The following is a 57,671-nucleotide window of genomic DNA, read 5'->3' on the forward strand; positions in this document are numbered from 1 at the left end:
GCCCGGCCGCTACGGGTGGGTCGGCGGAACGGGCACCTCCGCCTATCACGAACCGGGCAGCGGGCGCATCGACATCGTGCTCACCCCGGTCGCCGTGGACAGCCCCGTGCCCGCCGACTGGCTCCAGGAGTTCTGGCGCTTCGCCGCCACCACCGACTGACGACACTCGGCCCCCGGCAGCGCGCCCAGGGCCCACTCGTCGTCAGAGCCGCACTGTGTTCAGAGCTGGGTGAGACCGTGCGGCCGCTTGTTCATGGACTCGCAGCCGTCCTCGGTCACCACCACGATGTCCTCGATGCGCGCGCCCCACTCGCCCGGGAAGTACACGCCCGGCTCGATGCTGAACGCCATCCCGGGCTCGAGCACGATGTCGTTGCCGGACACGATGTAGGGCTCCTCGTGCACCGACAGTCCGATGCCGTGCCCGGTGCGGTGCACGAAGAACTCGCCGATTCCCGCCGCCGTCAACAGATCTCGCGCGGCGGCGTCCACCGATTCGGCGGTCACCCCCGGCCGCACCGCCGCCACCGCGGCAGCCTGCGCCTTCTCCAATTCCGCGAAGTGCTCGGCGATTTCAGCGCTCGGCTCACCCAGCACATAGGTGCGCGTGGAGTCGGAGTAGTACCCCGGCTCGACCGGCCCTCCGATATCGACCACCACCACGTCACCGTCCTCGATGACGCGATCCGACACCTCGTGATGCGGATCAGCCCCGTGCGGCCCACTGCCCACGATCACGAAAGCCGCTGCGGTATGCCCTTCTTCGAGGATGGCCGCCGCGATATCGGCCGCCACCTCCGCCTCGGTCCGCCCGGCCCGCAACCACTCCCCCATCCGGGCGTGCACCCGGTCGATGGCCGCACCGGCCCGGCGCAGGCCGTCGATCTCACTGGCGTCCTTGATCATTCGCAACTGCCGCAGCACCGGCGTCGCCGAAACCGGCAGCGCCCCCAGCTGATCCGCGATGGGCAGCAGATGCAGCGCGGGCATGGCGTCGTCCACCGCCGCCCGCGCCCCCGCGTTCAGCACATTGCGCACCAGCCGATAGGGATCCACCCCGTCCACCCAGTCCACGATCTGCAACCCCAGCTCGCCCGCCGCCGAATCCTTCAGCGAGGCCAGCTCCAGCTTGGGAATCACCACCGACGGCGTTTCCCCGCTCGCCGGAATCACCAGACAGGTGAGCCGTTCGAACGACTGCGCCCGCGACCCGATCAGATACCGAAGATCCGCGCCCGGCGTGATGAGCAGGGCATCGAGATGCGCGTTGCGCGCCAACTCCGCCGCCCGCTCCAACCGCGCCCCGTAGACCTCCGCCGCGAACCGTGACTCGTCATGAGAGCTCATGCCATCCGACGTTACCCGCCGGGGTGCGCGCGGGTGTCGGGACGGGGCGGTAGCGTTGCGGGTCATGAGCACCCCCGCTGCCGGTCCGCTGCTGCTGCTCGATGGAGCCAGTCTGTGGTTTCGCGCGTTCTACGCCATTCCGGAGAAGATCACCGCGCCTGATGGGCGGCCCGTCAATGCGCTGCGGGGGTTCACCGATATGGTCGCGGCGCTGACCAAGCAGCATGCGCCGAGCCGGTTGGTGGTGTGCCTGGATCTGGATTGGCGGCCGCAGTTCCGGGTGGATCTGCTGCCGTCGTACAAGGCGCATCGGGTGGCCGAGGATCAGAGTGCGGTGGCTGCAGACGGTTTCGAAGCCGAAGAGGTGCCGGATACCCTGACGCCGCAGGTCGACATGATCATGGAGGTGCTGGAGGCGGCGGGGATCGCCACCGCGGGGGCCGAGGGGCTCGAGGCTGATGATGTGATCGGGACACTCGCCACCCGGGAGCGGGACAGCGAGGTGATCGTGGTCAGCGGGGATCGGGATCTGCTGCAGTTGGTGCGGGATACGCCGCAGCCGCCGGTGAAGGTGTTCTACGTGGGGCGCGGGCTGGCCAAGGCGGAGCTGTGGGGGCCCGCCGAGGTGTCGGCGAAATACGGTGTGCCGCAGGAGATCGCGGGGCCCGCCTACGCCGATATGGCGACGCTGCGCGGCGACGCGTCCGATGGGTTGCCGGGTGTGGCGGGGATCGGGGACAAGTCGGCGGCACAGTTGATCTCCAAGTTCGGGTCGGTGGAGGCGCTGCGGGCCGCGGCGGCCGATCCGGATTCGGATCTCGCGAAGGGCGTGCGCGCGAAACTCGTTGCGGCCGACGATTATCTGAAGGCGGCCGCGCCGGTGGTGCGGGTCGTCCAGGATGCCGAGGTGGAGCTGTCTGGCGCGGATCTGCTGCCGTACACACCCGCCGATCCGGAGCGCTTGCAGGCGCTGGCGGTCGCGTACAACGCGGAGAGCCCGGTCAAGCGGCTGGTGACGGCGCTGGCCAAACGCTGAACCCGCCGAGCGGGCCGAGCGCGGTCACAGCGGCCAGGTCTCGGGTGTCCCGTTCAGGTCGATGATCTCCGCTTCGGAGAAGCGGTTACCGGGCTGCACCACCTTGCGCAGGGTGATGTGGGTGGGACCGGTGGCCACGCCACCGGTCGCGCAGTCGGGCTGACAGGTCTTGCGCAGCTGGGTGGCCTCGCCCTCGGCGGTGTCGGGGCCCCAGCTGGTCCAGTGGATGTCCTTGACCCACAGGCCCGCGTCGCCACAGGCCAGCAGGAGTTTGTCCGGACGCACCACCTGTTCGTAGGGGTAGGTGGCGCAGTTGGTGACCACCGGATCGGTCACGGCGACGGCCATGGGGGCCGACGCGACGGAGGTCGCCACGCCCAGGGCCAGGATCGAGCCCCAAACGATTTCGCGGGCAACGGTATTCATCTCGCACCCCCAATACTCACCAGAACAGACTCATCACCACGGTACGCGCCCCCGCGATCTTCGTACCGGAAACGCGCGGAAAACTGCTGGTCACGAAATGAATCGAGCGGTGCCGCCCGCACCGGGCAGCACCGCTCGACCGTCGTTGCGCGCCGAAATCAGCTCGGACGACCGACCTCGTAGGTCCCGTCATCCTTGGTGATCTTGATGGTGACCTTCTTGGCCTCGCCACCGACCTTCAGCGTGCACTCGAAGGTCTTGTCCACCTCGACCTTCTGGCCGGACGGGCAGCTCACCTCCTGCACATCCTCGATGCCGTAGGAGTCCTTGAGCACCTTCTGCACGCCGGTCTGCACGGCCTTGTTGTCCAGCTGATCCTTGGCGGTCACCCAGACCACGCCGCCGATCACCGCGGCCAGCACGACCACGGCCGCCAGCACGACGCCGATGATCAGACCGGTCTTCTTCTTGGCGGGCGGCTGCTGGCCCGGCTGCGGCCAGCCCTGACCGGCCTGCTGCTGATTCCAATCCGGCTGACCCTGCTGCGGCCACTGCGGCTGCGACTGCCCCCACTGCTGCGCCGTCGGCTGCTGCGGCTGCGACTGCTGACCCCAGTCGGGCTGACCCTGCTGCGGCCACTGCGGCTGACTCTGCCCCCACTGCTGACCGGGCTGCTGCACCGGCTGCTGCGGCTGGCTCTGCCCCCACGGCTGCTGGCCCGGCTGCTGCTGATCGCCCCACTGCGCGGTGGGCTGTGCGGGCGGCTGCTGGCCACCCCACTGCTGAGTCGGTCCGGCGCCGCCGGGCGCGGGCTGACCGCCACCCCACTGCTGCGTCGGATCGTTGCGTCCCTCCCCAGTTCCTGGGGCGTCGTTCGGTCCGTACGGGCCGCTCATCTGCTTGCCTCCACTCGCAATCCGTTGTACCTACGCTAGACCCCCGAGAGGGGACACGCTCGTGAACCCTCCGCGGTCGGTACGTCAAAGAATCAAAGCACAGTCGAATTCACTACGCGGCGTCCACCGCGACGACACCCCGCCGGATGGCCCGCACCGCCTTGGCCGCGGTACCCGCCACCTCCACATCGTCGGCGGTGCTGTGAATCTGATCGAGCAGATCGATGACCTGCCGGCACCAGCGCACGAAATCGCCCGCCGACAGCGGATTTCCACGATCACCACTGGCCAGCAGGGCGTCGGCCAGATCCTGACCGCCCGCCCAGGAGTGGATGCCGGTGACGAATCCGAGGTCGGGTTCGCGGGTGGGTTGCAGACGATGCCGGGACTCGTCGGCCCGCAACTGCGTCCACACGCCGATGGTGGCGTCCACCGCCCGGCGAATCGGCGCGGTCGGGCCCGAAGCACCGAGATAGCCGCCCTCCTGGCGGGATTCGTACACCAGGATGGAGACCACGGACGCGAGCTCGGCCGGACCGAGCCCCTTCCACAGGCCCTGACGCAGGCACTCCGCCACCACCAGATCGGTTTCGGCGTAGATGCGCGCCAGGCGGCGGCCGTCGGTGGTGACCTCACCGTCGTCCACGTATCCGCGCTCCTCGAGCAGGGCGAGGATCCGGTCGAAGGTGCGGGCCAGGGAGTTCGTGGTCGCGGCGACCTGCTGGCGCATGGACTCGGTCTCGCGCTGCACACGGTTGTAGCGTTCGCCGATGCGCGCCAGCTGTTCTCGATCCGGGCGCGAGTGTGCGGGATGGTTGCGCAGCGCGCGCCGCAGACTCTGCAGTTCGTGATCGTCGGCGGCCTTGGCGCGCGGGCCACCGCGCCGGCCCCGGCCGGGCGGATGGATACCCAGGTTGCGCAGCGACGACGCCAGATCGCGGCGGACCCGCGCGGTCCGATGGTCGACGTGGCGCGGCAGCCGGAGGTGACCCAGCGATTCGGCCGGTGTCGGGAAGTCGGCGGCCGAGACCCGGCCCGCCCACTTGTCCTCGGTGAGCACCAGCGGACGCGGATCACCCGGTGTCGCATCGGGTTCCAGGATCACCGCGAGGCCCTGGCGGCGGCCGCTCGGGATCGCCACCACGTCACCGCGGCGCAGGGCGGTGAGGGCGGCCACCGACGCCGCGCGGCGGTCGGTGCGGCCCTGGCGTTCCAGGCTGCGTTCGCGTTCGCGGATGCGTTCGCGCAGGCCGAAGTACTCCAGGAAATCGTCATCGCCCATCTGGGAGCGCAGTTTCCGGAGCTGGCCCTCGTTGCGTTCGATGCCGCGCACCAGACCCACGACCGACCGGTCGGCCTGGAACTGGGCGAAGGACCGCTCCAGCAGCGCGCGCGAATCCGCCGCACCCATGCGATCGATCAGATTGATCGACATGTTGTAGCCCGGCCGGAACGAACTGCGCAGCGGATAGGTGCGCGTGGAGGCCAGACCGGCGACCGCGCTGGTGTCCACATCCGGATGCCACAGCACCACCGCATGACCCTCGACATCGATGCCGCGCCGCCCCGCCCGCCCGGTGAGCTGCGTGTACTCCCCCGGCGTCAGTTCGGCGTGCGTCTCGCCGTTGAACTTGACCAGCCGCTCCAGCACCACCGTGCGCGCGGGCATATTGATACCCAATGCCAGTGTCTCGGTGGCGAATACGGCCCGCACCAGCCCGCGCACGAACAGATCCTCGACCGCGTGCCGGAAGGCGGGCAGCATACCCGCGTGATGCGCCGCGAACCCGCGGTGCAGCGCCTCGCGCCACTCCCAGTAGCCGAGCACCTCGAGATCGCTGCGCGGCAGCTCCCCGGTGTGCTTCTCGATGATCGCGTCGATCTCCTCGCGATTCTCCTCGCGCGTGAGATCCAGCCGCGAGCGCACGCACTGGGCAAGCGCCCCATCACATCCCGCGCGGCTGAAGATGAAGGTGATCGCGGGCAGCAGCCCCTCCTCGTCGAGGCGGGCGATCACCTCCGGGCGCGGCATGGGCCGGAACATGCGCCGCGGCCCGCCCCGCCGCCCCGGCACCGCCCACCCGTCCAGCCGATCGGTGGACTCCTTGTGCTTGATGTAGCGCACCAGATCCTCGTCCACGAGGACCTTCTGATCACTGGACTTGGCGTCGAACAGATCGAACATGCGCCGCCCGACCATGACGTGCTGCCACAGCGGCACCGGCCGCGTCTCGTCCACGATCACCGCGGTATCGCCGCGCACCGTCTCCATCCACGCACCGAACTCCTCGGCATTGGAGACCGTGGCGGACAGGCTCACCAGCCGCACCTCGGGCGGCAGATGCAGGATGACCTCCTCCCACACCGCGCCCCGGAACCGGTCGGCGAGGTAGTGCACCTCATCCATCACCACATACGAAAGCCCCTGCAGCGCATCCGAACCCGCGTACAGCATGTTCCGCAGCACCTCGGTGGTCATCACCACGACCGAGGCATCCGGATTGATCGACTGATCCCCGGTGAGCAACCCCACCGACTCCCGCCCGTACCGCGCGGTGAGATCCGCGAACTTCTGATTCGACAGCGCCTTGATAGGCGTCGTATAGAAGCACTTCCCACCCGACCCGAGCGCCAGATGCACCGCGAATTCCCCGACCACCGTCTTGCCGGCGCCGGTGGGCGCACACACCAGAACGGAGTGCCCGCCTTCCAGCGCCTCACACGACTGCCGCTGGAACGGATCCAGCTCGAACTTCAACTCGGCGGCGAATGCCGCCAATTCGCCAATGAGCGACTTTGATGTCACTCGTCAGAGCGTATCGGAGTAATCCGACACGGCTCGCGTTGTTTTTTGCGGTGGTGTCGCGCCGACCGGTTCCGGTGTGGCTACCGGGGTCGCGAGGTCGACCGGGGTCACGCCGTCGACGCCACTCGGGCCGCCGATCGGGGAGGCTTCCTCGTCGGACAGGTTGGCCCAGTTCTCGGCGTTGCGGGCCTTGCGCTTGTCGTTGAGGCGCGCGATCTGCACGGCGAGCTCGAACAGGACCGTCAGAGCCAGGGCGAGGGCCAGCATGGAGAAGGGGTCCTGCGGGGTGACAATGGCCGCGAAGACGAACATGCCGAAGATCAGACCGCGACGCCACTTGACCAGCTTCTCGTAGGTCAGCACACCTACCGCGTTCAAACCCACTACCAGCAAAGGGGTTTCGAAGCTGACGCCGAAGATGATCAGCAGCTGGATGATGAAGCTGAAGTACTCGGCGCCGCTGAGGGCGGTGATCTGGGCGTTGGAGCCGACGGTGAGCAGGAAGCTCAGGGCGTGGGCGACGATCACGTAGGCGAGCACCGCGCCCGCCACGAACAAGGTCGAACCCGCGATGACGAAGGAGAGCGCGTACTTGCGCTCCTTGGCGTACAGGCCGGGGGTGATGAACGCCCACAGCTGATACATCCACACCGGGCAGGCCATGACCACACCCGCGGTGATGCCGACCTTCAAACGCAGCATGAACTGCTCGAAGGGTGCGGTGGCCAGCAGGCGGCAGGCGCCGTCGGCGCTGAGCTGTGCGCGGGCCGAGGCGGGGAGTTCGCAGTACGGGCCGGTCAGTACTTCACCGAGGCTCGGCAGGCCGAAGAAGGAGTGCGAGTACCAGATGAAACCGAACACCGTGGTGACCGCGACGGCCGCGATCGAGATGAGCATGCGCTTGCGGAGCTCGTGCAGATGCTCCACCAGCGACATGGTGCCGTCGGGATTGGTTCGCCGCCGGCTGCGCCGGGGATCGAACGGAATGCGCATACGCATGTGTGTGTTTGTGCCTCGCTGCGAGTGAACGCCCCGGTCCTGGACAACGCATCAACCGGGGCGAGCGTCGTGCTCACCCCGGGTCCAGCGGCGGTGTCAGGCCTTGGTCGTGTCGACGTTCGGCTGCGGCGCGGCGGCCGGGGTGACCGGCGGCTGCGCGGCGGGCAGCTGCTGCGCGGCCGGAGCCTGCGCGGGGGCCGCGCCGGTGGCCGGCTTCTCGTCGGTGTGCATCTCGTTCATCTCACTCTTGAGAATGCGCATCGAACGGCCGAGTCCCCGGGCGGCGTCGGGCAGCCGCTTGGCCCCGAACAGCACCAAGAACAGCACCGCAATGATGATCCAGTGCGTCGCACTGAGTGAACCCATCGAAAACCTCCAAAGACTGTGGTCAGTCCGATGCTACCGGAACCGCATACATCGAACTATTTGTCAACGGCCGTTTGCCGGTCGTTCACTGGCCGCTGGATCGGGCCGCGGCCTCCAGCTGCGCCAGCAGTTCGGCTCCCGACCAGGTGCGACGGTCACCGTTCTCCGCCGCTGTCACGAGTTCGATCAGGCGGCGGTTCACCGGCGTGGGCAATCCGACCATCTCACCCAGGCTCACGATTTCACCACAGAGCCAAGGCATCTCGGTCTTGCGGCCTGCCGCCAGGTCATCGGCCATGGACGAGCGCGCCACCGGATCGATGGCCAGGATTTTGCCCGCCACCCGCCGGAACACCCCGTCGGGGACGGTGAGCAGCCGCACCATGACCTCGGGCGGCAGTACGGTCAGCCGGGCCGGGCGGATCCGCGCCCGCGTCATGGCCGCCAGCGCTTCACGCTGGGTCAAGGCCAGGCAGCGGCGGTAATCCCGATTGGACAGCTCCTCGCGCAGCGGACGGCCCGACAGCGCGTTGATCGGGTTGTTCAGGTTGAGCAGCAGCTTCGCCCACTGCACCGGCAACAGGTCGGGGATGCGCTGCACGTCCAGGCCGGACTCGCGCAGCATCGGTTCGAAACGATCCAGCGCCGGATCATCGGCCACCTCGACGCCGCCCGCGGTACCGCGATGGAAACGGCCCTCCCCGTGCTGCACGACATTGAACATGACCATGCCCGCCAGCACCACGCAGGCGGGCAGGATCTCCCGGATCACCGCATCGTTGCCGATACCGTTCTGCAGGCTCACCACCACCGTGCCGGGTTTCAGCTTGCCCGCCAATTCGTTTGCCGCCGCGGCGGTATCGGCCGATTTCACGGTGATCAGCACCAGATCCGCGTCGGCCGCGCCGGTCGGATCGGTGGCGGTATGGAAGGCCGTCGCCGCCACCCGCTCGTCATGACCGTGCAGATCGGTGAGGCGCAGACCGTGCGCGGAGATCTCGTCGAGGATGCGCGGGCGGCCCACGAAGGTCACCTCCGCGCCCGCGGCGGCGAGCCTGCCGCCCACGAACACGCCGATACTGCCCGCGCCGAGCACCAGTACGCGCGGCATCGCACCCGACGCCGCAGTGGAACCAAAGGTCAAGCGGGACCGACCTCCTCGAGACCGTTCAGGGGAAAGACCGCCGCGGAACCCGCGTCGGCGGCGAGCGCGGAGTAGGCGGACAGCGCCGCACCGGAGCGGTCACGCACGGCGGTCACCAGTTCGGGCGGGCCGAGCACGGTGACGCCGGAACCGAAGCCGAGCAGCAGGCGCGCCATCCAGTCCAGGGTGGCGAAGCGCATGGTGGCCTCGATACCGCCGTCCGGGTGGGTGGTCACCTTGTGCATGGGGTACTGCTCCAGCACCCAGCCGTAGTCGGCGCGAATCAGCAAGCGCGCCAACGGGACCGCGGGGCCGTCGACGAACAGGTCGAGGGCGGAGGTCTCGTCGGCGGCGGCCTCGGCGGGCGGGCGCGCCGGCTCGTCGAGCTCGGTGGCCTCCTCGATGCGGTCGAGGCGGAACAGGCGGACGCCCTCGGCCTGACGGCACCACGCCTGCAGGTAACTGTTGTTGTCCACCAGCACGATTCGGATCGGATCCACCACCCGTTCGGAGACCACATCGCGGCTGGCCGAATAGTAGACCAGGCGCAGGGCGTGATCACGCTCGAGGGCGGAGCGGACCGTGGACACCGCCGGAGCCTCGACGGGAGCGGGGACCACCGGGCCGGTGAATTCCCTTCCGGAGATGGCGGATTCGATTTTGGCGATGGCCGAATGCGCGGCGCTCGGGTCCACCATGCCGGGCAGGTCGGCGATCGAGCGCAGCGCCACCAGCAGGGCCGTGGCCTCGGTGGCGGTCAGGCGCAGCGGGCGGTCGATACCGGCGGAGAAGGTGACCTCGATGCTCTCTTCGGAGAACGACAGGTCGATCAGATCACCCGGGCCGTACCCCGGAAGTCCGCACATCCATAGCTGATTCAGGTCGGTCATCAGCTGCTTGGTGGTGACGCCGAGCTCGGACGCCGCCTCCGCCGCACTGATACCGGGGTTGGCCTGGAAGTACGGGACCATGTTCAGCAGTCGCGCCAACCGTGTCGACAAACGGCTGTTGGCCGCTGCCGCACCACGCCGCTCCTTGGCGCCGTCCGAAGCGCGAGCGCCATCGCCCTGCTTGCTCACGCCGGGACCTCCGTCCGTTCCAGCACCGACTCCAGCCGGGCAATCACGTTGTCGCGCAGTTCTTCCGGCGCGAGGACGAGGGCGTCCACGCCGAGACCGGTGATGAGGCGCGCGAGCCAATCGCGCGAGCGCACCGGCACTTCCACGATCGAGCCCTTGCGGCCGCCGATCTCACGGTCCTCCATGGTCGCGCCGAGGCGGCGGATCTCCTGGCCGCGGCCCTCGGCGACCCACACCGTGGCCGAACCGGTGATCGGGGACTGCGAGGTCACCTCGGCGACCAGCGCGCGCAGGTCGACGTCCTCGGGCTTGTGCACGGCATTGGCGGGACCGTACTCGACGACGTCCTCGCCGATGCGGGAGATGCGGAAGACGCGGGTGGCGTCGCGGGCATTGTCGTGCCCGGCCAGATACCAGCGGCCGTGATGGGTGACCACACCCCACGGCTGCACGTCTCGCTCGACCGGATCGCCGTGCGATTGCCGATGCCGGAACTTGACCGACCGCCCGGCATCGATGGCTGCCAGAAGCTTGCCCAGCACCGGTTCCGACCCCCGGGTGCGCGCCGGCACCGCGGGCACGGAAGCCACCGCGGCCTCCGGCTCCACGTGAATTCCGGCCGCCTTCAACTTCATCAGCCCGCCCTCGGCGGCGGCCGCCAGCTCCGGGGACTCCCACAGCTGCACCGCCACCGCGACCGCGGCGGCTTCCTCACTGGTCAGATCGATATCCGGCAGCTCGTACGCATCCCGGTTGATCCGGTAGCCCTCGGCACCCGAATACCGGCTGACCGGACCGATTTCCAGAGGAATGCCCAGATCGCGCAGCTCGTTCTTGTCCCGCTCGAACATGCGGCTGAACGCCTCATCGCTCGCGGACTCCTCGTACCCCGCCACACTTTCCCGGATCCGCTCCGCGGTCAGGAATTGCCGGGTGGACAGCAGCGCGATAACCAGATTCATCAACCGCTCGACCTTGGATATCGCCACCCGTTAGAGAGTAGTGCGCCCCGCAACCGGACGTCGTGCGACCCGGGTCACGAGTCGCGAATCCGCCCTCGCGGACCATCGACTCCAGGACCGGCGCGCCCGTGCGCGCGCGGGCATGGCCCCGGCCCACCGCGAATACGAGGGGCCAGACGGGCCCATTTCAATGAGTCCCGGCGGGCCGGGACGCAGAGCGGGCCGCGAATCCCGAGATTCGCGGCCCGTGCTTCGGGGGCCGGGGCGGGCTCCTGACACCCCTGCCCGCCACCCTGCTCCTGGGGGTTCGGGGGCGAAGCCCCGGAGAATCCCCAAGAGTCGGGTTCCACCTCACATGGAGGCGATGAGCCGATCCACGCGCTCGTCGACCGAGCGGAACGGGTCCTTGCAGAGCACCGTGCGCTGCGCCTGATCGTTGAGCTTCAGGTGGACCCAGTCCACGGTGAAGTCGCGACCGGCCTCCTGGGCGGCGGTGATGAAATCGCCGCGCAGTTTGGCGCGCGTGGTCTGCGGCGGGGTCGTCACCGCGGCGTCCACGGCCTCGTCCTCGGTGATCCGCTTGGCCAGACCCTTGCGCTGCAGCAGGTCGAAGACGCCGCGGCCGCGCTTGATGTCGTGGTAGGCCAGATCCAGCTGGGCGATCTTGGGATCGGACAGCTCCATGTTGTAGCGGTCCTGGTAGCGCTGGAACAGCTTGCGCTTGATCACCCAGTCGATCTCGGTGTCGACCTTGGCGAAGTCCTGCGCCTCGACGGCGTCGAGGGTGCGGCCCCACAGATCGACGACCGCGTCCACCTGCGGGTCGCGATCGCGGTTGCGCAGATGCTCGACGGCGCGGGCGTAGTACTCGCGCTGGATATCGAGGGCGCTGGCCTGCCGTCCGCCCGCCAACCGCACCGGACGCCGCCCGGTGAGATCATGCGACACCTCGCGAATGGCCCGAATCGGGTTGTCCAGCGCGAAGTCCCGGAACGCCACCCCGGCCTCGATCATCTCGAGCACCAGCGACGCCGTGCCGACCTTCAGCATGGTGGTGGGCTCGGCCATATTGGAGTCGCCCACGATGACATGCAGCCGCCGGTACTTCTCGGCATCGGCGTGCGGCTCGTCACGCGTATTGATGATCGGCCGGGACCGCGTGGTCGCCGAGGACACGCCCTCCCAGATGTGCTCGGCGCGCTGCGACAGGCAGAAGGTGGCCGCCTTCGGCGTCTGCAGCACCTTGCCCGCACCACAGATGAGCTGTCGCGTCACCAGGAAGGGCAGAAGCACATCGGAAATCCGCGAGAACTCCCCCGCACGCACCACGAGGAAATTCTCGTGACACCCGTACGAGTTTCCCGCCGAGTCGGTGTTGTTCTTGAAGAGGTAGATATCGCCCCCGATACCCTCTTCCGCCAACCGCTGCTCGGCGTCTATCAGCAGGTCCTCCAGGACGCGCTCACCGGCGCGATCGTGGGTGACGAGCTGCACCAAGCTGTCACATTCGGCCGTAGCGTACTCCGGATGGGAACCGACATCGAGGTAGAGCCGGGCACCGTTGCGGAGGAACACGTTCGAACTACGGCCCCAGGAAACCACCCGGCGGAACAGATACCGGGCCACCTCGTCAGGGCTCAACCGACGGTGACCGTGGAACGTGCACGTCACCCCGAATTCGGTCTCGATCCCCATGATTCGTCGCTGCACATCTTCGACATTACAGCTCTGAAGTGCTCAATAAGGGCGCATGTGAGCAGCCCGTGCAAACGTATTGGCAACGATTTCGCACGGGTTGCAACGTCGCACCCCGTGTAGCCAGCGAAAAAGAAGGCCCCTTCGCACTCTCCTATGCGGAGTGCAAAGGGGCCTCGTCCCGAATATCGGGATGTGCCTTAGGGATTGGAGGGATCCCCGGCGCCGGGCTTGTCGGCTTCGGCGTCCGTCTTGGCGGTGCCGGCCTTGCCGGTGATGATTTGCTGGAGGGCTGCGCCCTGGATGCGGCGGAAGGCGCGCCGGGGGCGGGCCTGTTCCAGGGTGGCTACCTCCAGGGAGGCCACGCCGATGGTGCGTTTTTCCTTGTCACCCTCGGGGGCGGCTTTCTGCAGGGCCGCGGTCGCCACGGTGATGGCGGAGTGCAGGTCCAGGCCGGGCTTGTAGGAAGCCTTGAGGGCGGTGACGATCGGGTCGGTGTTGCCGCCCATCACCACGAATTCCCGTTCGTCGACGATGGATCCGTCGAAGTTGATCCGGTACAGGACCGAATTGGCCTCCTGCTCCGGATATCCCACCTCGGCGACGCAGATCTCCACCTCGAAGGGCTTGAGCTGGTCGGTGAAGATGGTGCCGAGGCTCTGCGCGTACAGGTTGGCCAGGAACCGGCCGGTGACGTCCCGGCGGTCGAACTGGTACCCGCGCAGATCCGCCTGCAGGATGCCGCCGCGGCGCAGGCTCTCGAATTCGTTGTACTTGCCGACGGCGGCGAAACCGACGCGGTCGTACAACTCGCTCACCTTGTGCAGTGTCGCCGAAGGGTTCTCGGCGACGAACACCACACCTTTGTCGTACACGAGCACGATGACACTGCGGCCCCGTGCGATGCCCTTGCGCGCAAGTTCGGTCTTGTCGCGCATGATCTGTTCGGCCGACGCGTAATACGGCAGTGTCATGCTTCGCCGCCCCCTTCAGCCGCCAGCGCGGAACGCTCGCTCACGATCGTCCGCGTGATCTCCTCGAGCTGTTCGTCGGTGACCTCCACCGCGCCCTCGGCGTCGATGGCGACCGCGGTCGGGTAGATCCGGCGCATGGTGTCCGGACCGCCGGTGGCGGTGTCGTCGTCGGCGGCGTCGAACAGGGACTCGACCGCGATGCGCAGGGCCTGGTCCTGGTCGATGCCGCGACGGTAGGTCTTCTTCAGCGACGACTTGGCGAACAGGGAGCCGGAGCCGACCGCGGTGTAGCCGAAACGCTCTTCACTGCGGCCGCCGACCACGTCATACGAGATGATGCGGCCGGATTTGTCCGGATCCTGGGCGTCGGGGTCGAAGCCGACGAGCAGCGGAACCACCGCCAGACCCTGCAGGGCGGCGGGCAGATTGTCGCGCACCATCTTCGACAGCTTGTTGGCCTTGCCGTCGAAGGTCAGGGGCACGCCCTCGATCTTCTCGTAGTACTCGAGCTCCACCGCGAACAGGCGGATCATCTCGATCGCCATGCCCGCGGTGCCCGCGATACCGGCCGCCGAGAAGGTGTCGGTGATGTACACCTTCTCGATGTCGCGGCTGGCCAGCAGATTGCCCTGAGTGGCTCGACGGTCGCCCGCGATCAGCACGCCGCCGCGGAAACTGACCGCGACGATGGTGGTGCCGTGCGGCGCGAGATCCGACGGCACCGGAGCACCGTCGGATCCGAAACCGTTGCCCGGCAACAGTTCCGGCGCGTACATCCGCAGATATTCGGAGAAGGAGGAGAGGGCGAACCCCGTCTGGAGCCGCAGGGGATCACCTGGTGTCACTGGCCGCCCTTCTGAACGTACGCACGCACGAAGTCCTCCGCGTTCTCCTCCAGAACGTCGTCGATCTCGTCGAGCAGGTCGTCGGTTTCCTCAGCCAGTTTCTCGCGCCGTTCCTGACCGGCGGCGCCTGCGCCCTCGGGGCCCTCGTCCTCGTCGCCACCACCGGTGCGCTTGGTCTGCTCTTGTGCCATAGCAGCCGACCTCCTCTGTGATCATCGGCGAGCTCCGGAGAAAATCCGAAGCTCGTCCCACAACACTACCCATGAGCGGGCGCAACATGCCGGATTAAACCGCAATGTGGGTTGGCCGTGATCTCCCGGAAGCCCACGGCGACGGCGCGCCGCGGAGATCCGCGAAACATCCGGCACGGCACGCCCCGTTCATCCCGCGGCAAACCTCCAGTAGCCGGACCTCGCTCGCCGTGGAGGTCAGCGGGCGCGCGCGTGGTCAGCCGAACGCCACGGCCAGCAGCGCAGCCGATGCGAGAAGCGCATAGATCGCCGCCGCCACCCGCAACCCGAAGCGCAACAGCGTGTGCTCGGAAATCCCCGCCTCCCGCGCCCGCTCACCGGACACGGCCAGAATCAGCATGATCATCGGCAGCGAAGTGAACACCGCATGCCCCGCACCACAGTTCTGCAATGCCGCGAACCACGTCCCCAGCCCCTCGGGCGCGAGCTGCTGCTGCAACGGCATCATCAGCACGTTCCCGCCCACATTCGACCCGGTCACGAATCCGCTCACCATGCCGAGCGCGGGCGCGGCCAAGGCCACCACCGGCTCCGGGGCGTCGGCCACCGCCGCACCCACCCGCGCGATCATCCCGCTGTCGGCCATCAACCGCCCCAGCACCACGAATCCGCTGAGCGCGAACAGCGGCCGCGCCACCCGGGTCAGCGCGGCCCGAGCATCGGCCCGGTGCACCCGCCCTCGATCCAGCAGCAGCGCGGCCGCCAGCAGCGGCAACCCGGGCGAGGTCAGCAGCGCGAAACTCGCTCCACCCGCATGTACCGCCGGGGTGGGCGCCCCGGCGGCAGTCGCCAAGCGCAGCACCGCGATTCCGCCGAGCACCAGCCCGTAGGCGCGAAGCACCGAGCCCGGAGGCGTCAGACCACCCGTGGACCGAGTGTGTTCGGCCACACCGATTACGTTGCGCCCCACGGTGTTCACCACACGACCACCGTGCGTTCGCCACTCTCCTGCGATACGGACGGCCAGGGAGCGGGAGCCCGCGGAGGACCGCGAGACGGCTGCCGCGGTCCCGGATGAGTCCGCATCGAACCCCACAGCGGAGCGCGTCGAATCGATGTCGAGTTCGGGTGCGCCGCTTGCAGTGTCCGCACCCGATCGAATCACGCGGACGCTGGTGGACCGGGACCGCCACAGTGCGCACAGCGCCAATCCGGCTGCGGTGGTGAACAATCCGGCCAGCACGCCCGCCGGTGCGACGACGCCCAGGCGATTCCAGAGCAGCAACCCGGCCGACAGGGTCGCGCCCGCGCTCGCGGCCACCAGCACCGCGCGCAGCCGCTGCCGCGGCCGAGCCAGCACGGCGGCCCACGCGGTCACCAGCGGGAAGACGAGCGCACTGGTCAGCGCGGTGGCGGTACCCAGCGTGCCGACCGGTAGCGCGGTGAGCGACGCGCCGATGGCGGTGGCGAGCCCGAGGGTTCCCCACGGCATGATGTTCATCCCCAGCATGGCCTGCCGCAGGGCCGTCGCGGGCGGTGCGAGCGCGAGCAGCACCGGCACGGTCACCAGCAGTGAGACGCCGAATCCGGTGAGCGCCTCCACCATCGGCGCGATGCCCGCCACCACGAGCGCGATCTTCGCCGGTCCGGGCAGCGGCAGCGCCCGCACCCAGTCCCGCAGTGAATCGTGCACTCCCCGGCGTCCGAGCACCTGACTCAGATACACGCCGGGCAGCATCACCGCCGCCGCATTGAGCACCAGCAGGCCGGCGGCCCCCGCCCCGGTACCCAATCCTGTACTCGTCACCGTGAATTCGGGCCGCCACACGATCAGCAGTACTGCCACGCCCACCCCGGTGAGGGCCGCCCAGTGCGCGGGCCGCCGCAGACCGGTGATCATCCCCAGCACCACTATCAGCGGCAGCACCGCCATCGCCCAGATCATCGCTTCTCACACAGCCTTTCGTCGCACACACCAACTGCGACAAAGCCTGGCGATCAGGGCACCGCGCGGTCTTGAACAAAAATCTCGCGCGAGCGAATCGGGTCAGGGGCGGATCGCGCCGGGGGTGACGCCGAAGTAGCGCTTGCAGATTCGGGTCAGGTGGGCTTGATCGGCGAAACCGGTGGCGACGGCGACCTCGGCGGGCTGACCACCGGCGAGCAGGAGGCGGCGGGCGCGGTTGGCGCGCAGGCGCAGCAGATAGGCGTGGGGCGGCAGTCCGTAGGCGGCGCGGAAGGCATTGATCAGGGTCGCGCGCGGAATACCCACCGCCGCAGTCAGTTCGGCGACGGTGACCGGTTCGGTCCAGCGATCGTGCAACATCTGGCGAGCGGCGTCGAGGCCCAGCCGTGGCAGCACCGGCGGCCCGGCCGAACCACCGCGCAGGGCATGCCGGGTGAGAACCGCGCCCAACCCGGTGAGCAGCAACGATTCCGCGGTGAGCGGATCGGTGGGCTGCTCCTGCTCGCGATGCGCGTGCCGCAGGCCCGCGAACAGCGCGTCGTCACGGACCACGGTATCGGGAAACCAGACGTCCCGAGACCCGAGCCGCTCGCCCGCGATCTCCGCGACGAGCGCGGTATCGAAGTAGAACATGCGATACCGCCACCCGGATTCGACGGCGGCGAATCCGGTATGCACCTGCCCGGGGTTGATGATCACCAGCTGCCCAGCCGGAATCACCACCTTCCCCCCGGTCAGATGCAGTCCCTCGGCCCCCTCTTCGATAACGCCGACCGCCAGCTGCTCATGACTGTGCTTGTCGAATTCGAAGGACTCGAACCGCGCCGCGAGCAGATCCACCTGGGGGCTGGCCGCCGAGGTCCACAGGCGTGCCTGTTCCCCGGTTCCCATTCGCGCATGCTAGCAAACGATTTCGGTGAATTGCCTGCTCACAGCAGGGAATAGCGCAGGGCCGGTTCGCCTTTCGACAGGCGGACCGGCCCCGGTGCTCAGTGCGTGAGCTGCTGCACCAGTTCGGCGGCGGTGTGCGCGCCGTCGAGGAGTTTGCCGACGTGGCTCTTGGTGCCGCGGCGGGGTTCCAGGGTGGGGATGCGGACCAGGGAGTCGCCGCCGAGGTCGAAGATCACCGAATCCCAGCTCGCCGCAGCGATATCCGCGCCGAAGCGGCGCAGGCATTCGCCGCGGAAGTAGGCGCGGGTGTCGGTGGGCGGGTTGGTCATGGCGTCGACGATCTGCTGTTCGGTGACCAGGCGCTGCATGGAGCCGCGCGCGACGAGCCGGTTGTAGAGGCCCTTGTCGAGGCGCACGTCGGAGTACTGCAGGTCGACCAGATGCAGTTTGGGGGCCGCCCAGGTGAGGCCCTCACGGTTGCGCATGCCTTCCAGCAGGCGCAGTTTCGCTGTCCAGTCCAGCAGGTCGGCGGTTTCCATGGGGTCGCGCTCGAGCAGGTCGAGGACGTGCGCCCACTTTTCGATGACGTCCTGCACGCGCGGATCGTCGTTGCCGATGCGGTCCATGTACTTCTCGACCCGGTCGAGGTAGATGCGTTGCAGCGCAAGGCCGGTCAGTTCGCGGCCGTCGGCCAGCGCGACGGTGGCGCGCAGGGTGGGGTCGTGGCTGATGGTGTGCACGGCGGTCACCGGGCGTGCGAGTTGCAGATCCGAGAGATCCTCGCCCGCCTCGATCAGATCGAGCACCAGGGCGGTGGTGCCGACCTTGAGGTAGGTGGACCATTCCGCGAGGTTCGCGTCACCGATGATGACGTGCAGGCGGCGGTACTTGTCGGCGTCGGCGTGCGGTTCGTCGCGGGTGTTGATGATGCCGCGCTTGAGCGTGGTCTCCAGGCCGACCTCGACCTCGATGTAGTCCGCGCGCTGCGAGAGCTGGAAGCCGGGCTGGTCACCGGACTGCCCGATGCCCACGCGCCCGGAACCGCAGACGACCTGCCGCGACACGAAGAACGGCGTCAACCCGACGATGATCTGGTTGAACGGCGTCTCGCGGCTCATGAGGTAGTTCTCGTGCGTGCCGTAGGACGCGCCCTTGCCGTCCACATTGTTCTTGTACAGCTGCATGCGCGGCGCGCCCGGCACGCTGGAGGCGTAGCGTGCGGCGGCCTCCATGACCCGCTCCCCGGCCTTGTCCCAGATGACCGCGTCCAGCGGGTCGGTGACCTCGGGCGCGGAGTACTCCGGATGCGCGTGGTCCACGTAGAGCCGGGCCCCGTTGGTGAGGATCATATTGGCCGCGCCGACCTCGTCGGCGTCGATCACCGGCGCCGGTCCGTTGAGCCGTCCCAGATCGAATCCGCGTGCGTCGCGCAGCGGCGATTCCACCTCGTAATCCCACCGTGTGCGTTTGGCCCGCGGCACACCCTCCGCCGCGGCGTAGGCGAGCACGGCCTGGGTGGATGTGAGAATCGGGTTGGCCGACGGCTCGGCAGGCGTGGAAATGCCGTACTCGACCTCGATTCCGATAATGCGCTGCATGCCCCGAGCCTAGGCGACGGCGGTGCGAATCGGGCGCGACCGGGGGTCCCCGGCCCCCGGAAGTGTTGTCATACGTTGGTCGCATACGCGATGGTCCTCGTGGGCGATCCGCGCTGACCTGGCCGGACGAAACAATGATCGGCATGGTCGAACCGGTTTCCTCCGCAGCGCCCGCACGGCCGGGCGCCTCAGTCACCACCGGGACGACGGGCAGGCATCGCGCCGTCACCGTCGAGCCGAAGGACGCGGATCTCGCGTCGAATCCCGTTCCCGCCCAGCCGCGTTCCGGACGGCTGGCGGCCCTCGACGTGTTGCGCGGCATCGCGATTCTGGGCACCCTCGGCACGAACATCTGGATCTTCACCGATGTCACCGGGCTGATCGGCTACATCGGCGGCGATGACGAGCCGTCCGGCGCGTGGCTGTGGATCGAGCGTTTCCTCCAGCAGCTGGCGCAGGGCAAGTTCCTGGGCCTGCTGACGATCATGTTCGGTATCGGACTGGCGATTCAGCAGCGGTCGGCGGTGAAGGGCGGGCGCGCGTGGCCCGGCAAGTATCCGATCCGGGCCGGGCTGCTGTTCCTGGACGGTCTGCTGAACTTCTTCCTGGTCGCGGAATTCGACGTGCTCATGGGGTACGCGCTGACCGGTCTGGTGGTGGCCTACGTGCTGGCGACGAGTGAGAAGGCGCAGCGGCGCTGGCTGATCGTGGCCGCGAGCATCCACACCGCCATGCTGACGCTGGCGGCGGTGGGCATGGCGCTGGCCGCGGGTCAGGCTGATACGCAGGCGAATTCGGGACCGCCGGAACGGCTGGATCCGAATCCCTATGCGGATGGCTCGTTCTGGGATCTGGTGGCGTTCCGCTGGGACAACATGCTGATGTTCCGGGCCGAGGCGATCCTGATCTTCCCGATGTCTATCGCGCTGTTCCTGCTGGGCGCGCGCCTGTTCCGCGCCGGGGTGTTCCTGCCCGAGGGCGCGCGAATCCGCAAGCGGCTCATGGTGATCGGCTTCGGTATCGCCGCACCGCTGGATCTGGCGCTGGGCGTGTTCTTCGGCGGCGATCTGATCCTGTTCACCCGATACGGCATCGCGCCGTTCGTGGCGCTGGGCATTCTGGCCCTGGTGGCCGAGTTCTACCTGCGCCGTCCGTCTCCGGGCCCGGTGGGCCGCCGCTTCTCCGAGGTCGGCCGGATGGCGTTGAGCTGCTACATCCTGCAGAACCTGGTGGCGGGCGCGATCTGCTACGGCTGGGGTCTGGGATTGGCCGAGTCGGTCTCGCCCAATTCGCGGGTGCCGTTCACCGTCGCGGTGTACCTGGTGGTGTGCGCGTTCATGCTGGTCTTCGCACACTTCTGGCTGCGCCGCTTCGAACGCGGGCCGGTGGAGTGGCTGTGGAACTCCAGCTTCGCGCTGCTCACCCGGCGCGCTGGGACTGCACGCGGTTGATCACTTCGGAGACGAGGGTGTCGCGGGTGAGCGGGACGTCGAGGCTGCGGGCATTGCCCTCGAGCAGCGACAGCACCGATTCGGTGAGGATGCCCTCGACCTGTTCGGAGGTGAGCGTCGGGGCGGCCCGCCAGCTGTTGACGACGCCGTCGACGAAGCCGACAGTACCGAATGCCATGGGGCGGGCGCGATTCCGATCGATGCCGAAGCGTTCGAGGGTGTCGGACCACATGTCGGCGAGCTGCCCGCCGATGCGGTTCTTGGCCCCCGCCAGGGCCGGTGAGGCTTCGCCCTGCGGTTCGGCGGTGGCCAGGAAGCGGTGCAGGTTCGGATGCTGTTCCACCCAGCCGACATAGGTGCCCACCGCGCCGCGCACGGCGTCGCGCACGGTGCCGTCGGGGCGCAGGCGCGGAAGTAGTTCGGCGAGTAGTGAATCCAGGATGTGGCGGCGGATTTGCTCGTCGAGGTCGGCGCGGCCGTCGAAGTGGCGGTAGACCACCGGGCGCGGGACGTGCAGCCGGTCGGCGATCTGCTGCACCGAGATCTCGACGCCGTGCTCCTCGATGACCGCGAGGGCGGCGTCGAGCATATCGGCGCGGCGGCGGGCCTTGTGGCCGTTCCAGCGGGTGCTGCGGCCGTCGGTGGCCGCGGACTGTTTTCGTGCGCTGGTTCCGGTCACCCGCATCACGATACTCATTTCTCGTTGACCGATACAGCCTGTACCACTAATCTGACTGTAACACCCTGTATCAGTTATTCGAGTCAGGAGCCGTCATGGGCGACGATGCCGCACTGCTCCCCCGTGAATCCTTCGCACAGCGTTTGCTGACCGGATCGGTCAAGAAGTCCTACGACCCCGTGGTCGACCTCGACTGGAACGCACCGCTGGACCCCGACAAACTCTTCCTGCCACCCGAGGTGGTCTCGCTCTACGGCACCGCGCTCTGGGAGGCCATGACCGACGAGCAGCGCCGCGAACTGTCCCGGCAGGAGCTGGCCAATGTGCTCTCGGTGGGCATCTGGTTCGAGAACCTGCTCAACCGGCTGCTGCTGCGCGAGCTCATGGCCGATGATCCGACCTCCCGGCACGCGCACTACACCCTCACCGAGATGGGTGACGAATGCCGGCACATGATGATGTTCGGCAGGCTCATCGAACGCATCGAAGCCCGGCCGTACTGGCCGAATCGCTATGAGCGACTGGTGATCAGCTCACTGCAGCAGTTCCTGCGCGGACCCATGGTGTGGGTGGGCGCACTGGTCGGCGAGGAGATCTTCGACGCCATCCAGCGGCGCACCCTCGACGACCCGCAGCTGCAGCCGATCGTGGCGCGCGCCATGCGGATTCACGTCACCGAGGAGGCGCGGCACATCGGGTTCGCGCGTGACGCCCTGGCTCGGCGGGTGCCTGATATGTCGAGGGCGGAGCTGGCCTATACGAAACTGTGTGTGGCGGTGGCCGCTCCGCTGTTCGTGCATCTGATGACCAACTGGCACATGTACGTTCGCGCCGGGATCGAGGACGGCCGGGCGGCCCGGCGCATGGCGCGCGCCAATCCGCACTCCCGCCGGGCGCTCGGCATCGGGGCCGCGAATCTCGGTGCGTTCCTGGATAAGCAGGGGCTCATCGGGTCGATCGGCAAGCGCATCTGGCGGCGGCAGGGGCTGCTGTGAGGTGGGGCGGGGTGCGCCGTCGCCGGCGCGGAACCGCCCGATCGCCGCTGCGCCGATCGGCACGCGACCATGGGCACGGCGGCCCTCCGGACACCGGAGCCGACGGCAGACCGCGTGACGAATCCGCGGAAGCCGAACCCGCGCCGGAGTATTCCGGTCCCGCGATGCTGGACGCACCCGGTGCGGAGCTGCTGGTCACGGCTCGATTGAACGGGCATCTCGATCCGATCGACGGCCAATTCCATTGGTACGGGCGGATTTCCGCGACCGGGGCGAACGAGCTGCCGGATCCGGGGCGGGGGCAGGTGTTTCTCACGGTGCCGGGCGGGCGGCCCACCGCGGGCGTCCTACAGGAGCGCGATCCCTGGGGCGATCTGCGGATCGCCGGGGTGGGGGCACCGCCGTTCCCGTTGGAGCCCCTCACGAACGGCTAGTCGCGCAGGCCGATGAGGTCGGCCATGGTGGCGACGGTGTAGTCGAAGAACGGGCCCGCGGGGTCCATGGTGTTGGCGTATTGGCCGGTGAGTTCGAAACTCACCGCGCCGAACACCTGGGTCCAGGCGACGATCAGGCGGGCCACCACCGCCTCGGGCACACCGGGCGCGGCCAGCGCGGCGACCGCTGCGGCCTGGGCCGCCAGGTCGGAGGCGAGCGTTTCCGACGCGGGGGTGAGAGTGCCGCTCTCCCAGGCGCGGTGGACCAGTCCGAGTACCGCGACCGGTGTCCGCGAGGCGGGGCCGATGGTGGCCTCGGGGGCCTGATATCCCGGCACCGGGGAGCCGTAGAGCAGCGCGTACTCGTGCGGGTGCGCGATGGCCCACGCCCGGACCGCGGCTGCCGCGCCCTGCCATTGCGCGCGTGGCGTATCCGATTGGGCCACACCGTTTTCCACCGCCGCGCCGAGGGCGTCGTAGGCCTCGATGATGAGCGCGGTGAGCAGGTCGTCGCGGCTCGGGAAGTACCGGTAGATCGCCGAGGACACCATGCCCATCTCGCGCGCGATGGCGCGCAGCGACAGCGCGGCCGCGCCGCTCTCGGCGAGCCGGCGGCGGGCGGCATCGGTGATCTCGCGGGTGATCTCGGCGCGGGCCCGTTCGCGGGCGTTCTTGGCGACGCTCATGGGCACAGTCTGCCACATTCGAGAGCATCGAAACTTTTCGAGAGCACCGCTCTTGACTCGGCGCGACGGCATCGTGCACACTGATCTCAACAGAGAGCACCGCTCTCGCAGTGAAGGGAAGACATCATGGACAAGCAGACCGCCGCCACCCGCTACATCGGCCCCTCCGGACTGGACCCGATCATGAACCGCATCTTCAACATGCTGCCCAAGCTGGGCATCAGCGTCCTGGGTTCCCGTCTGCTGGCGGTGCGCGGGCGCACGAGCGGCGAGTGGCGCACCACCATGGTGAACGTGCTGAAGACCGAGGACGGCGCGCGCTACCTGGTGGCCCCGCGCGGGCAGACCCAGTGGGTGCGCAATCTGCGCGTCACTCCGGCGGGCGAGCTGCGCCTGGGCCGCAAGGTCGAGACGTTCACCGCCACCGAGCTGGCCGACGAGGACAAGCTGCCGGTGCTGCGCGAGTACCTGAACAAGTGGGGCTGGGAGGTCGGCCGCTTCTTCGAGGGTGTCACCAAGGACGCCTCCGATGCCGAATTGGCCGATATCGCACCGGGATTCCCGGTGTTCCGGCTGGCGTGACGGGTCAGCGCAGTGCGTCGAGGCCGTCCGCGTCGCGAGCGAGGACGGCCCGCCCGTCGGCGGTGAGCACGATGGGCCGCTGGATCAGTCGCGGATGCGCGGCGAGGGCTTCGATCCAGCGGTCGCGGTCGGCGGCGGTGCGGCCCCAGGCGGCGACGCCCAGTTCCTTGGCCTCGGCTTCGGCGGTGCGGGTGATATCCCACGGTTCGAGGCCGAGTTTGCCCAGCACGTCCCGGATTTCAGCGGCGCTGGGCGGGTTGTCGAGGTAGCGGCGCTCGGTGTAGTCGGCCCCGCCGTCGTCGAGGACAGCCTTGGCGGCGCGACTCTTCGAGCATTTCGGGTTGTGCCAGATCTCCACCGATGCCATGCCCGCAGTCTAGGAGCCGACGGCTCAGCGCCAGTCGACGACCCACGGGGACGGGCGCGACCAGTACAGCGGGCCGAGCGGAACGGGCTGCCCCCAACGCCTTTCGGCCATCTCGACCGGTGCGAACACCTCGGGCGGCGGATTGTCGTCGAAGATCTCGATGAGGTGCCGCCGCCAGTTGTTGATCATCCCCGGCACCACTTCGCGCTCCTTGTCGAAGGCGTATTCGATGCAGGTGCCCATGATGGTGTTGACGGCCTGGATCGCGCCGTCGCGGTCGCTGATGGCCAGGGAATGCAGATACGCCTCGATCAACCGGTAGCCGAACAGGTCGTGCAGTGAGGTCTGCCCGCGTTCGATGGCCTGGATACCGATGGCGGTCGCCGCCGACTCGTCGATCCAGATGGCATGCGCCTCGGGTATCCGATTGTCGAAGATCAGCGCCTGCAGCAGCCCGAGCACCGCCTTGCCCATGATCATCAGATCCGGCCGCCCGGTGCCCAGTGCCTCGTCGATGAGCGCCCGATACGCGGCGGCGGCCACCCCGAACCGCCCCGCCACCAGCAACGCGTCCGCGGTCTCACCGCCCGCGCACTGATCCGCGGGTGGCCGGTTGCCCGCCACGGGAAGCGCCCCGGACACCGGCAGATACTGTGTCGGCGCGTCGAGCGGAAGATCCTGCGGCGCGGGACTGTTCACCGCCGACGACAGCGGCACCGCCCCGCCGAACGGATCCACCGGTGTCAGCGGACTGTCCACCGGACCGGGCGGCGGAAGTTCCACCGCACCGCTCGCGGGTGGCGGTAGCGGCACCGGCCCGCCCGCGGCCCCGGGCGGCGGCAAGGGCACCGGAATGCTGTCCGGCCCCGGCGGCGGTAGGTGCGCGGGCGCGCTCACCGGTCCCGGCGGTGGTAGGTGAACAGGCGCGCTCGCCGGTCCCGGCGGCGGTAGGTGCACAGGCGCACTCGGCGGCAGCGGTGGCGCGGGAACTCCCGGCCCCTCCAGCGGTTGCTGGGCCAGGAGCTCTTTCACGGTCGGCGAATTCTCCAGGTAGTTCTTTGCCTCCCTGGCGAATTCATTGTCCACGCCGCCGAGCCACTCACGCCCGGCCCAGAGGGTGGCGAACGCACTGTCGCCCACCTTGTGCTCGAGCGCCGCACACAGCGCGTAATACCCGTAGGCGCGGTACTTCTCGAACCCCTCCCCCTCGGCGATGAGCAGATGCGCGTACCGCAGTGCCAGATCGAATCTTTCGATATCCCCCAGCAGCGTGCACGCCGTCATGGCTCCCATCAGCACCTCGTCCGGCGTTCCCACCTGCCGCCGCAACGCGATACACCGATCGGCCATATCGACCGCCGACTCGGCCTGCCCGAGCTGCGTGGCGGCCTCGACCGCCATCGAGTACATCGTCGCCATACTCCCCGAGGGAATATCGGCCGCGAACCGCGCCGGCCCGTTCTCGGCGATCTGCAGCGCCTGCGCGAAATCCCCCGCCCCGAAGGCGGACCGGAACCGATAGGACACGATCCACCCGTAATCCTGCGGATCAGGCTGTTCCACCAGCCCGTCGTCGAAGGCCGTCAATCGCGCCAGCGCCCCCGCGGCGTCCCCCGCCTCCAGCAGGCCGCTCGCCTCGTTCATCACATGGACGAACGCTTCTCGATCCATGGCCAATTCGCCTTCCTCATACGCCAACCCCGAATCGTATGGCGACCCGGCAGACGCACACCCCCACTGAGTCCAACATCATAGTTTGAACCTCGGACACATGACTGCCCCACCTGCGGAAACCGACCGCCCTGCGCCACAACCACATTCGCGATGCCCAACGGTCGGCTCCACCTCACCGATCAGCCCGGCACCTTGTCGAGGAACCCCGCCACCCGGCTGATCCTCCCCATCTGCACGGTGATCACATCGAACCCGACCACCAGCGGCTCCGCCGCCCCCGGCGCTCCCAAAGCCCAAGTGAACCGCGCGATATCGTGATGCCCGTCCACCGCCCCCAGCCCGAACACCAGCCCGGCGAACTGCTGCTGCGCCCCCGCGACCATGGCGTCGAGCGCCTCGACCCCGACAAGTTCCACCAGCGGATCGGTGAAAACCACATCCGCCGTATACAACTCGTCGATCAACGCCCGCCGCTTGTCCGCGTCCGTTTCGTTCCAGCTGTCGATGTACCGCTGTGCAATGCTCTCGTATTCGCTCATGCCTCCAGCATCTGCGCCGCCGCGCACGAAGTCGATTACGCCCCGGGTAATGCGGTCCACCCACCGCTACTTCGCGCGAAAAACTATGGGAGATAGTAGGTTATGCGGACGCCGCCCGGCTGGATGGCGTGGCGACGAGGACGGTGGAGGCTGCTGTGCGGAGGCTGGGTGCGCTCGAGAGCAGGGCTATGGCTGTGCTGTGGGAGTCGCCGGAGCCGTTGTCGGTGCATGATCTGGTCGATCGGCTGGGCACCGCGCAGCGGGTTCCCGCCTACACCACTGTTCTGACGGTTGTCACGCATCTCTGGGAGAAGGGGTGGGTGCGCCGGGAGAAGGTGAGCCGGTCCTATGTGTATCGGCCCAGTCGCACTCGAGCCGAAGCGACAACCGATCTGCTGCGGGAAATTCTCGATGCCAGCCCCGATGCGCCCGCGGTGCTACTGCATCTGGCGCGTACCGCCAGTGCGCGTGAGGTCGAGGCGCTACGCGAGGGACTGTCCGGGGGCGAGTCTCGCGCATGATCCTGATCACCGCGCTGCTGGCGGCGGGTGCGGCACTGGCGCTGATCGGGCCCGCAGTGCTGAGGCGGGCCGACTTCGGCGCCGCTCCGGCGATGGGGATGGCGGCCTGGCTGGGCGCGATCGCCGCCACCATCGGCTGTGCCGCGCTGGCGTTGATCGCGCTGGCGTGGCCCGGTGATCCGCCGGGGAATCTGCGTGCGGGTGCCGTGGTGCGAAGTCTGGCCGAGGTCGAGCCGATCGTGGTCACGGCGACGGCGAGCCTGCTCATACCGCTCGCGGTGGTCGGCGCCGTCGTGCCGATCGGGCAGTTGACGCGGATCGCCATCGGACATCATGGGCGTGGCGCGGCCAGTCGCCGACGGCACGAGGAACTGGTCGGCATCCTGGGACGCGCCGATCCCGGTACGGGTGTGGTCCGCCTCGATCACCCGATCCCGTTGGCGTACAGCGTCGCCGGGCGCCGGGGGTATGTCGTGGTGACCGACGGCCTGACCCACTGCCTGACCGACGCGCAGTGGCATGCCGTGCTGGCCCACGAGCGCGCGCATCTGCGCGGATTTCACCACCACATTCTCGGCGGGTGCCAGGTGCTTGCCGGAGCTTTCCCGTGGATCCCGCTGTTCGCCAAGGCTCCTGCCGCGGTGGCGACCCTGGTCGAATTGGCGGCCGATCGCGCGGCCGCGGCCGCGACCGACCCGCAGGCGCTCCACGCCGCACTGCGGACGGTGGCCACATACGGAGTGAGCGCGCCCATGTCGCCACTGGCCCTGATCGACGAATCGCTGGCGGCGCGACTCGAATGCCTTTCCGCCGCACCGGAATCGAGTTCGGCGTCACGGCGCTCGGCGACTGCGGCGCTGCTCGCGACGATGTTGCTGGCGCCGGTCGCATCGGTGGTGGTCGTCGGGCTCAGCGCGGTCGCGGTGTACCCGTTCACGGCCTGAACCGATGGTAAAAAACTATGTTCCATAGTATTTTGGGCGCGCAATCTGAAATGTCTTCAGTTCAGAAATGAGTTACCTTGCGTTTCACCATCTCTCGCCGGGGGCGAGCGCCTTCGAAGGCCCTCCCGCTACTCGCCACCGTGTTCGTGGTCGCGAGCCTCACGAGCTCCGGCACCGGCCCGGCCGCCGCGGATCCGCAGCAGACCCGCTATTCGCTGGTCAATGGCTGCTACCGGATCGAAACGCCCACCGGCGCAGTGGTTCCGGCCTCCGGGCCGTACCGGATGCGCGCGACCGCGCTCGGCGAATACCTGCTCTACGGGCGCGATCATGTGGTGCTGGAAGCCTCATCGGGGTCGATCCGCCCCGCCCGGACTCCGTCGGACGCCGCCGTATGGACCGTAACCGGTTCCGGCGCAAGCGGATTCACGCTCACCAATGCCACCACCGGAACCCGCACACCCGTCACCTTCACCCCCGATACCGGCTGTGCGGACTTTCCCGAGGCGCAGACCGGCGCCGTCGGCACCCCGGACCCCGGCACCGGCGCCGACGGTTCGATCCGCGGCACCATCGACGCGCACGCACACATCACCGCCTACGAATTCATGGGCGGCAACTTCCACTGCGGACGCCCCTGGCATCGCTTCGGAGTCGCCTACGCACTGCCCGACTGCGACCGATACCGCACCGGCACCAACGGTGTGATCGCGGACTTCCTCGACTACGGCGAGCCGTTCCACGATTCCGACACCCAGGGCTGGCCCACCTTCCGGGACTGGCCGAAACCCTCCGTGCTCACCGCCGAAGGCGCCTACTGGACCAGTATCGAGCGCGCCTGGAAAGCCGGGCTGCGGGTGATGACGGTCGATCTGGTCGACAACGAATCACTGTGCGCCATGATGACCGATCGCCGAAACCCTTGTGACGATATGGCTTCGGTACGCACCCAGGCCGCCGGTCTGCGCGCGCTGCAGGACTACATCGACGCTCAGGCCGGTGGCCCCGGGGCGGGTTTTTTCCGCATCGTCACCGATCCGGCCGATGCGCGCCGGGTCGCCGCGTCCGGCAAGCTCGCGGTGGTCCTGGGCATGGAACTGTCCAATCCCATGGGCTGCGGGGTGTTCCTCGGACAACCCGAATGCACCCGGGCCGATATCGACCGCTGGCTCACCGAACTTCGCGGAATCGGGGTCAGCAGCTTCTTCCCCGTGCACAAATTCGACAACGCCTTCGGCGGCACGAAAATGGACCACGACGTCACCGGCCTGCTGGTGAACGCAGGAAACTTCATGCAGACCGGCACATTCTGGAATGTCCAGCCCTGCTCCGGGCCCGAGCACGACAGCACCCAGCCCTCGGTGCCCATCGCCGGACATCTCAACCAGTTCCTCGGCAACCTCACCGGACCGTTGCTCGGCGGCACCCCGCTGCCGCTCTACCCGGCCGGGTCACACTGCAACGCACGCGGACTGACCGACCTGGGCGCGTATCTGATCAACAGGATGATCGACCACGGCTTTCTCATCGAAGTGGATCATCTGAGCGAGGCCACGGCCGACGAGGTCATGACCATCATCGAGCAGCGCGGATACCCCGGCGTGCTGTCCTCGCACGGCTGGGATTCGGAGAAGACCACCGAAAGAATCTACGCCGCAGGCGGTTTCGTGACGCCCTATGCCGGCGAACCCGCGAGCTTCGTGCGCGCCTGGCGTACGGCCCGCACCCTGCCCCGCCCGGAGGCGGACTTCGGATTCGGATTCGGCTCGGATATGAACGGCATCGCCGGCCAGGGCGCGGCACCCGGCCCCGGCACGATCCAGTATCCCTTCACCTCCTACGACGGCCGGGTGACCTTCGACCGGGAACGCTGGGGCGAGCGCGTTTTCGACCTCAACACCGACGGCACGGCGACCTACGGAACCTACGCCGACTGGCTCGAAGCCGTCCGTGTCCTCGGCGGTCCGCAGATCATGGCCGACGTGTTCCACGGCGCGGAGGTCTACCTGCGGCTGTGGGAACGCGTGAGGCGCTGATGGATCACACGTCGAAGTAGATCTCGAATTCGTAGGGGTGGGGGCGGGCGTTGATTTCGGCTATCTCGGTGTCTCGTTTGAGGCGGATCCAGGTTTCGAGGAGGTCTTCGGTGAAGACGCCGCCCTGGGTGAGGTATTCGTGGTCGGCCTCGAGGCGGTCGATGACGGCGGCGAGGCTGGCGGGGGTTTGGATCACCTCGGCGGATTCTTCGGGGGTCAGTTCGTAGAGGTCTTTGTCGATGGGGATGGCGGGTTCCATTTTGTTGGTGATGCCGTCGAGGCCGGCCATCATCATCGCGGCGAAGGCGAGGTAGGGGTTGCCGGAGGAGTCGGGGCAGCGGAATTCGAGGCGTTTGGCGTTGGCGTTGGTGCCTGTCACGGGGATTCGGACCGCGGCGGAGCGGTTCCGTTGGCTGTAGACGAGATTCACGGGGGCTTCGAAGCCGGGGACCAGGCGCTTGTAGGAGTTCACGGTGGGGTTGGTGAAGGCCAGCAGGGAGGGGGCGTGGTGGAGGAGGCCGCCGATGTAGTGGCGGGCGAGGTCGGACAGGCCCGCGTAGCCGGCTTCGTCGTAGAAGAGGGGGGTGCCGTCCTTCCAGAGGGATTGGTGGACGTGCATGCCGGAGCCGTTGTCGCCGAAGAGGGGTTTGGGCATGAAGGTGACGGTTTTGCCACCTGCCCAGGCGGTGTTCTTGATGATGTATTTGTAGAGCTGGAGATCGTCGGCGGCGGCCAGCAGAGTGTTGTATTTGTAGTTGATTTCGGCCTGGCCCGCGGTGCCCACCTCGTGGTGGCCCTTCTCCAGATCGAATCCGGCGTTCTGGAGGTGGGTGCACATGACGTCGCGGAGGTCGACGTCGGCGTCATAGGGGGCGACGGGGAAGTAGCCGCCTTTGGGGCGGACCTTGTAGCCGCGGTTGGGGGTGCCGTCGGCATTGAGCTTGGCGCCGGTGTTCCAGTCGGCGGAGGCCGAATCCACTTCGTAGAAGGCGCGATTCATGCGGGTGTCGTAGCGGACGGAGTCGAAGATGTAGAACTCGGCTTCGGGGCCGAAGTAGGCGGTGTCGGCGATGGCGGTGCTGCGCAGGTATTCCTCGGCCTTGCGGGCGACATTGCGGGGGTCGCGGCTGTAGGCCTCGCGGGTGTGCGGGTCGTGGACGAAGCAGTTGATATTGAGGGTTTTGGCGATGCGGAACGGGTCCAGGCGGCAGGTGCTCAGGTCGGGCAGCAGCAGCATGTCGGATTCGTGGATGGCCTGGAAGCCGCGCACCGACGAGCCGTCGAAGGCGATGCCGTCGTCGACGAGTTCTTCGCCGAACATTGTTGCGGGGACGGAGAAATGCTGCTGAATACCGGGGACGTCGCAGAATCGAATATCGACGTATTCGACGGCCTCTGCTCTGATGTAGTCCAGAACTCCGCTGGTAGTTGGGGTGATCACCGCTGGCTCCTCGTACGCCCGCGCCACTACCCGATCGGACGGCCCGGTCGGGTTCCGGCGGTCCTCGTCGTGCTAACACGATACGCCGCCCGTGGATCACGAATGTTGTGAATCACGTTGTCCACCAAGATCATTGCCACTTTGCCGTGCGGTTGACCCGGCTTTACTTCACACTGATCTCCTGGCAAACGCTGTGTGAGGGCAGCGTTTACACCTGGGAGCACGCATTACCGAAACCCAGCCCCCGTCCGGCGACGACGAACGCCGCCTGGCCGAACTCGGCTACAAACAGGAACTCGCCCGATCCTGGTCGGGATTCTCCAATTTCGCCATCAGTTTCACCATTGTCTCCATCCTGACCGGCGGCCTCGCCAGCTACGGCATCGGACTGGCCAACGGCGGCCCCATCACCATGGCATGGGGCTGGCCACTGGTCTCGATCATGGTGCTCTTCGTGGGCCTGGCCATGGCCGAATTGGCCTCGGCCTACCCGACTTCCGGCGGCCTGTACTGGTGGGCGGCCGAGCTCGGCGGCCCCGTCTGGGGCTGGTTCACCGGCTGGTTCAATCTGATCGGCCAGATCGCGGTCACCGCCGCGATCGATTACGGCGCGGCGATTTTCACCACCGTGGTGCTGAATGTGATCGGCATCGACATCGGAACCGACCGCACCGCAATCTTTTTGGTGTTCGCCGTCATTCTCGTCCTGCACGCGGTGTTGAACGCCATCGGCCCGCATCTGTCCGCGGTGATCAACAATATCTCCGCCTGGTGGCATGTCGGCGGCGTCGCGATCTTCGTCCTCGTGCTCGGCATCGGCGCGAAGGAGCATCAGAGCGTCGGATTCGTCTTCACCGAAACCGTGGACAACAGTGCGGTCGGATTCGGCGGCGTCGCCTTCAGTTTCCTGCTCGGCCTGCTGCACGCGCAGTACACCTTCACCGGTTACGACGCCTCGGCGCATATGTCCGAGGAAACGCACGACGCCTCCCGCATGGCGGCCAAGGGCATCATCAACACCATCATCGTGTCGGCGGTCGCGGGCTATCTGCTGATCATGGCGGTCACCTTCGCCATCCCGAATCTCGACGACGCCCTGGATCCGGCCAAGAACAGCGGCTATCCGGTGATCTACATCCTGGAGAACTCGCTGAACTCCTTCTGGTCGGGCCTGCTGCTGATCATCGCGGCCATCGCCCAGCTGTTCTGCGGCTACGCCTCGGTCACCTCGGCCTCGCGCATGCTGTTCGCGTTCTCCCGCGACGGCGCGGTGCCGGGTTCGGCGCTGTGGCGCACGCTCTCGGCCCGCAAGGTGCCGGTGAACGCGGTGCTGTTCATCTCCTTCTTCGCCTTCGTACTGCTGATCCCGTCGATGCTGGTGCCCGCGGCCAACGCCCCCACCGCGTACGCCGCCGCCACCTCGGTGGCCACCATCGGCCTCTACATCGCCTACGGGATCCCGATCCTGCTGCGGCAGATGCACGGCAGCCGGTTCCGGACCGGCCCGTGGCAGCTGGGCGGCTGGTATCGCCCGATCGGCGTCGTGGCGCTGATCTGGATCGTGGCGATCAGCCTGCTGTTCATCCTGCCGATGGACGATCGCGGCTATCCGTGGAACGACGAATTCACTTGGACCACAGTGAATTACGCTCCGATCACGCTGGTGGTCGTGGTGGGCGCGATTACCATCTGGTGGTTCGCGTCGGCGCGGCGCTGGTTCACCGGCCCGAAACGCACGGTGACCGAACCCCCGTCGGCTGATACCCCCGTCACAGCCTGATTGGTCATCTGCACAACCGAAAGCGACGATATCTGCGTGATTGCCACTGTCCTGGATCCGCCTTTGTGCGGTCTGCTGTAGATGTGAGTTCTACAACGGCGTCGGGACCGCGCACCCTGTGCGAGGCGTTCCAGGACAAGGTGGCACGCTATCCGCACGAGGTCGCGCTGCGCACCCTCGGCGGCGCGACCGCGATCACCTGGCAGGAATACGGGCAGCGGGTGCGGGAGCTGGCCACCGGCCTGGCCGCCCTGGGTATCGGGCACGGCGACACGGTCGCGCTGATGATGACCAACCGCCCCGAGTTCCATCTCTGCGACACCGCGATCCTGCACACCGGCGCGACCCCGTTCTCGGTGTACAACACCAATCCGGTGGATCTGCTGGTCTACCAGTTCGGCAATGCCGGCAACAAGGCCGTGATCTGTGAGGAGCAGTTCGCGCCGCAGGTGCTGGCGGCGGTGGAAAAGGCTGCCGCGCAAGGCTCTCCGGTCGAGCACGTGATCTGCGTGGACGGCGCGCCCGCGGGCACCATCGCGCTGAGCGAGCTGGCCGCCACCGGGAACGAGGACTTCGACTTCGAGAAGACCTGGCGCGCGGTCGATCCCGAGGATCTGCTGACCATCGTCTACACCTCGGGCACCACCGGCCCGCCCAAGGGCGTGGAGCTCACCCATACGAATTTCATCGTGAACGCCCGCGTGGTGGACGAACTCGGCGGCGGCGACAGCACCGACCGGGTGGTGTCGTACCTGCCGGACGCGCACGCCGCCAATCGCTGGTTCGCGCACTATCTTTCGCTGCTGACCGGCGGCCAGGTCACCACCGTGCCGGATCTCAAGCAGGTCGCCGACGCGCTCGCCGAGGTGCATCCGTCGGTGTTCCTGGGTGTGCCCCGGGTGTGGGTGAAAGTCAAAGCGGCACTGGAGGAACGCTTCGCCGCCGAGCCCAGCCCGGTCCGCCGCGCACTCGTGTTCTGGGCGATCGGCACCGGTCGCGCCCGCGCCCGCGCCGTATCCGACGGCAGGACCCAGAACTTCGTGCAAACGGCACAGTTCCGGCTGGCCGATCGCCTGGTGCTGGCCACCATCCGGGAACGCCTGGGGCTGGACAAGGTGCGGATCGCGGTCACCGGCTCCGCGCCCATCCCCCGCGATACCCACGAGTTCTTCCTCGGTCTCGGTCTGCCGTTGTGCGAGGGGTACGGCATGACCGAATGTACGGCCGCGGCGACGGTCAGCCGCCCGGAACGCATCAAGATCGGTACGGTCGGCACGGCGGTGCCCGGTTCCGAGGTGCGCATCGCCGAGGACGGCGAGGTGCTCATCCGCGGGCGCATGGTCATGCGCGGCTACCGCAATGCCCCGGAGAAGACGGCCGAGGCCCTGGACGCCGACGGCTGGCTGCACACCGGCGATATCGGCGAGATCGACGCCGAGGGCTTCCTGAAGATCGTCGACCGCAAGAAGGAGCTGATCATCAGCGCGGCCGGCAAGAACATGTCGCCCACCAATATCGAGAACACGATCACCGAGAGCTGCCCGCTGGCGGGCACGGTGGTCGCCATCGGGGAGGCGCGGCACTACAACACCGCGCTGATCTGCCTGGATCCCGATCTGGTCGCGGCCTTCGCCGAGCGGCATCAGCTATCGGATCGGAGTCTGCCCGCGCTGGCCCAGGACCCGATCGTGCTCAAAGCCCTGCAGGAGGGCATCGATGTGGCGAACTCCAAGCTCTCCCGGGTGGAACAGATCAAGAAGTTCGCGGTGCTGCCGGAGGTGTGGACCCCGGGCAGCGATTGCCTCACGGCTACCGGAAAACTGAGGCGCAAACCGATAGCTACCGCCTACGCGGCTACTATCGACTCGCTGTACGCGTAGTAGGAGAGTTATGCAGGCGCGAACCCGGGACCGGGCCCTCGAAGAGCTCTATCGCCGTGCCGTCGTGGTCCGCGAGGAGTTCACCAGCACCGCGCTGCCCCCGTACCAGAATCTGCCGCAGACCCTGGTGGCCAGCGGATTCGAGCGCGGGTCCAAGCTCAATGTGGATCTGTTCTTCGACTATCTGCGTACCGGGCAGCTGCCCTGCGAGGACGAGACCCGCGAGGTGGTGGAGATCGCGCTGGGCCGGGTCCGCGACGGCGAGCCGCTCGACCAGGTGCTGGACCGCTACCGGATCGGAGCCGACTTCATCTGGTCGCGGCTGCGCGCAGCCGCCGACGAGGGTGACCGCGAACTGCTCACCGACGCGGCCATGCCCCTGCTCAACTACATCACCCTGGTGACCACGCGCATCGCCACGGCCTGCGTGCAGCGGGCCCACGATCCGCGCTGGGAACTGCTGGAACGCCGGCGCGCCATCGCCGACGCTCTGCTCACCGGCCGCGACCCGATCGAGTGGGCGGACGAACCGGCCATCGCGGTGCCGGACGCCTTCGTCATCGCGGTGTTCCGCCTCGGCGCGGCCCGCAGTTCCGACACCAGTGAACTGCGGCACCGGGTGGAGGCGATCCCGGGCGTGTTCCTGCGCCTGGACAGCGGCGGCTGGACGGCACTGCTCCCACTGCAGCCCGGTGACGACGGCACCGCCACCATCGCGGCCCTCACCAGTCGACTGCCCGGGGTGGCGGCGGACGGGTCCGCGAAAGCGATTCCGGCCAAGTACGCCGCCGCGGCGACCGCGTCCCCGCAGTCCGGGAAACCCGGTGCGGCGCAACCCACCCCGCAGGCGGCCACCGGGCAACCCGCCGCTAAGGCTGCGGCGCAGGCGGTTTCGAAGGCGGGAGCGCGCAACGCGAGTCCCGCGCCGTTCTGGGTGGGTGTGGCGGTGACGCCGTCGCGGGCGGATGTTCCGGCGTTGTTCGCGGAGGCGCGGATTCTGTCCGAGCTGGGGCGGTGCCTGGCTCGGTCGCATCCGGTGTGCCGTCGGTCGGATCTCATGTTCGAGTACACGGTGGCCGCGGGCGGGGCGGCGCGGAGCGGGCTGGCGGCGGTGCTGGCTCCGCTGGATCCGCAGCCGCTGCTGGCGGAGACCCTGGAGGTGTTCGTGGACAGCGGGTTCAATCAGCTGGCCACGGCGCGAATCCTCAACATCCACCGCAATACGGTCACCTACCGGTTGACCCGGGTGCACGAGCTGACCGGGCTGGATCCGCATCGGCCCACCGATGCCATGACCCTGTCGGCGGCGCGGATCGCGCGGCGGCTCGAATCCGCCTGTTTCGCGCCGTAATCCCACCCCGCCGGACCTTCGCGACGGCTCAGCTGCCCGGCAGCTGGGCCGTTGTGCTGTGCGCCGACCACCCCGCCGCCGGGCCGTTGGTCGATTACACAAACCGGCGGTCCCGCCTCCGGGCGATTGCCGGTACCCCGGCCACCCGGCTGTGCGGTGTGCTGAATTCCGACGAAGAGGTCCTGTGCCGGTGCATGCCGTGCGGCCCTCCCGACCATCCGCAGAGGTAGATCGTTGAGAAGCAAGTCCCGGCCGCATCGGCGCGGCCGCCTCGTCCCGCTCGCCGTGGCGGGGCTGTCCGCGCTCACGGTGATCGTTTCCTACACCACCCCGGCGGGCGCGGTCCCGAATGCCGGACCGGTGCCGACCGCACCCGCGAACTTCGGTCTGCCGGCCGACTATCAGCCCACTCCCGAGCAGTACGGCGTGGGATATGAACTGGGACATGTGGTTCCGCTGTCCGACGGCACCCAGATCCAGGCCGAGGTGCGGTATCCGACCGATCCCGCGACCGGGCAGCGCGCGACCGGCGAATTCCCGGTGGTCGTCAACTTCACCACCTACGGCGCGCTCTCGAGCGCGCTGGCCGCCGCGCTCACCAGCGTGATCGACGAGCTGCGCATCCCGCTGCCGGATCAGCTCAAAGATGTTCGGCGCGTGATCAATCAGGCCACCAGCGCGCAGGACGTGCTGGTGCGGCACGGCTATATCGAGGTGATCGCCGATATCCGCGGCACCGGCGGTTCGACCGGCGCGTGGAACCCGGCCTCCAAGCAGGACGGCCTGGACGGCGTGCAACTGGTGGACTGGGCGGCGAACCTGCCCGGTTCCAACGGCAAGGTCGGCATGTACGGGTATTCGTTCCCGGCGCTGACCGCGCTGCGCACCGCCGAATCGGTGGGCCCGAACTCGCCGCTGAAAGCCATTGTGCCCATGGCGATGCCGAACAATATCTTCAACGAGGTGCTCGGCCACGACGGTCTGATGAGCCCGCTGCTGCTGACGGCCATCTCGGTGATGGTGCCGTATATGAGCCTCATCGGGCCGTTCATGACCGCGGTCGTCTCACCGCAGACCTTCGTGCGGTCGCTGGTGGATCACCTGCAGGCGCTGGTGTCCTCGGACAGCACCATCAAGCTGCTGATCGAGGCGTACCTGGGCGGTCCGCTGGCCTACGACACCGAGTGGTGGCAGGAACGCCGCTTCGAAACCGATCTGAACAACCTGGTGGACAAGGGCATTGCCATGTACCAGGTGGGCGGCTTCTGGGATCTGTATCAGGAGGGCCCGCTGCGCAATTACTCGCAGCTGCAGAATCTGGCGGCCGGGCGGGACCAGTTCGCGCCCATGGATCCGAACCAGCGGGCCGACGGCCGCTACCAATTGCTCATGGGTCCTTGGTATCACGTCGGGTTGGGGGTCGGCCCGGGTTCGCGCCTGGATACGAACATGATCACCCTCGCGTGGTTCGACCGCTGGCTCAAGGATATCGACAACGGCATCGACCGCACCGATACCCCGCTGCACGTCATCGACGCGAACAACAATGCCGCCGATACCGCGCGCTATCCGTTCGAGCAGGCCGCCGTCACCGAGCGCTGGTTCGACGGCAACCGGCTCAGCGCCCAGAAGCCCGGCGCCACAGACGGTGCGGATCGCATCGACTACTCCGGCATCGACAACATCTGCAACCGGCAGACGCTGGCCCAGTACACCGGTGGCCTGCTGGACTTCGTGTTCCGGATCTTCAACGCCTACAACCCGTGCACCGAACTGGTGCAGGAGCCGACGGCGGGACTGCGCTACACCATGGATCCGGTGAGCGAGCCGACCATGCTGGCCGGGCCGTCGAGCGTCACCCTGTACGCCTCGTCGACGGGCACCGACGCGGCCTTCCAGGTGTGGCTGGACGATGTCGCGCCGGACGGCAGCGTCGTGAACATCACGGGCGGTTCACAATTGGCGAGTCAGCGCACCCTCAACGACGAGAAGACCTGGCGCACAGCCGATGGCACCGTGTACGCGCCGGAGCACGTCATCACCAAGGAGACCGAGCAGCTGCTGACGCCTGGTGAGGTGACGAAGCTGGAGATCAAGCTGCGGCCCGCCTTCCATCGCCTGGAGCCGGGACACGCACTGCGCGTGCGGATCACGACGGGGACCTTCCCGTCCACCATGCCGATTCCGACGGATCTGCCCCGGCTGCTGGGCACCTCGCAGCAGGTGCAGCGCAATGCGGTGTGGCCGTCGAGCGTGGTGGTGCCGCTGGCTCCGGCGGGTTCCTTCACCCATTGACACCGTGGTCCGTCGGGCGCACGCTGAACCCAGCACAACTGTCCGAGACAGTTAGGTCGAGGGAGAGCAGCAATGACGCCGCACATCGAAACCCGGGAACGCTTCGTACGCAACGGCGAGATCGATCTCGCCGTCTACGAGCAGGGCACGCCCGACGGACCCACCATCGTGCTGGTGCACGGATGGCCCGACTCCCATCGACTGTGGGACAACGTGATTCCGCACCTGGCGGATCGGTTCCACCTGGTGACCTACGACAGCCGCGGGCACGGCCGCAGCACGGTGCCCGCCGACAGTCGCGCCTTCCGGATCTCGGAGCTGGCCACCGACCTCTTCGCCGTCATCGACGCGGTGAGCCCGGACGCGCCGGTGCATGTGCTCGCCCACGACTGGGGGTCGGTCACCGCCTGGGATGCCGTGTGCGAACCCGATGCCGAGCAGCGCATCGCCTCGTTCACCTCGGTGTCCGGGCCGAACCTCGATCATGCGGGCCGGTGGGCGCGCCGCCGATTCACCCGGCCGACGCCGGGCAATCTGGCGGGTCCGCTGGCGCAGCTGGCATCGGTGGCCTACCAGTTCGCGTTCATGTCGCCGATGATGCCGCCGCTCATGCGAAGAGGATTGCGCGAGCAGGGTTTCCGGCTCGGTCTGCGCCTGGCGCAGGGGACGCCCGGGGAGCGGGTCACGCTGGCGGACACCTTCGCCGAGGACGCCGTGAACGGGCTGGGCGTGTACCGCGCGAATCTGGTGGTGGCCAAACTGTTCACGGCGCGGGAGCGGCACACCAAGGTGCCGGTGCAGCTGATCGTCGCGAAATACGATCCGGCCGTGCGGCCTTCGGTGTTCGACGACGAGCAGCGCTGGACCGATCAGCTGTGGCGGCGGGATCTGAAAGCCGGGCACTGGGTGCCGTACTCGCATCCGGAAGCGCTGGCGCAGGCCACGATTCAGCTCATCGACGCGGTCTCGGGTGGCGCGCAGGCGCGCGAGCTGCGGCGGGCCGAGGTGGGGCGGCGGCGCAAGCGGGACTTCGACGATCACCTGGTCGTGGTGACCGGCGCGGGATCCGGGATCGGCCGGGAGACCGCGCTGGCATTCGCGCGGGCGGGCGCGGAGGTGGTGGTGTCGGATATCGACCCGACGGCCGTGCACGACACCGCCTCGGCCATTGCCGAATTCGGCGGGACCGCCTTCCCGTATCAGCTGGATGTCGCCGACGAGGAGGCCGTGCGCGCGCATGCCGAGGAGGTGGCGCGGCGGCACGGCGTACCCGATGTGGTGGTCAACAATGCCGGGGTCGGGCAGGCCGCACCGTTCCTGCGCACGCCCAGCGAGAGCTTCCGGCGGGTCATCGACATCAACCTGTTCGGGGTGGTGAACGGTTCCCGGGCGTTCGGAAAGCTGATGGCCGAGCGCGGACTGGGCGGGCACATCGTGAATGTCTCCAGCATGGCGGCCTATACGCCGCAGCAGGGGTTCAGCGCCTACTCCACCAGCAAGTCGGCGGTCTTCATGTTCTCCGACTGCCTGCGCGCCGAACTGGCCTCGGCCGGAATCGGGGTCACCACCGTATGTCCCGGCATCGTGCACACCAATATCGTGCGCACGACGGAGTTCTCGGGCCTGCGCGGCGAGCAGGAGGAGTTCCGGCAGCAGCTGTTCGACACGCTCTACCGCCTGCGCCGCTATCCGCCGTCGAAGGTGGCGACCGCGATCGTGCGTGCGGTGCGGCGCAATCGGGCCGTCGTCCCGGTCACCCCGGAGGCGTGGGCGGCCTACTACGGCAGCCGCCTCACCCCGCCCGCCCTGATGCGCTTCGGTATCGCCCGCGCCAGCCTGGCCCGCTGAGGTCGACGCGAATCAGCCCGCACCGCAGCTGATTCCACGTCGAGGACGAGTCGTTCACCGCGATCCGCGCGCGAGACGCAGATCAGCATGTCCCCCTGCGACCGCTGTGCGTCGTTGAGCACGGAATCGCGGTGATCGACCGTCCCCGCCAGCACCCGCACCTTGCAGGTGGTGCAGAACCCCTGGCGGCAGGAATAGGGCACCGCGGGGTCCGCCTCGGCCACCACCTCGAGCACGCTCCGGTCGGCCGGAACCTCCAGCACCCGCCCGCCCCGGCCCCACTGGACCGTGAACGGCCGCCCGTCCCGAATCGGCGGCGGACCGAACCGCTCCTGGTGCAGTTCCACCCCGTCCGCCCGCGCCACCCGCGCACCCACCACCTCGAGCAATGCCGGTGGGCCGCACACATACACGGCCAGTCCCGGATCCGGCAGCGGCACCAGATCCGCCCCCGTGGGCAGACCGTCCACGTCATCGGTGCGGATGGTCACGCGTTCGCCGTAACCGGCGATCTCGTCCAGAAACGGCAGCGCGTCGCGGTGCCGGCCGGTGTACACCATGGTCCAGTCGAGCCCGGCACGATCGGCAGCCCGCATCATGCCCAGCACCGGCGTGATGCCGATCCCGCCCGCGACGAAGTGCAGCCGCCGCGGCGCGTCGGACGGCGCGGGCGTGGCGCGGGCGAATCCCGCGCGAACGGCCCGCACGTCCGAACCGGATCTCGTGACCTCGCGACCCGTCAGGACGAGCGGGAAGGCATTGCGCGGGCCGCGAATCGCCACCCGGTCACCGGGCCGCAGTTCGTCGTGCAGCTCGACCGACCCGCTCCCGTTCACTATGCGCCGCACCGCGATTCGATAGTGCAGCGCGTCGTCCGGGTCACCGCACAGTGAGTACTGGCGCATGCGGCCCGAGGGCAGCACCACATCCAGGTGGGCCCCGGGCCGCCACGGGCGCAGGGCGGCTCCGCGCGGGTCGGCGAAGAGGAAGCTCACCACGTCCTCGTCGGCGGCGACCACGCGGCGCTCGACCAGGACCAGTTCCCGGGTGCGATCGACCGCGGGACCGCCGCCGCCCGCCGGGGAGAACCAGGCCAGAACGCGTGCGGCGGGGACGATGAGTTTGTCCACGACCACGAGCAGCGGGTCGTGCGGCAGGGGCGCCCAGAAGGCGGGCGGGACTCCGCGCCCGCGCATGTCGGCGATGCGGCCCTCGATGGTTTGCGGTGCGGGCGCTCGGGTCATGAGGCGTGGGCGATCTTGGCGGCCGGGGACTTGGCGAGATAGGCGACGGCCTGGGCGGTGTCGCCGGTGTCGGCGGGGTCGTAGGCGGGGCGAACGAAGGAGGCGAAGCCGCGACCGATGAGACGCCAGCGGGGCAGGACACCGCGGCGCATGGCTCGGTTGATCGCGAGGAACACCCTGAGCGGGTTCATGTTTCGCATGGTGGGGTCCTGGTGCACGAGCCACCAGGCGACGGCGATCAGGCCCAGGGGCAGGCCCACGCTGGTTCCGAGGTAGAAGGTCACCAGCCGGGGTCGCCCGACCGCGAAGTAGCGGGCCACGTCCCAGGCCACACTGCGGTGTTCGACCTCTTCCGCGCCGTGCCAGCGGAACAGGTCGGTCAGCGCCGGATCCGCCCGCAGCGCTTCGAAATCCTGGTTCAGGATCCAGTCGCCGCCGAGTGCGGTGAAGTGTTCGACGCCCGCGATGGCGGCCAGCATCTGCACGACTACGCGGTGCCGGAGTCGTTCGGGGAGGGTGTCGAGGCGCTGTACGGCGCGGTCGAACAGGTACTCGGCCTCGGTCATGATGGGTTCCGGGTCGATGCCGTGTCGTTGCAGGAATTCCCAGGTGGCCTGGTTGTGGGATTCGGCGTGGATGGCCTCCTGCCCCATGAATCCGATCATCTGCTCACGCAATTCGGCATCGGTGACGTACGGCAGTGCGCGCCGGAACATTTCGACGAAGCCGCGTTCACCGAGCGGGAGTATCAGGTTGAGTCCGGAAATGGCGTGCGAGGCAACAGGTTCGCCGGGTATCCAGTGCAGCGGCGATTCGGAGAAGTCGAATCGCACATCGCGCGGGCGCAGGACGACCGCGCCGGCCTTCTCGTTCATGATCATCACCTTCGTATCGGCCGTCGGCGGGCCCCGTTGCCCGGCCTGGCGGGCCGATCCCTGTACCCAACAGTCTCGGACAGTTGATCGCCACTGTCCAGAAAGCGACCGGCACGATCGGATCGAGAAACTGTCGCCACCCGGCACACGCAGGGATAAGAGCTGCAAGGAACCATCATTCGACAACCTACACCCTGAGCGGAGGCTGTCTCAGACACTGAGCAGAACCGATTGCCCGCTGCCCGTTTCTCGTGCCACACTCCAGACAGTCTCTTTCGGAGGTCGATGATGCCCGAACCGCGTCGACGCGGACTCCGGCGACTGCGCGGCGTCGCGCCCGGGTCCACCGGAGCGCCGCCCGCCCACGCCGCCGTCCGCACTGCGAAACTGGCCGCGCTGCCCGTCGGCTACGCGGCGCGGCGCGCGGCCGGAATGCGCCGCCGCGCGCTCGGCCGGACCGCGCACGAGGTGGAGCTCGACATCCAAACGCGCACGGCACAGCACATGTTCGAGGTGCTGGGCGAACTCAAGGGTTGCGCCGCCAAACTCGGTCAGCTGCTGGCCATCTACGAGCTGGCCCTGCCGCCGGAGCTGGGCACGCCGTACCGGACCGCCCTGGGCCGACTGCAGGATTCCGCGCCCGCGCTGCTGCCGCGCGCGGTCAGCGCGGCCATGGCCGACAGTCTGGGCGAGCACTGGCGTTCGCGCTTCCTGGAATTCGATCTGCGCGCCTGTGCCGCCGCCTCGATCGGGCAGGTGCATCGCGGGGTGTGGCGGGATCGGCGGCCGGTCGCGGTGAAGCTCATGTATCCCGGTGTGCGCGAATCGGTTCGGACCGATCTCGACCAGTTGCGGCGGCTGGCCCCGCTGGCGGCGGTGCTCCTGCCGGGCGCGGATATGCGAGCGCTGACCGAGGCGTTCGCGGACTGCGTGCTCGAGGAACTCGACTATCCGAAAGAGGCTGCCACCCAGCGCATCTTCGCGGCCGCCTTCGCCGACGACCCGGATTTCGCGGTGCCCGCGATCGTGCACCAGCACGGCGACGTGATCGTCAGCGAATGGCTGGACGGGATCGCGCTGCCGCGCATCCTGGCCTCCGGCGCACCGGCCGAGCGCAGCCGGGTGGGCCTGCTCGTACTGCGCTTCCTCCTGTCGGGTTTCGCGCGCACCGGACTGCTCTACACCGATCCGCACCCTGGGAACTTCCGGGTCCTGCGCGACGGTCGGTTGGGCGTGGTCGATTTCGGCGCGTGCACACCGTTCCCGGCCGAATTCCCGGCCCTGGTGGGCGATCTCGCCGACGCCGCCTACAACGGCACTCCCGCCGACCTGGAGGCCGCGCTGCGCAGGCACGGATTCGTCGCCGCCGGAACGGAATTCGATCGGGAAGCCTTCGCCGCCATGATCGATCCCGTGCGCGAGCTGCTACTCCCCCACACGGCACGGATGTCCACGGCGTGGCTGCGGGAGCAGGTGCGCCGATGCACCGAGCCGCGCCTGACGAATGTGTGCAGACAGCTCACCTCGCCGCCGGAGTACGCACCGATCGGGCGGACCATTCTCGCCGCGATCGGGCTGCTGTGCCAGCTCGGCACGCAGGGACCGCTGCGGGACGAATTGCTCACGCCACTACCGGAATTGGCGGCGGCGCTGGAGCGTTTCCACCTCGGCCAGGACCCGCTGCCCCGGGATCCGGTCACAGGTGCATCCAGGTCGGCCACACCTGCGCCCAGGACCGTGTGCGCCCGGTGCACTTCCATATCGTGACGTCCTGGGTGTTGCCCGGGAAGCCGAGCCGGGTGTTCACCTCGCCGACCGGTTCGACCCGCTCGAACTGCGCGCGCAGCCGGGCTTCCTGTTCGCCGGTCTCACCGATGTACAGCACGGTGGTGGCGTCGTCGCCGGGGGTGCCGAAGTAGCCGAATCCCCGGCTGGGACTGTAGACGGGCGGCAGGTGCGGATGGCCGAACTCGTCGAGCGCACTGGCCTGCCAATAGGTTTCGGTGATCAGGATGGTCTCGGCGCGCTGCTGCGGCGGCAGCGTGTGATAGGCGGTGGTGACCGCGTCGGTCAGCTCCGGCCAGCCGAACTGCCCGTAGGTGCCGATATTGATGGCCGCCTGCGTCCCATCCGCGGCGGGCGCGATGTCCTCGGCCGGGATCCACGGCGTGGCATAGAGGGTCATGGCCGCGCCCAGCACCGTCACCAGCGTCGTGCCGGCGAGCAGCGCCCGCCGGCCGACCGGTTTCAGCCCGGCCGCGGTCACCACCAGGACCACCGCTCCGGCCGCGATGATCGGCGCGTACAGCCCGGCGGGATAGTAGACGCGCCCGCCCAGCACCATGAACACGAGGTACAGCAGTACCAGGGCGACGGCCAGAAAACGGTAGGGCCGCAACGACTCCCGGCGCAGCAGTGCGACCAGCCCCCAGACCAGCAGCAGGACGCCGAGCCATCCGGCCAGGATCAGCGACAGCGGGACGAACAGCACCCGCCCGCCGAGAATGCCCTGCTCCCCGGCGATGACGCGGCCCATCTCGAGTTGCGGCCAGCCGTGCCGGGCCTGCCAGATCAGTTGCGGCACGGTCGTGAGCACCACGACGACCCCGCCCGCCCACAGCAGCGGACGCCGCACCAACTCGCGTGGGCCGATCAGCCAGGCGCTGAGCGCGAGCACGATCCAGAAGAACGGGATCAGCCATTTCACCTGCATATCGACCGCCGACAGCAGGGCGGCCGCGAGCAGCAGGCGGTCGTCGCGGGTGCGGACCCAGCGCACCACGCACCAGCCGATCACCGTCCACAGCGCGCAGTCGACGGCGTTGGTGGTGAGCATCGTGCCCTGCAGCAGCAGGAACGGTGAGGTCGCGTAGCCCAGGGCGGCCAGCGTCTGCGCCCAGCGGCCGCCGCCCAGTTCGCGGGCGAGCATGGCGCACACGACGATCGCCAGCACGGTCAGCCCGACCGCCGGCAATCGCAGCGCGAAGAAGGAATCGGGAGCGAGGGTGTCCATGAGCCGGGCCAGCAGCGGCAGGCCCGGTCCCTGATCGGCGTACCCGAACGACAGTCGCCGCCCGGCCGCCAAAAAGTACAGTTCGTCGCCGAAATAGTCGTAGCGCGTGGCCGACAGCAGCAAGACCACGGTCGCGGGCACGGCCACGGCGGCCACCGCCCACCAGGCCATGGCGGGTCTCGGATCCGCCGGCCGCGCGCCCCCTTCCGGATCCGGCTGCGCCGGGCGGTTTTCCACATCGGTCACGCGAACTCCCCGAGAATCAGGTCCTGCTGCGGCTGTCAGCGAATCCACAGCATGCCACCGCTCGGCCGCAGGTCCGCCCGGCGGCCTATACTCGCGTTCGGATATACCTGCCGGACAACGCATTTCAGCGAAGGAGATCGGCATGACCCAGCAGACGCCCGAGCCGAACCCGTACGGCACCCCGACCACCACGGGCCCGGAACCGATTCGAGCCTCCCAGGGCCGGATCAATGCGATCGTGCGGACGCTGCTGCGGCTTCCGCTGCTCTCCCGGCTGGTGGGCAAGCGCCTGGCCGTGCTGACGGTGACCGGCCGCAAGTCCGGCCGGGTCTACGAGATCCCGGTGGCCTACACCCGGCACGGCTCCGACATCCTGATCGGCACGAATATGCGCCCCTGGGTGCGCAATATCAGCAAGGACGTGCCGGTCGAGGTGTCCTTCGGCGGCCCGAAGCGGCCGGCGGACGCCGAGGTGCACACCGATCTGGAATCCGTCATGCGCCTGTACGAGATCGTGGCCCGCGACAACAAGAACAATGCCGGATTCAACGGCATCGGCTTCGATCCCGACGGCAGCCCCAACAAGGCCGACATCTATCAGTCGTGGCAGCAGGGCGGGGTGGTCATCCGGCTCACGCCGCGCTGATCCGGGCCTGCACGTAGTACTCGGCGCGCAGCGCCACCAGGGCCTGCCGCACCACCGGCGGGGCCCACGAGGCCGACGCGTCGCGCCCCACCACCGGATCGGTGAGCGTCACCGTGCGCCCCCGCGTCTCGAAGTCGAACGTCCCGGATGCCCGAATATTCGCGAGCCAGTCCACCTCCCGCCCGTAGGTGAGCGCGACCCGGTAGCCGCCGTCGCGTTCGAAGACCATCACCGGCGACCGGTACACCCGCCCCGATTTTCGGCCCACGTGGATCACGATCCCGAACCCCGGCACCAGCCGTGCCGCCACCCCCAGCACCGGATTGCTGATACGCCGATTGATCCTGGCCAATCCCTGTGGCAACGGCATGATCTCGTCCTCTCCGACGAAACAGACTGCGTCCCAGAGGCTACGCCGCGCGCCTCGCACCCGCGCGCTGCCACTACTGTGCTGCGAGAACGGAAAGGGGCCCATCATGCCGGAATTGATCGCGGTGTACGACGCCGCAGGCCGCCAGGTCGGCGCCGAGGATCGCGCCACCGTCTATGCCGAGGGCCTGTGGCATGCCAGCGCGGGCGTGCTCATCCGCTCCACCGACACCAACCGTGTCTATGTCCACCGCCGCACGGACACCAAGATGGTCTTCCCTGGGATGCACGACTGTCTCGCGGGCGGCGTGCTCGATCCCGGCGAGGATCCGGCCGCGGCCGCCATGCGGGAGCTGTCCGAGGAACTGGGCATCACCCTCGGCCCCGACGACGACGAGCCGCTGCCCCTGGCCGCCGCCGCGTGGGACGGCGAATGGCAGGGCCGCCCGATGCGCTGTCATCTGTTCGCCTACGAACTCCGCCACGACGGCCCGTTCCGCCATCAGGCTTCCGAGGTGGCCGAGGCGTGGTGGTGGACCGATGCCGAACTGCGCGCCCATCTCGCGGACCCCGCCTGGCCCTTCGTCCCCGACACCCGGGTCTTCGTCGACGATCTGCTGCGCTGAGGTCCCCGGAAAACGCAGGAGCCCCTTGGAATCCCGCGCGATTCCAAGGGGCTGTGAAGCTCTGTGGCTTACTTGCCGGCGGTGCCGGTGAACAGACCCTGAATGGTCTTGATCAGAACGTCGGCCAGAAGATCCGAGGCGGATCCGGACATGTGGTGCTCCTCATCTGTGTAATGACATGTCGGACATGTGAAGCATGCACGATTCACATTCCCGAGGGTGCCTTTCGGCGAAATGGATCCGCCGGGCCGGATGAGGATTTCACGATAGAACGGGTTCCAACTGCGGTTATGCCCACTCAGTGGAACTGTGGTTTAGATCACACCCGCTAACCCGAGGAGGCGTGCGACCCCGCCCAGGACGCGAAGGCGCCGGGATTGCGGGTCTGCAGCAGGACCCGGCCGGGCCCGACGAAGTCGAAGACGAAACCCTCACCCGATTTCAGGGATTGGAGCGAACGCCCCGAGACCGCACGCCGGATGGTGAAGTTCATCGACAGGTCGTAGGCGACCACGTGACCGGTGTCGATGGTGACCGGTTCCCCCGCGGCGAGATCGATGACATCGATCGCGCCGAAGACGCCGAGCACCACTTCGCCGTCGCCGTGGGCGCGCAGGCCGAAGCCGCCCTCGCCACCGAACAGGTTGGACAGGCCACCCCACTTGGCTTCGACGGTGACGCTGTGGGAGTTGGCGATCCAGCCGCCACGGCTGATGAAGAACGGGCGATCCGGAGTGATGGGCAGGTTGAGCATGTCGCCGGGAAGCGCGGGAGCCACGTCCACCCAGCCGCCCTGCGGTGGCGCGGTGAAGGTGGAGACGAAGAAGGACTCACCCGCGAGGACCGAGCGCTTCAGACCGGCGAGGATGCCGCCTTCGGCCTTGGCCGCCAAGGTGACTCCGGCCGAGTGGGCCACCATGGCTCCGCTCTCCACCCGCATGGGTTCGTTACCGGCGAGAAAGCAGCGGGCGATCGTCGAGGACGGATTGTGCCGCAGTTGCACCTTCATATCCGCCGAATCTAGCAGCGAGTTCCGTGGTCCGCGCTGGGATTTCGGCGAGCGATCCGGCGGTTACTTCCCGCCCTCCGTCAAGGTCACCGCCTGCGGCGTGTATCCGCTGCCGACCACATCGACACCCTGGGATCTCAGCAGGTCCAGGGCCTTGGTGACATAGTCGTTGGTGTAGGACTCGGCATCGGGATCCTTGGTGAGGACCGTCGCGCCCTCCTGGTTGCGGGTCGTCTTGGCGATCGACACGGTGCGATCCCACGCCGCCGCGTCGATGACGCCGATTCCGTTGGGGGACGGCCAGATCAGCTTGTTCACCTCGGTGATCTGCCACTCCTGATGGCTGGCTCCGAGCGTGGATCCGGCCGCCACGGTGAGGTCGCGGCAGGTGGCCACATTGTCGCGGCAGAAGGCCCAGCCCTTCAGTGAGGCGGCGATGAACTTCACCGTCCGATCGGCGTACGCGGAATCCCGCAGCTTCTCGGTATTGGCCCAGATGGCGTCCTGCAGCATGGCCACGCCCTGGTCGTTCCAGTCGATGGTGGTGAAATCGTCTGTCGTGTACAGCTTTCCGGTGGCCGGGTTCTTGGTCTCGAGCAGCTGCGCGTACTCGTTGTACGACATGGCCTGCGCCGCATCGATATCGCGGGCGAGGAAGGCGTTCATATCGAACTGCTGCTGCACCAGGGTCACATCCTCGGCCGGGTTCACACCCGCCTTGGTCATCCCCGCGAAGAGTTCGAATTCATTGCCGTACCCCCAATTTCCGACCTTCTTGCCGCGTAGGTCGCCGGGTCCGCTGATGGCCGCGGTCTTGAACGAGACCTGCTTGGTGCCCGACCGCTGGAAGATCTGCGCCACATTGGTGATCCCGGCCCCCGCCTCGCGCGAGGCGAGCGCCTTGGGCACCCAGGCGATGGCGTAGTCGGTCTGCCCCTGGGCCAGGACGGTCTGCGGGACGATATCGGTTCCGCCGTCGAGGATTTCGACATCGAGGCCCTGCTCCCGGTAGAAGCCCTGGCTGACGGCGGCCAGATAACCGGCGAACTGGCCCTGCTTGAACCACTGCAGTTGCAGCTTCACCTTGGTGAGCCCGTCGGCGGTGGTGCTGCTCTCGCTGGTACTGCAGCCGGTGAGCGCGGCCAGCGCCAGCACGGCGGCGGCCACACCGGCTGTGAGACGGGTTTTCCTTGCGGTACTTCTCATTTCGATCTCCAGAGGGTGGTGCGGGGTCGTCGGGCGAGCTGTTCGAGCAGCAGCACGGCGGCCAGGAAGACCAGGCCCAGGACCATGGCGGCGGTGACGTAGGCCCAGGCCCGGGGGTAGGCGGTATTCGCCGCGGCGGAGGTGATCCGGCTGCCCAGGCCGTGCTGCAGGCCGCCGAAGTACTCGGCGATGATGGCCGCGATCACCGCGCCCGGGGCCGCGATGCGCAAACCCGTGAACAGATGCGGCAGCGCGGCGGGCAGCCGGACCGTGCGGGTGATCTGCCAGCCGGTGGCCGCATAGGCGGTCATGAGGTCGGCGTGCACGCGCGGCACCTGCCGCAAACCCTTTGCGGTGCTGACGAATACGGGAAAGAACACCACGATCGCGGCGACCAGGCGGCGCGGCAGATCGGTGGTGGTGGAGTACATGGAGTTGAGCAGCGGGGCCAGCGCGACGATCGGCACCGCCGCCGCACCCGCCGCGAGCGCGCCGAGCACACCGTCGACCACGCGGAAGCGCACGGCCACGATGGCGGCGGCGATACCGAGCACCGACCCCAGCAGCAGCCCGATGAGCGCGTTCATGCCGGTGGCGACAGCCGCCGCCACAATGGCGGTCCGGTTGTCGCCGAACGCTGTCGCGATGGCGGTGGGCGCGGGCAGCAGGAAGGACGGCACGCCCGCGACGACGGTGAGCACCTGCCACAGCGCGAGCAGACCCGCACCGAAGACCAACGGCGGCAGCCAGTTCCGGAGGAATGCGGTCATCGCACATCCCGACCGACGGCGCTGGTGGGCGCGGCCGTCTCCGCGGCCCGCGGCTCCCGGTGCCCCTCGTGCAGGGCCGCGCGCACGGCCGCGACCGAGCTGAAGAACGCCTCGCTGGAGCGCACGTCGCCGTCGCCGTCGCGCCCCCAGCCGCCGGTGTCGAGAACCGCGATGATGCGCCCGGGGCGCGGGGACATCACGACCACGCGGTCGGAGAGGAAGACCGCTTCCGGAATCGAGTGGGTGACGAAAACGACTGCCGCGCCGGTCTCTTCGGCGATGCGCAGCAGTTCGCCCTGCATGCGCTCGCGGGTCATCTCGTCCAGCGCGCCGAACGGTTCGTCCATCAGCAGAAGCGGCGGTTTGCGGGCCAGGGCGCGGGCGATGGCGACCCGCTGCTGCATGCCGCCGGAGAGCTCACCCGGAAGTCGGCGCGCGAAATCGGTGAGCCCGGTGATCTCGAGCAGCTCGGCGCTGCGGGCGCGGCGTTCGCGTTTGCCGACGCCGTGCAGTTGCAGCGGCAGTTCCACGTTCTCCTGCACGCTGCGCCAATCCAGCAGACCGGCCTGCTGAAAGGCGATGCCGTAGTCCTGGTCCAGGCGCGCCTGCCGGGCTGTTTTCCCGTGCACCACAACGGTTCCCGAGGAGGGCGTCTCGAGGTCGGCGACAATGCGCAGCAGGGTGGACTTGCCGCAGCCGGACGGGCCGATGAGGGAGACGAATTCGCCCGCGCCGACGGTGAGGTCGATCTCGCGCAGGGCGGTGACCGCGCCGGCGGCGAAGATCTTGCCCACCCCGCGCAGTTTCACGGCGGGCAGGGCGGCGGCGGATGTCGAATCCGAGCGGTCGGTCGGATCACTCCGCGGCGCGGAGGCGTCGGAAACGGATGCGGTCACTACGAACTCTCTTTCAGGAACGGCCGGGCCGGCTGTACCGGCGCAGAACGATCTCGGCCAGGCTCACCAGCGCGGTGAGCACGACACCCAGCAGCGCCGCCGCGATCACGGCCGCGTACAGCCGGGCAGCATTGCCGGTGGACTGCTGGGAGAACACGATGATCTGCCGCCCGATACCGCCCGCGGTCCCGGTGGAGATCTCGGCGACCACCGCGCCGATCACCGCCGCGGCGGCCCCGAGCCGCAGGGCGGGCAGCAAATGCGGCACGGCGGCGGGCAGCCGCAGATGCAGCAGGGTTCCCCACCATCCGGCGGCACAGCTGTGCAGCAGTTCCACCGCGGCCTTGGACGGGGATTGCAGGCCGCGCAGCATGCCGATGGCCACCGGGAAGAACACCAGGTACGCCGCGATGACGACAATGCTCATCCACGGTCTCCAGGGCTGGCCCGCGATGGTGACCTTCCCGCCCCACCCGGCGACCAGCGGCGCCAGGGCGATGAGCGGAATGGTCTGGGAGACAATGACATACGGCAGCAGTCCGCGCTCGACCCAGCCGAACCGCTGCATGAGCACCGCCAGGGCCACACCGACGATCGTGCCGAGTGTCAGCGCGAGCAGGGCCAGGCCGAGCGTGAATCCGCCGGTGCGCACGAGAGTCGCTCCGACAGTGGACTTTCCGTCGGCTTCACCGAGCACGGTGAGCACCGACCAGGCGTGCGGCAGTGCGGCGTCGGTGGTGCGCGGCAGTATCCGCTGGTCGCCGATGCTGACGCCGTTGGCGGGCACCAGCAGCTTCACCGCCTCCCATGCCGTGATCAGCAGGAGCAACGCCGCCACCGGGTACAGCAGCCCGCGGAGGCGGGTCGTCGCGTCGACGCTGCGCCGCAGCCAGGGAAACGGTTCGCGCACAGGGGAATCCGCGCCCGGCCCGAGCGTCGGGGCCGGGCTCAGCACAGGTTTGCTCACGTCACGCTCGCCGTCGCCGTCTCCGGCCGCGCCAGGCGCGGCAGCACCGATTCCCCGTAGGCCTCGAGGGTGGCGGTCTTGGCGTCGTGTTGCAGGTACACCGCGAACTGGTCGACGCCGAGGTCCTCGAGCTCCCGCAGCCGAGCCAGCTGCTCGTCGGGGGTGCCGAGCAGGCAGAAGCGGTCCACGATGGCGTCCGGCACGAAGTCGGCGTGGGTGTTTCCCGCGCGGCCGTGCTGGTTGTAGTCGTAGCCCCGGCGACCGGCGATGTACTCGGTGAGGGCGGCGGGCACGTCGCTGTCCGCCCCGTAGCGGGCGACGATATCGGCGACGTGGTTGCCGACCATGCCGCCGAACCACCGGCATTGTTCCCGTGCGTGTTTCAGTCCCGCCGCGGTGCCGTCGGTGACGTAGGCGGGCGCGGCCACGCAGATGGTCACCGCGTCGGGATCGCGGCCCGCGCGTTCGGCCGCCGCCCGCACCCGGGCGATGGTCCACGCGGTGATATCCGGGTCGGCGAGCTGGAGTATGAAGCCGTCGGCCACCTCACCGGTGAGATCCAGTGCGCGCGGCCCGTATCCGGCCACCCACACCGGCAGCCGGGAGGCATGCGCCCACGGGAACCGGACCAGGGTATCGCCCACCTGTGCGCTGCGGCCGTTGCCCAATTCCCGGATGACGCCGATGGATTCGCGCAGGGTCGCCAGGTCGGCGGGTTTGCCGCCGAGCGTGCGCACCGCCGAATCCCCGCGCCCGATCCCGCAGATGGTGCGGTTGCCGAACATGTCGTTCAGCGTCGCGAAGGTGGACGCCGTGACCGTCCAGTCCCGGGTGGACGGGTTGGTGACCATCGGCCCGACCACGACTTTCCGGGTGGCGGAAAGGATCTGGCTGTAGATGACGTAGGGCTCCTGCCACAGCAGGTGCGAATCGAATGTCCACACGTGCGAGAAACCGTGCGTCTCGGCGACTCTCGCCAGTTCGACGACACGTGAGGCGGGCGGTGTGCATTGCAGCACCACACCGATGTCCATGCGGCACGCTCCGATCGATAGTGTCCGGCTGCTTGGTCGTTGGGTGCGAAATCAGAGCAGGTTCTGCGACAGTTCGCGTTTCACGAAGCGGCCGTGCCCGGTGCTGCCCAGGTACCGTCCGCCGTCGACGATCACGCGGCCGCGCGAGAGCACGGTGTCCACATGTCCGTCGACCTCGAATCCCTCGTAGGCCGAGTGATCCATATTCATGTGGTGGGTCTTGCCGAGCCCGATGCTGGTGTGCCCGTTGGGGTCGTAGATCACCACGTCGGCGTCCGCGCCCGGGGAGATGACGCCCTTGCGCGGGTACATGCCGAACATGCGCGCCGGGGTGGTGCAGCACACCTCCACCCACTTCTCCAGCGAGATGCGGCCGTCCTTGACGCCCTGGAACATGAGGTCCATACGGTGTTCCACACCGCCGATGCCGTTGGGGATCTTGCTGAAATCGCCCAGGCCGAGCTCTTTCTGATCCTTCATGCAGAACGGGCAGTGATCGGTGGCCACGGTGGTGACGTCGCCGGTTCGGATGTAGCGCCACAGCTCGTCCTGGTGGCCCTCCTCGCGGGCGCGCAGCGGGGTCGAGCACACCCATTTCGCGCCTTCGAAACCCGGTGCGCCCAGCTGTTCTTCGAGTGACAGGTACAGGTATTGCGGGCAGGTCTCGCCGAAGACGTTCTGCCCCTTACCCCGCGCCAGCGCGATCTGCTCGAGGGCCTGCTTGGCGGAGACGTGCACGACGTACAGCGGTGCGCCGGTCACCTGCGCCAGCATGATGGCGCGGTGGGTGGCCTCCTCCTCCAATTGCCAAGGGCGGCTGGTGCCGTGGAAGTAGGGGTCGGTCTGCCCGCGCGCGAGGGTCTGTTCGATGAGCACGTCGATGGCGATGCCGTTCTCGGCGTGCATCATGAGCAGCGCGCCGAGGTCGCCGGCGGTCTGCATGGCGCGCAGGATCTGTCCGTCGTCGGAGTAGAAGACGCCCGGATAGGCCATGAACAGTTTGAAGCTGGTGACGCCCTCGGACACCAATTCGGCCATGCCCTTGAGGGATTCGGCGTTCACGTCGCCGACGATCTGATGGAAGCCGTAGTCGACGGCGCACTGTCCGGCCGCCTTCTGATGCCAGGCGTTGAGGCTGTCCTGCACGCGTTCGCCCGGCTTCTGCACCGCGAAGTCGACGATGGTGGTGGTGCCGCCCCAGGCCGCGGCGCGGGTTCCGGTCTCGAAGGTGTCGGAGGCCTCGGTGCCGCCGAAGGGCAGCTGCATGTGCGTATGCGCGTCCACGCCACCGGGAATCACGTATCTGCCGGTGGCGTCCATGACGGTGTCCGCGGTGGCGGCCAGGTCCGTGCCGAGCGCCGTGGTGCCGGGTTGTACGACGGCGGCGATGGTTTCGCCGTCGATCAGGACATCGAGTGGCTGGGATCCGGTGGCCGAGACCACCGTTCCGCCGTGAATGAATATGCGGCTCATGGCGTCACCAGCGGTCCGTAGGCGTCCGGGCGACGGTCGCGGTAGAAGGCCCACCGCTCCCGCACCACCTTGATCAGATCCATATCCAGGTCGCGCACCACGAGTTCCGGCGCGGAATCGGAGGCGACGTCCCCGACGAACTTGCCCTCGGGATCAACGAAATAGCTTGTGCCGTAGAAGTCGTCGTCACCGAGCGGCTCGATGCCGACCCGGTTGATCGCGCCCACGAAGTACTCGTTGGCCACCGCCGAGGCGGGCTGCTCCAGCTTCCACAGGTAGCTCGACAGTCCGCGCGAGGTGGCCGACGGGTTGAATACGATCTCCGCCCCCGCCAGGCCCAGCGCCCGCCAGCCCTCCGGGAAATGCCGGTCGTAACAGATGTACACGCCGACCTTGCCGACCGCGGTGTCGAACACCGGCCAGCCCAGATTCCCCGGCCGGAAGTAGAACTTCTCCCAGAACCCGGTGACCTGCGGGATATGGTGCTTGCGGTATTTGCCCAGGTAACTCCCGTCCGCGTCGATGACGGCGGCGGTGTTGTACAGGAACCCCTCCTGCTCCTTCTCGTACACCGGCAGCACCATCACCAGGCCCAGTTCGGCCGCCAGGGCCGCGAACCGCTCGGTGGTCGGTCCGGGCACCGATTCGGCGTACTCGTAGAACTTGGTGTCCTGCACCTGGCAGAAGTACGGCCCGTAGAACAACTCCTGGAAGCAGATCACCTTGGCCCCCGCCGCGGCCGCCTGCCGCGCGTACTCCTCGTGGGCCTTGATCATGGACTCTTTGTCGCCCGTCCAGTTCGTCTGGACCAGCGCAGCTCGAACGATTGCCATACTCTGTGATACTGCACTGATAACGGATTCCGCTGTGTTACAAGAAGGCAGAAACGATTTCGTGACCGTAAATCTTTGGGGTGCCCCGGTCAGCGCCCCCTGCCGCATCGCAGAATGACTCTGTGACAACAGAACTCGGTCCCCCCGGCGCGCCGGATGCCGCCTCGCCGACGGCCGGGTTCTCCACGGGCGTAGACAGCGGCGCGGCCGCCCTCGCCGCCACCGTGCACGATCGCACCGCCGCCGGCATCGCGGCCGCCGTCAGCAGGCGCATCCGCTCGGGCGCACTCCTGCCCGGCGACCGCCTGCCCACCGTCCGCGAGGTGGCCCGCGAACTGAAGGTCTCTCCCGCCACCGTGACCCAGGCCTGGCGCGCCCTGGCCAACACCGGGGCCATCGTGGCGCGCGGCCGCGCCGGAACCTTCGTCGACGCCGTCGCGAAGCCGGTCACCACCCGACCCACCGGCAGATACCAGCGACTGCACTCCGAATCCGACAGCGCCTTCCGCATCGACCTCTCACGCGGCACCCCCGACCCCGCCCTGCTGCCCGACCTCACCGCCGCCCTGCGCGTCCTCGCCGACGCGGACTCCATCGACGACCTGTCCGCCACCTACCTCGGCAACGCCGTGCTCCCCGAACTCGAGGCCCTGGTCCGCGCCGAGTGGCCGATGCGCGCCGAACGCTTCACCGTCGTCGACGGCGCACTCGACGCCGTGGACCGCCTGCTCACCGCCCACGTCCACCTCGGCGACGAGGTCATCGTCGAAAACCCGTGCTTCCCACCGTTTCTCGACCTGCTCTCCCGCATCGGAGCCCGCCCGGTTCCCGTGCGCATGGACGAATCCGGACTCCTGCCCGGCGAACTCGCCGACGCGGTGGCACGGCACTCCCCCACCGCCCTGCTGTTCCAGCCGCGCGCCCAGAACCCCACCGGCGCATCCCTGTCCACCCGCCGCGTCCGGGAACTCGCCGACGCCCTCGCCGGGACCGCCGTGCTGATCATCGAGGACGACCACTCCGACGGCATCGCCCACTCCCCGCTGCGCTCACTCGGCGCCCGCCTGCCCACCCACACCGTCCACATCCGCTCCTACTCCAAATCCCACGGCGCGGATCTGCGGCTCGCGGTGGTGGGCGGACCCGCGAACCTGCTCGACCCCGTCATCGAACGCCGCATGCTCGGCCCCGGCTGGTCCAGCCGCCTCCTCCAGCGCGTCCTGCTCCACATGCTCACCGACCCCGCCTCCCGCCACACCGTCGCCACGGCCCGCGCCGAATACCGATCCCGAGCCGACGCCCTCCGCAAATCCCTAGCCCGCCAAGGCATCACCATCCCCCGCGGCGACGGCATCAACCTCTGGCTCCCGGTGGCCGACGAGAACGCCGCCATGATCTCGCTGGCCGCGGCGGGCATCAAGGTGGCCCCCGGCGGTCCCTTCGAGGTCACCGACCATCCCCACAACGACCACCTCCGCCTCACCGTCGCCGCCCTGCACGCCGCCGATCTGCCTGACGTGGCCGGGCATCTCGCCACCGCCGTCGCCGCCACTCCGACCTATCGGCGCATCCGGCGAACCTGACTCTCACCGCCGCGTGACGCAGCTCACCCGTACTGTTTGGTCCGCTGGAACCGATGCACTGATCGACGCTGTACATCAATCGAGTCACCGAAGGATGGAACGCCAATGAAGACGATCACCCGTACCGCGACCCGAATCGCCGCTGTCGCCGCCGCTG

52 protein-coding genes and 1 pseudogene (2 of these 53 only partly in view) are annotated in these 57,671 nt (G+C 68.3%); 19 read left to right on the forward strand and 34 right to left on the reverse strand.

Annotation, left to right across the window (positions count from 1 at the left end; genetic code table 11):
- Positions 1-160, forward strand: the 3' portion of a protein-coding gene (locus tag JK358_RS05445) for a serine hydrolase domain-containing protein (RefSeq protein ID WP_201944364.1). Its footprint begins 989 nt before the window's first position; the window shows 160 of its 1,149 coding nt (coding positions 990-1,149); the start codon falls outside the window, past its left edge; the stop codon is at positions 158-160.
- A 59-nt stretch (positions 161-219) separates the two neighbouring features.
- On the opposite strand, the gene JK358_RS05450 is transcribed toward JK358_RS05445, so the two are convergent.
- Positions 220-1,347, reverse strand: coding sequence for a M24 family metallopeptidase (locus JK358_RS05450; RefSeq protein WP_201944367.1), 1,128 nt, complete (start codon positions 1,345-1,347; stop codon positions 220-222).
- A 64-nt stretch (positions 1,348-1,411) separates the two neighbouring features.
- On the opposite strand from JK358_RS05450, the gene JK358_RS05455 reads away from it, so the two are divergent.
- Entirely contained in the window at positions 1,412-2,383 is a 972-nt protein-coding gene (locus tag JK358_RS05455) for a 5'-3' exonuclease (protein ID WP_201944369.1), read from the forward strand.
- A gap of 24 nt (positions 2,384-2,407) precedes the next feature.
- Here the strand turns inward: JK358_RS05455 and JK358_RS05460 are convergent, their stop codons facing one another.
- From JK358_RS05460 to dop, 15 genes are all read right to left on the reverse strand, one after another.
- Entirely contained in the window at positions 2,408-2,809 is a 402-nt protein-coding gene (locus tag JK358_RS05460) for a hypothetical protein (protein ID WP_201944371.1), read from the reverse strand.
- Positions 2,810-2,967: 158 nt separating this feature from the next.
- Positions 2,968-3,705, reverse strand: a complete 738-nt coding sequence (locus JK358_RS05465) for a DUF4333 domain-containing protein (RefSeq protein WP_201944373.1) — start codon at positions 3,703-3,705, stop codon at positions 2,968-2,970.
- Between the two features lie 112 nt (positions 3,706-3,817).
- Positions 3,818-6,511: a DEAD/DEAH box helicase gene (locus JK358_RS05470; protein WP_201944375.1), complete on the reverse strand. Its 2,694-nt coding sequence runs from the start codon at positions 6,509-6,511 to the stop codon at positions 3,818-3,820.
- A gap of 3 nt (positions 6,512-6,514) precedes the next feature.
- Positions 6,515-7,504: a twin-arginine translocase subunit TatC gene (tatC, locus tag JK358_RS05475; RefSeq protein ID WP_201945185.1), complete on the reverse strand. Its 990-nt coding sequence runs from the start codon at positions 7,502-7,504 to the stop codon at positions 6,515-6,517.
- A gap of 102 nt (positions 7,505-7,606) precedes the next feature.
- Complete coding sequence (tatA, locus tag JK358_RS05480) at positions 7,607-7,876, reverse strand: Sec-independent protein translocase subunit TatA (RefSeq protein WP_201944376.1); 270 nt, start codon at positions 7,874-7,876, stop codon at positions 7,607-7,609.
- 85 nt (positions 7,877-7,961) lie between these two features.
- Positions 7,962-8,987 (reverse strand): 2-dehydropantoate 2-reductase, encoded by a 1,026-nt coding sequence (locus JK358_RS05485; protein ID WP_201945186.1) that lies wholly within the window; start codon positions 8,985-8,987, stop codon positions 7,962-7,964.
- Positions 8,988-9,016: 29 nt separating this feature from the next.
- Positions 9,017-10,021 carry a helix-turn-helix transcriptional regulator gene (locus JK358_RS05490; RefSeq protein ID WP_269811749.1) on the reverse strand — a complete coding sequence of 335 codons (1,005 nt, stop codon included), beginning with the start codon at positions 10,019-10,021 and terminating at the stop codon, positions 9,017-9,019.
- Between the two features lie 74 nt (positions 10,022-10,095).
- Positions 10,096-11,088, reverse strand: coding sequence for a helix-turn-helix transcriptional regulator (locus tag JK358_RS05495; RefSeq protein ID WP_201944378.1), 993 nt, complete (start codon positions 11,086-11,088; stop codon positions 10,096-10,098).
- Between the two features lie 324 nt (positions 11,089-11,412).
- Positions 11,413-12,771, reverse strand: coding sequence for a Pup--protein ligase (pafA, locus tag JK358_RS05500; protein WP_201944383.1), 1,359 nt, complete (start codon positions 12,769-12,771; stop codon positions 11,413-11,415).
- 185 nt (positions 12,772-12,956) lie between these two features.
- Positions 12,957-13,730 carry a proteasome subunit alpha gene (gene prcA, locus JK358_RS05505; RefSeq protein WP_201944390.1) on the reverse strand — a complete coding sequence of 258 codons (774 nt, stop codon included), beginning with the start codon at positions 13,728-13,730 and terminating at the stop codon, positions 12,957-12,959.
- Positions 13,727-14,575 (reverse strand): proteasome subunit beta, encoded by an 849-nt coding sequence (gene prcB / locus JK358_RS05510; protein WP_201944402.1) that lies wholly within the window; start codon positions 14,573-14,575, stop codon positions 13,727-13,729. The genes prcA and prcB overlap by 4 nt, the downstream gene beginning before the upstream one ends.
- Positions 14,572-14,766 (reverse strand): ubiquitin-like protein Pup, encoded by a 195-nt coding sequence (locus JK358_RS05515; RefSeq protein ID WP_201944403.1) that lies wholly within the window; start codon positions 14,764-14,766, stop codon positions 14,572-14,574. Before JK358_RS05515 ends, prcB begins: the two co-directional genes overlap by 4 nt.
- Before the next feature lie 256 nt (positions 14,767-15,022).
- Entirely contained in the window at positions 15,023-16,711 is a 1,689-nt protein-coding gene (locus JK358_RS05520; protein WP_201944404.1) for an L-lactate permease, read from the reverse strand.
- Positions 16,712-16,813: 102 nt separating this feature from the next.
- Positions 16,814-17,623: an AraC family transcriptional regulator gene (locus tag JK358_RS05525; RefSeq protein ID WP_201944405.1), complete on the reverse strand. Its 810-nt coding sequence runs from the start codon at positions 17,621-17,623 to the stop codon at positions 16,814-16,816.
- A gap of 98 nt (positions 17,624-17,721) precedes the next feature.
- Complete coding sequence (dop, locus tag JK358_RS05530; protein WP_201944409.1) at positions 17,722-19,221, reverse strand: depupylase/deamidase Dop; 1,500 nt, start codon at positions 19,219-19,221, stop codon at positions 17,722-17,724.
- 143 nt (positions 19,222-19,364) lie between these two features.
- Here dop and JK358_RS05535 point away from each other — a divergent pair, with 143 nt between their 5' ends.
- The gene (locus tag JK358_RS05535) at positions 19,365-20,672 is read left to right on the forward strand and encodes a DUF418 domain-containing protein (RefSeq protein WP_201944410.1); all 1,308 of its coding nucleotides are present in this window, start codon (positions 19,365-19,367) and stop codon (positions 20,670-20,672) included.
- On the opposite strand, the gene JK358_RS05540 is transcribed toward JK358_RS05535, so the two are convergent.
- Positions 20,641-21,351, reverse strand: a complete 711-nt coding sequence (locus JK358_RS05540) for a TetR/AcrR family transcriptional regulator (protein WP_307817316.1) — start codon at positions 21,349-21,351, stop codon at positions 20,641-20,643. The genes JK358_RS05535 and JK358_RS05540 overlap by 32 nt on opposite strands.
- Before the next feature lie 95 nt (positions 21,352-21,446).
- On the opposite strand from JK358_RS05540, the gene JK358_RS05545 reads away from it, so the two are divergent.
- Both JK358_RS05545 and JK358_RS05550 read left to right on the forward strand, forming a co-directional pair.
- Entirely contained in the window at positions 21,447-22,346 is a 900-nt protein-coding gene (locus JK358_RS05545) for an AurF N-oxygenase family protein (protein ID WP_201944411.1), read from the forward strand.
- A gap of 164 nt (positions 22,347-22,510) precedes the next feature.
- Entirely contained in the window at positions 22,511-22,780 is a 270-nt protein-coding gene (locus JK358_RS05550) for a DUF4873 domain-containing protein (RefSeq protein ID WP_201944413.1), read from the forward strand.
- Here JK358_RS05550 and JK358_RS05555 read toward each other — a convergent pair.
- Positions 22,777-23,466 carry a TetR/AcrR family transcriptional regulator gene (locus JK358_RS05555; RefSeq protein WP_201944416.1) on the reverse strand — a complete coding sequence of 230 codons (690 nt, stop codon included), beginning with the start codon at positions 23,464-23,466 and terminating at the stop codon, positions 22,777-22,779. The two genes, JK358_RS05550 and JK358_RS05555, sit on opposite strands and share 4 nt — an antisense overlap.
- A gap of 126 nt (positions 23,467-23,592) precedes the next feature.
- On the opposite strand from JK358_RS05555, the gene JK358_RS05560 reads away from it, so the two are divergent.
- The gene (locus JK358_RS05560; protein WP_201944420.1) at positions 23,593-24,048 is read left to right on the forward strand and encodes a nitroreductase/quinone reductase family protein; all 456 of its coding nucleotides are present in this window, start codon (positions 23,593-23,595) and stop codon (positions 24,046-24,048) included.
- Positions 24,049-24,052: 4 nt separating this feature from the next.
- Here the strand turns inward: JK358_RS05560 and JK358_RS05565 are convergent, their stop codons facing one another.
- From JK358_RS05565 to JK358_RS05575, 3 genes are all read right to left on the reverse strand, one after another.
- Complete coding sequence (locus tag JK358_RS05565) at positions 24,053-24,415, reverse strand: arsenate reductase family protein (protein ID WP_201944421.1); 363 nt, start codon at positions 24,413-24,415, stop codon at positions 24,053-24,055.
- Between the two features lie 24 nt (positions 24,416-24,439).
- The gene (locus JK358_RS05570; protein ID WP_201944422.1) at positions 24,440-26,113 is read right to left on the reverse strand and encodes a hypothetical protein; all 1,674 of its coding nucleotides are present in this window, start codon (positions 26,111-26,113) and stop codon (positions 24,440-24,442) included.
- 155 nt (positions 26,114-26,268) lie between these two features.
- The gene (locus JK358_RS05575; protein ID WP_201944423.1) at positions 26,269-26,628 is read right to left on the reverse strand and encodes a nuclear transport factor 2 family protein; all 360 of its coding nucleotides are present in this window, start codon (positions 26,626-26,628) and stop codon (positions 26,269-26,271) included.
- A 155-nt stretch (positions 26,629-26,783) separates the two neighbouring features.
- Between JK358_RS05575 and JK358_RS05580 the strand changes: the two genes are divergently transcribed.
- The 3 genes from JK358_RS05580 to JK358_RS05590 all read left to right on the forward strand — a co-directional run bounded on the left by JK358_RS05580 (position 26,784) and on the right by JK358_RS05590 (position 30,129).
- Positions 26,784-27,149 carry a BlaI/MecI/CopY family transcriptional regulator gene (locus JK358_RS05580; RefSeq protein ID WP_201944424.1) on the forward strand — a complete coding sequence of 122 codons (366 nt, stop codon included), beginning with the start codon at positions 26,784-26,786 and terminating at the stop codon, positions 27,147-27,149.
- A complete protein-coding gene (locus JK358_RS05585; protein WP_201944426.1) occupies positions 27,146-28,093 on the forward strand; it encodes a M56 family metallopeptidase in 948 nt (315 codons plus the stop codon). The genes JK358_RS05580 and JK358_RS05585 overlap by 4 nt, the downstream gene beginning before the upstream one ends.
- A 77-nt stretch (positions 28,094-28,170) precedes the next feature.
- Positions 28,171-30,129, forward strand: a complete 1,959-nt coding sequence (locus tag JK358_RS05590) for an amidohydrolase family protein (protein WP_201944428.1) — start codon at positions 28,171-28,173, stop codon at positions 30,127-30,129.
- Between the two features lie 4 nt (positions 30,130-30,133).
- On the opposite strand, the gene glnA is transcribed toward JK358_RS05590, so the two are convergent.
- Positions 30,134-31,570, reverse strand: coding sequence for a type I glutamate--ammonia ligase (gene glnA / locus JK358_RS05595; RefSeq protein ID WP_307817317.1), 1,437 nt, complete (start codon positions 31,568-31,570; stop codon positions 30,134-30,136).
- Between the two features lie 268 nt (positions 31,571-31,838).
- On the opposite strand from glnA, the gene JK358_RS05600 reads away from it, so the two are divergent.
- The 5 genes from JK358_RS05600 (at position 31,839) to JK358_RS05620 (ending at position 40,724) form a co-directional block, all read left to right on the forward strand.
- Complete coding sequence (locus JK358_RS05600; RefSeq protein ID WP_232850907.1) at positions 31,839-33,350, forward strand: amino acid permease; 1,512 nt, start codon at positions 31,839-31,841, stop codon at positions 33,348-33,350.
- Positions 33,351-33,433: 83 nt separating this feature from the next.
- Positions 33,434-35,230, forward strand: coding sequence for an AMP-dependent synthetase/ligase (locus JK358_RS05605; RefSeq protein ID WP_201944430.1), 1,797 nt, complete (start codon positions 33,434-33,436; stop codon positions 35,228-35,230).
- 10 nt (positions 35,231-35,240) lie between these two features.
- The gene (locus JK358_RS05610) at positions 35,241-36,581 is read left to right on the forward strand and encodes a PucR family transcriptional regulator (RefSeq protein ID WP_201944433.1); all 1,341 of its coding nucleotides are present in this window, start codon (positions 35,241-35,243) and stop codon (positions 36,579-36,581) included.
- Between the two features lie 234 nt (positions 36,582-36,815).
- Positions 36,816-38,876, forward strand: coding sequence for a CocE/NonD family hydrolase (locus JK358_RS05615; protein WP_201944438.1), 2,061 nt, complete (start codon positions 36,816-36,818; stop codon positions 38,874-38,876).
- Between the two features lie 72 nt (positions 38,877-38,948).
- The gene (locus JK358_RS05620; RefSeq protein WP_201944440.1) at positions 38,949-40,724 is read left to right on the forward strand and encodes an SDR family oxidoreductase; all 1,776 of its coding nucleotides are present in this window, start codon (positions 38,949-38,951) and stop codon (positions 40,722-40,724) included.
- 35 nt (positions 40,725-40,759) lie between these two features.
- On the opposite strand, the pseudogene JK358_RS05625 reads toward JK358_RS05620, so the two are convergent.
- Positions 40,760-41,920: pseudogene (locus tag JK358_RS05625) on the reverse strand (PDR/VanB family oxidoreductase); the annotation flags it as partial.
- A 44-nt stretch (positions 41,921-41,964) separates the two neighbouring features.
- Complete coding sequence (locus tag JK358_RS05630; RefSeq protein WP_201944443.1) at positions 41,965-42,843, reverse strand: metal-dependent hydrolase; 879 nt, start codon at positions 42,841-42,843, stop codon at positions 41,965-41,967.
- Positions 42,844-43,131: 288 nt separating this feature from the next.
- Here JK358_RS05630 and JK358_RS05635 point away from each other — a divergent pair, with 288 nt between their 5' ends.
- Positions 43,132-44,610, forward strand: coding sequence for an ABC1 kinase family protein (locus tag JK358_RS05635; protein WP_201944445.1), 1,479 nt, complete (start codon positions 43,132-43,134; stop codon positions 44,608-44,610).
- On the opposite strand, the gene JK358_RS05640 is transcribed toward JK358_RS05635, so the two are convergent.
- Complete coding sequence (locus JK358_RS05640; RefSeq protein WP_307817318.1) at positions 44,540-46,102, reverse strand: ArnT family glycosyltransferase; 1,563 nt, start codon at positions 46,100-46,102, stop codon at positions 44,540-44,542. The genes JK358_RS05635 and JK358_RS05640 overlap by 71 nt on opposite strands.
- 142 nt (positions 46,103-46,244) lie before the next feature.
- On the opposite strand from JK358_RS05640, the gene JK358_RS05645 reads away from it, so the two are divergent.
- A complete protein-coding gene (locus tag JK358_RS05645; protein WP_201944451.1) occupies positions 46,245-46,748 on the forward strand; it encodes a nitroreductase/quinone reductase family protein in 504 nt (167 codons plus the stop codon).
- Here JK358_RS05645 and JK358_RS05650 read toward each other — a convergent pair.
- Entirely contained in the window at positions 46,735-47,118 is a 384-nt protein-coding gene (locus tag JK358_RS05650; RefSeq protein ID WP_201944457.1) for a nitroreductase family deazaflavin-dependent oxidoreductase, read from the reverse strand. The genes JK358_RS05645 and JK358_RS05650 overlap by 14 nt on opposite strands.
- Before the next feature lie 106 nt (positions 47,119-47,224).
- Here JK358_RS05650 and JK358_RS05655 point away from each other — a divergent pair, with 106 nt between their 5' ends.
- Positions 47,225-47,743 (forward strand): NUDIX hydrolase, encoded by a 519-nt coding sequence (locus JK358_RS05655; RefSeq protein ID WP_201944459.1) that lies wholly within the window; start codon positions 47,225-47,227, stop codon positions 47,741-47,743.
- Between the two features lie 328 nt (positions 47,744-48,071).
- Here the strand turns inward: JK358_RS05655 and JK358_RS05660 are convergent, their stop codons facing one another.
- The 8 genes from JK358_RS05660 to JK358_RS05695 form a co-directional block, all read right to left on the reverse strand.
- Positions 48,072-48,752 carry a TIGR00266 family protein gene (locus tag JK358_RS05660; RefSeq protein ID WP_201944461.1) on the reverse strand — a complete coding sequence of 227 codons (681 nt, stop codon included), beginning with the start codon at positions 48,750-48,752 and terminating at the stop codon, positions 48,072-48,074.
- 63 nt (positions 48,753-48,815) lie between these two features.
- Positions 48,816-49,958, reverse strand: coding sequence for an ABC transporter substrate-binding protein (locus JK358_RS05665; RefSeq protein WP_201944470.1), 1,143 nt, complete (start codon positions 49,956-49,958; stop codon positions 48,816-48,818).
- Complete coding sequence (locus JK358_RS05670; RefSeq protein ID WP_201944473.1) at positions 49,955-50,728, reverse strand: ABC transporter permease; 774 nt, start codon at positions 50,726-50,728, stop codon at positions 49,955-49,957. Before JK358_RS05670 ends, JK358_RS05665 begins: the two co-directional genes overlap by 4 nt.
- Positions 50,725-51,624, reverse strand: coding sequence for an ABC transporter ATP-binding protein (locus JK358_RS05675; RefSeq protein ID WP_307817319.1), 900 nt, complete (start codon positions 51,622-51,624; stop codon positions 50,725-50,727). The genes JK358_RS05670 and JK358_RS05675 overlap by 4 nt, the downstream gene beginning before the upstream one ends.
- Before the next feature lie 13 nt (positions 51,625-51,637).
- Positions 51,638-52,591, reverse strand: coding sequence for an ABC transporter permease (locus tag JK358_RS05680; RefSeq protein ID WP_307817320.1), 954 nt, complete (start codon positions 52,589-52,591; stop codon positions 51,638-51,640).
- Positions 52,588-53,625, reverse strand: coding sequence for a TIGR03842 family LLM class F420-dependent oxidoreductase (locus JK358_RS05685; RefSeq protein WP_201944475.1), 1,038 nt, complete (start codon positions 53,623-53,625; stop codon positions 52,588-52,590). Before JK358_RS05685 ends, JK358_RS05680 begins: the two co-directional genes overlap by 4 nt.
- A 51-nt stretch (positions 53,626-53,676) precedes the next feature.
- A complete protein-coding gene (gene hydA, locus JK358_RS05690) occupies positions 53,677-55,098 on the reverse strand; it encodes a dihydropyrimidinase (protein ID WP_201944477.1) in 1,422 nt (473 codons plus the stop codon).
- A complete protein-coding gene (locus tag JK358_RS05695; RefSeq protein ID WP_201944479.1) occupies positions 55,095-55,931 on the reverse strand; it encodes a nitrilase-related carbon-nitrogen hydrolase in 837 nt (278 codons plus the stop codon). The genes hydA and JK358_RS05695 overlap by 4 nt, the downstream gene beginning before the upstream one ends.
- Before the next feature lie 122 nt (positions 55,932-56,053).
- Between JK358_RS05695 and JK358_RS05700 the strand changes: the two genes are divergently transcribed.
- Positions 56,054-57,514, forward strand: coding sequence for an aminotransferase-like domain-containing protein (locus JK358_RS05700; protein ID WP_307817322.1), 1,461 nt, complete (start codon positions 56,054-56,056; stop codon positions 57,512-57,514).
- Between the two features lie 105 nt (positions 57,515-57,619).
- Positions 57,620-57,671, forward strand: partial view of a hypothetical protein gene (locus JK358_RS05705; RefSeq protein WP_201944480.1) — the 5' portion only. The gene runs 353 nt beyond the window's last position; 52 of the gene's 405 nt are visible here — the first part of the coding sequence; its start codon is at positions 57,620-57,622; its stop codon lies off the right edge, out of view.

Source organism: Nocardia acididurans (genome assembly GCF_016741815.1).
In the GTDB taxonomy this organism is placed as follows: domain Bacteria; phylum Actinomycetota; class Actinomycetes; order Mycobacteriales; family Mycobacteriaceae; genus Nocardia; species Nocardia acididurans.

Bases quoted from the DNA above. Each gene is read 5' to 3' on its own strand.
- JK358_RS05450 (WP_201944367.1), bottom strand. From the start codon at position 1,347: ATGAGCTCTCATGACGAGTCACGGTTCGCGGCGGAGGTCTACGGGGCG.
- JK358_RS05455 (WP_201944369.1), top strand. From the start codon at position 1,412: ATGAGCACCCCCGCTGCCGGTCCGCTGCTGCTGCTCGATGGAGCCAGT.
- JK358_RS05460 (WP_201944371.1), bottom strand. From the start codon at position 2,809: ATGAATACCGTTGCCCGCGAAATCGTTTGGGGCTCGATCCTGGCCCTG.
- JK358_RS05465 (WP_201944373.1), bottom strand. From the start codon at position 3,705: ATGAGCGGCCCGTACGGACCGAACGACGCCCCAGGAACTGGGGAGGGA.
- tatC (WP_201945185.1), bottom strand. From the start codon at position 7,504: ATGCGCATTCCGTTCGATCCCCGGCGCAGCCGGCGGCGAACCAATCCC.
- tatA (WP_201944376.1), bottom strand. From the start codon at position 7,876: ATGGGTTCACTCAGTGCGACGCACTGGATCATCATTGCGGTGCTGTTC.
- JK358_RS05485 (WP_201945186.1), bottom strand. From the start codon at position 8,987: ATGCCGCGCGTACTGGTGCTCGGCGCGGGCAGTATCGGCGTGTTCGTG.
- prcA (WP_201944390.1), bottom strand. From the start codon at position 13,730: ATGACACTGCCGTATTACGCGTCGGCCGAACAGATCATGCGCGACAAG.
- JK358_RS05515 (WP_201944403.1), bottom strand. From the start codon at position 14,766: ATGGCACAAGAGCAGACCAAGCGCACCGGTGGTGGCGACGAGGACGAG.
- JK358_RS05520 (WP_201944404.1), bottom strand. From the start codon at position 16,711: ATGATCTGGGCGATGGCGGTGCTGCCGCTGATAGTGGTGCTGGGGATG.
- JK358_RS05525 (WP_201944405.1), bottom strand. From the start codon at position 17,623: ATGGGAACCGGGGAACAGGCACGCCTGTGGACCTCGGCGGCCAGCCCC.
- dop (WP_201944409.1), bottom strand. From the start codon at position 19,221: ATGCAGCGCATTATCGGAATCGAGGTCGAGTACGGCATTTCCACGCCT.
- JK358_RS05535 (WP_201944410.1), top strand. From the start codon at position 19,365: ATGGTCGAACCGGTTTCCTCCGCAGCGCCCGCACGGCCGGGCGCCTCA.
- JK358_RS05545 (WP_201944411.1), top strand. From the start codon at position 21,447: ATGGGCGACGATGCCGCACTGCTCCCCCGTGAATCCTTCGCACAGCGT.
- JK358_RS05550 (WP_201944413.1), top strand. From the start codon at position 22,511: ATGCTGGACGCACCCGGTGCGGAGCTGCTGGTCACGGCTCGATTGAAC.
- JK358_RS05555 (WP_201944416.1), bottom strand. From the start codon at position 23,466: ATGAGCGTCGCCAAGAACGCCCGCGAACGGGCCCGCGCCGAGATCACC.
- JK358_RS05560 (WP_201944420.1), top strand. From the start codon at position 23,593: ATGGACAAGCAGACCGCCGCCACCCGCTACATCGGCCCCTCCGGACTG.
- JK358_RS05565 (WP_201944421.1), bottom strand. From the start codon at position 24,415: ATGGCATCGGTGGAGATCTGGCACAACCCGAAATGCTCGAAGAGTCGC.
- JK358_RS05575 (WP_201944423.1), bottom strand. From the start codon at position 26,628: ATGAGCGAATACGAGAGCATTGCACAGCGGTACATCGACAGCTGGAAC.
- JK358_RS05585 (WP_201944426.1), top strand. From the start codon at position 27,146: ATGATCCTGATCACCGCGCTGCTGGCGGCGGGTGCGGCACTGGCGCTG.
- JK358_RS05610 (WP_201944433.1), top strand. From the start codon at position 35,241: ATGCAGGCGCGAACCCGGGACCGGGCCCTCGAAGAGCTCTATCGCCGT.
- JK358_RS05620 (WP_201944440.1), top strand. From the start codon at position 38,949: ATGACGCCGCACATCGAAACCCGGGAACGCTTCGTACGCAACGGCGAG.
- JK358_RS05630 (WP_201944443.1), bottom strand. From the start codon at position 42,843: ATGAACGAGAAGGCCGGCGCGGTCGTCCTGCGCCCGCGCGATGTGCGA.
- JK358_RS05635 (WP_201944445.1), top strand. From the start codon at position 43,132: ATGCCCGAACCGCGTCGACGCGGACTCCGGCGACTGCGCGGCGTCGCG.
- JK358_RS05645 (WP_201944451.1), top strand. From the start codon at position 46,245: ATGACCCAGCAGACGCCCGAGCCGAACCCGTACGGCACCCCGACCACC.
- JK358_RS05650 (WP_201944457.1), bottom strand. From the start codon at position 47,118: ATGCCGTTGCCACAGGGATTGGCCAGGATCAATCGGCGTATCAGCAAT.
- JK358_RS05655 (WP_201944459.1), top strand. From the start codon at position 47,225: ATGCCGGAATTGATCGCGGTGTACGACGCCGCAGGCCGCCAGGTCGGC.
- JK358_RS05660 (WP_201944461.1), bottom strand. From the start codon at position 48,752: ATGAAGGTGCAACTGCGGCACAATCCGTCCTCGACGATCGCCCGCTGC.
- JK358_RS05665 (WP_201944470.1), bottom strand. From the start codon at position 49,958: ATGAGAAGTACCGCAAGGAAAACCCGTCTCACAGCCGGTGTGGCCGCC.
- JK358_RS05670 (WP_201944473.1), bottom strand. From the start codon at position 50,728: ATGACCGCATTCCTCCGGAACTGGCTGCCGCCGTTGGTCTTCGGTGCG.
- JK358_RS05685 (WP_201944475.1), bottom strand. From the start codon at position 53,625: ATGGACATCGGTGTGGTGCTGCAATGCACACCGCCCGCCTCACGTGTC.
- hydA (WP_201944477.1), bottom strand. From the start codon at position 55,098: ATGAGCCGCATATTCATTCACGGCGGAACGGTGGTCTCGGCCACCGGA.
- JK358_RS05695 (WP_201944479.1), bottom strand. From the start codon at position 55,931: ATGGCAATCGTTCGAGCTGCGCTGGTCCAGACGAACTGGACGGGCGAC.